60 protein-coding genes (2 of these 60 cut by a window edge) are annotated in these 57,671 nt (G+C 46.1%); 51 read left to right on the top strand and 9 right to left on the bottom strand.

The window, feature by feature from the left end:
- The 22 genes from spoIIIAA to spo0A form a co-directional block, all read left to right on the top strand.
- On the top strand, nt 1-925 hold the 3' portion of the coding sequence (gene spoIIIAA, locus QNH15_RS15085; protein WP_283889170.1) for a stage III sporulation protein AA. It extends 23 nt beyond the left edge of the window; only the last 925 of its 948 coding nucleotides appear in the window; its start codon lies off the left edge, out of view; its stop codon occupies nt 923-925.
- The gene (gene spoIIIAB, locus QNH15_RS15080) at nt 922-1,434 is read left to right on the top strand and encodes a stage III sporulation protein SpoIIIAB (RefSeq protein ID WP_283889169.1); all 513 of its coding nucleotides are present in this window, start codon (nt 922-924) and stop codon (nt 1,432-1,434) included. The genes spoIIIAA and spoIIIAB overlap by 4 nt, the downstream gene beginning before the upstream one ends.
- A gap of 17 nt (nt 1,435-1,451) precedes the next feature.
- Nucleotides 1,452-1,658 carry a stage III sporulation protein AC gene (gene spoIIIAC / locus QNH15_RS15075; RefSeq protein WP_061970965.1) on the top strand — a complete coding sequence of 69 codons (207 nt, stop codon included), beginning with the start codon at nt 1,452-1,454 and terminating at the stop codon, nt 1,656-1,658.
- Between the two features lie 14 nt (nt 1,659-1,672).
- A complete protein-coding gene (gene spoIIIAD, locus QNH15_RS15070) occupies nt 1,673-2,062 on the top strand; it encodes a stage III sporulation protein AD (protein WP_061971686.1) in 390 nt (129 codons plus the stop codon).
- A gap of 42 nt (nt 2,063-2,104) precedes the next feature.
- Nucleotides 2,105-3,271 (top strand): stage III sporulation protein AE, encoded by a 1,167-nt coding sequence (gene spoIIIAE / locus QNH15_RS15065; RefSeq protein WP_283895586.1) that lies wholly within the window; start codon nt 2,105-2,107, stop codon nt 3,269-3,271.
- Nucleotides 3,272-3,283: 12 nt separating this feature from the next.
- The gene (gene spoIIIAF / locus QNH15_RS15060; RefSeq protein ID WP_283889168.1) at nt 3,284-3,928 is read left to right on the top strand and encodes a stage III sporulation protein AF; all 645 of its coding nucleotides are present in this window, start codon (nt 3,284-3,286) and stop codon (nt 3,926-3,928) included.
- On the top strand, nt 3,906-4,565 hold the full coding sequence (gene spoIIIAG, locus QNH15_RS15055) for a stage III sporulation protein AG (protein WP_283889167.1): 660 nt from the start codon (nt 3,906-3,908) through the stop codon (nt 4,563-4,565). The genes spoIIIAF and spoIIIAG overlap by 23 nt, the downstream gene beginning before the upstream one ends.
- Nucleotides 4,566-4,568: 3 nt before the next feature.
- Nucleotides 4,569-5,111 carry a SpoIIIAH-like family protein gene (locus QNH15_RS15050; protein ID WP_061970955.1) on the top strand — a complete coding sequence of 181 codons (543 nt, stop codon included), beginning with the start codon at nt 4,569-4,571 and terminating at the stop codon, nt 5,109-5,111.
- A gap of 265 nt (nt 5,112-5,376) precedes the next feature.
- Complete coding sequence (gene accB / locus QNH15_RS15045) at nt 5,377-5,877, top strand: acetyl-CoA carboxylase biotin carboxyl carrier protein (protein WP_283889166.1); 501 nt, start codon at nt 5,377-5,379, stop codon at nt 5,875-5,877.
- A gap of 11 nt (nt 5,878-5,888) precedes the next feature.
- Nucleotides 5,889-7,250 (top strand): acetyl-CoA carboxylase biotin carboxylase subunit, encoded by a 1,362-nt coding sequence (gene accC / locus QNH15_RS15040; RefSeq protein WP_283889165.1) that lies wholly within the window; start codon nt 5,889-5,891, stop codon nt 7,248-7,250.
- A 17-nt stretch (nt 7,251-7,267) separates the two neighbouring features.
- The gene (locus QNH15_RS15035) at nt 7,268-7,675 is read left to right on the top strand and encodes an Asp23/Gls24 family envelope stress response protein (protein WP_061970948.1); all 408 of its coding nucleotides are present in this window, start codon (nt 7,268-7,270) and stop codon (nt 7,673-7,675) included.
- Nucleotides 7,676-7,818: 143 nt separating this feature from the next.
- On the top strand, nt 7,819-8,214 hold the full coding sequence (nusB, locus tag QNH15_RS15030) for a transcription antitermination factor NusB (RefSeq protein WP_061970946.1): 396 nt from the start codon (nt 7,819-7,821) through the stop codon (nt 8,212-8,214).
- Nucleotides 8,215-8,226: 12 nt separating this feature from the next.
- Entirely contained in the window at nt 8,227-9,576 is a 1,350-nt protein-coding gene (gene xseA, locus QNH15_RS15025; protein WP_283889164.1) for an exodeoxyribonuclease VII large subunit, read from the top strand.
- Nucleotides 9,569-9,805, top strand: a complete 237-nt coding sequence (locus QNH15_RS15020) for an exodeoxyribonuclease VII small subunit (RefSeq protein WP_061970942.1) — start codon at nt 9,569-9,571, stop codon at nt 9,803-9,805. Before xseA ends, QNH15_RS15020 begins: the two co-directional genes overlap by 8 nt.
- On the top strand, nt 9,806-10,684 hold the full coding sequence (locus QNH15_RS15015; RefSeq protein ID WP_283889163.1) for a polyprenyl synthetase family protein: 879 nt from the start codon (nt 9,806-9,808) through the stop codon (nt 10,682-10,684). It abuts the gene before it with no gap.
- A gap of 731 nt (nt 10,685-11,415) precedes the next feature.
- Nucleotides 11,416-12,015 carry a hypothetical protein gene (locus QNH15_RS15010; RefSeq protein ID WP_061970938.1) on the top strand — a complete coding sequence of 200 codons (600 nt, stop codon included), beginning with the start codon at nt 11,416-11,418 and terminating at the stop codon, nt 12,013-12,015.
- A gap of 21 nt (nt 12,016-12,036) precedes the next feature.
- Nucleotides 12,037-13,938, top strand: coding sequence for a 1-deoxy-D-xylulose-5-phosphate synthase (gene dxs, locus QNH15_RS15005; protein ID WP_283889162.1), 1,902 nt, complete (start codon nt 12,037-12,039; stop codon nt 13,936-13,938).
- On the top strand, nt 13,935-14,762 hold the full coding sequence (locus tag QNH15_RS15000; RefSeq protein ID WP_283889161.1) for a TlyA family RNA methyltransferase: 828 nt from the start codon (nt 13,935-13,937) through the stop codon (nt 14,760-14,762). Before dxs ends, QNH15_RS15000 begins: the two co-directional genes overlap by 4 nt.
- 163 nt (nt 14,763-14,925) lie before the next feature.
- On the top strand, nt 14,926-15,375 hold the full coding sequence (gene ahrC / locus QNH15_RS14995; protein WP_283889160.1) for a transcriptional regulator AhrC/ArgR: 450 nt from the start codon (nt 14,926-14,928) through the stop codon (nt 15,373-15,375).
- A gap of 51 nt (nt 15,376-15,426) precedes the next feature.
- Nucleotides 15,427-17,136 carry a DNA repair protein RecN gene (recN, locus tag QNH15_RS14990; RefSeq protein WP_283889159.1) on the top strand — a complete coding sequence of 570 codons (1,710 nt, stop codon included), beginning with the start codon at nt 15,427-15,429 and terminating at the stop codon, nt 17,134-17,136.
- 140 nt (nt 17,137-17,276) lie between these two features.
- Nucleotides 17,277-18,578: a SpoIVB peptidase gene (gene spoIVB, locus QNH15_RS14985; protein ID WP_283889158.1), complete on the top strand. Its 1,302-nt coding sequence runs from the start codon at nt 17,277-17,279 to the stop codon at nt 18,576-18,578.
- A 260-nt stretch (nt 18,579-18,838) separates the two neighbouring features.
- Nucleotides 18,839-19,645 (top strand): sporulation transcription factor Spo0A, encoded by an 807-nt coding sequence (spo0A, locus tag QNH15_RS14980; RefSeq protein WP_061970925.1) that lies wholly within the window; start codon nt 18,839-18,841, stop codon nt 19,643-19,645.
- A 98-nt stretch (nt 19,646-19,743) separates the two neighbouring features.
- On the opposite strand, the gene QNH15_RS14975 is transcribed toward spo0A, so the two are convergent.
- Nucleotides 19,744-19,980: a DUF2627 domain-containing protein gene (locus QNH15_RS14975; protein WP_283889157.1), complete on the bottom strand. Its 237-nt coding sequence runs from the start codon at nt 19,978-19,980 to the stop codon at nt 19,744-19,746.
- A gap of 136 nt (nt 19,981-20,116) precedes the next feature.
- Between QNH15_RS14975 and QNH15_RS14970 the strand changes: the two genes are divergently transcribed.
- From QNH15_RS14970 to QNH15_RS14915, 12 genes are all read left to right on the top strand, one after another.
- Nucleotides 20,117-22,171: a sigma-54 interaction domain-containing protein gene (locus QNH15_RS14970; protein ID WP_283889156.1), complete on the top strand. Its 2,055-nt coding sequence runs from the start codon at nt 20,117-20,119 to the stop codon at nt 22,169-22,171.
- A 138-nt stretch (nt 22,172-22,309) separates the two neighbouring features.
- Nucleotides 22,310-23,215, top strand: a complete 906-nt coding sequence (gene yqiS / locus QNH15_RS14965) for a phosphate butyryltransferase (protein ID WP_283889155.1) — start codon at nt 22,310-22,312, stop codon at nt 23,213-23,215.
- Between the two features lie 11 nt (nt 23,216-23,226).
- The gene (gene bcd / locus QNH15_RS14960) at nt 23,227-24,327 is read left to right on the top strand and encodes a branched-chain amino acid dehydrogenase (RefSeq protein ID WP_283889154.1); all 1,101 of its coding nucleotides are present in this window, start codon (nt 23,227-23,229) and stop codon (nt 24,325-24,327) included.
- Nucleotides 24,328-24,354: 27 nt separating this feature from the next.
- Nucleotides 24,355-25,461, top strand: a complete 1,107-nt coding sequence (gene buk, locus QNH15_RS14955) for a butyrate kinase (protein WP_283889153.1) — start codon at nt 24,355-24,357, stop codon at nt 25,459-25,461.
- Between the two features lie 19 nt (nt 25,462-25,480).
- Nucleotides 25,481-26,902, top strand: coding sequence for a dihydrolipoyl dehydrogenase (gene lpdA, locus QNH15_RS14950; RefSeq protein WP_283889152.1), 1,422 nt, complete (start codon nt 25,481-25,483; stop codon nt 26,900-26,902).
- A gap of 19 nt (nt 26,903-26,921) precedes the next feature.
- Complete coding sequence (locus QNH15_RS14945; protein WP_283889151.1) at nt 26,922-27,914, top strand: thiamine pyrophosphate-dependent dehydrogenase E1 component subunit alpha; 993 nt, start codon at nt 26,922-26,924, stop codon at nt 27,912-27,914.
- Between the two features lie 12 nt (nt 27,915-27,926).
- Nucleotides 27,927-28,910, top strand: a complete 984-nt coding sequence (locus QNH15_RS14940; protein WP_061970906.1) for an alpha-ketoacid dehydrogenase subunit beta — start codon at nt 27,927-27,929, stop codon at nt 28,908-28,910.
- Between the two features lie 26 nt (nt 28,911-28,936).
- Nucleotides 28,937-30,268, top strand: a complete 1,332-nt coding sequence (locus tag QNH15_RS14935) for a dihydrolipoamide acetyltransferase family protein (protein ID WP_283889150.1) — start codon at nt 28,937-28,939, stop codon at nt 30,266-30,268.
- Between the two features lie 154 nt (nt 30,269-30,422).
- Nucleotides 30,423-30,854 (top strand): BrxA/BrxB family bacilliredoxin, encoded by a 432-nt coding sequence (locus tag QNH15_RS14930; RefSeq protein ID WP_061970900.1) that lies wholly within the window; start codon nt 30,423-30,425, stop codon nt 30,852-30,854.
- A 221-nt stretch (nt 30,855-31,075) separates the two neighbouring features.
- On the top strand, nt 31,076-32,542 hold the full coding sequence (locus tag QNH15_RS14925) for an ABC transporter substrate-binding protein/permease (RefSeq protein WP_283889149.1): 1,467 nt from the start codon (nt 31,076-31,078) through the stop codon (nt 32,540-32,542).
- The gene (locus QNH15_RS14920; RefSeq protein ID WP_283889148.1) at nt 32,535-33,257 is read left to right on the top strand and encodes an amino acid ABC transporter ATP-binding protein; all 723 of its coding nucleotides are present in this window, start codon (nt 32,535-32,537) and stop codon (nt 33,255-33,257) included. Before QNH15_RS14925 ends, QNH15_RS14920 begins: the two co-directional genes overlap by 8 nt.
- 120 nt (nt 33,258-33,377) lie before the next feature.
- A complete protein-coding gene (locus QNH15_RS14915) occupies nt 33,378-34,337 on the top strand; it encodes an aromatic acid exporter family protein (protein WP_283889147.1) in 960 nt (319 codons plus the stop codon).
- A gap of 43 nt (nt 34,338-34,380) precedes the next feature.
- Here the strand turns inward: QNH15_RS14915 and prli42 are convergent, their stop codons facing one another.
- Nucleotides 34,381-34,473, bottom strand: coding sequence for a stressosome-associated protein Prli42 (gene prli42 / locus QNH15_RS14910; protein ID WP_156412565.1), 93 nt, complete (start codon nt 34,471-34,473; stop codon nt 34,381-34,383).
- Nucleotides 34,474-34,692: 219 nt separating this feature from the next.
- On the opposite strand from prli42, the gene QNH15_RS14905 reads away from it, so the two are divergent.
- The 8 genes from QNH15_RS14905 to rnz all read left to right on the top strand — a co-directional run bounded on the left by QNH15_RS14905 (nt 34,693) and on the right by rnz (nt 43,457).
- Entirely contained in the window at nt 34,693-36,282 is a 1,590-nt protein-coding gene (locus QNH15_RS14905) for an acyl-CoA mutase large subunit family protein (protein WP_430667168.1), read from the top strand.
- A gap of 21 nt (nt 36,283-36,303) precedes the next feature.
- Complete coding sequence (gene mce, locus QNH15_RS14900; protein WP_283889145.1) at nt 36,304-37,152, top strand: methylmalonyl-CoA epimerase; 849 nt, start codon at nt 36,304-36,306, stop codon at nt 37,150-37,152.
- Complete coding sequence (locus tag QNH15_RS14895; protein ID WP_283889144.1) at nt 37,153-38,703, top strand: acyl-CoA carboxylase subunit beta; 1,551 nt, start codon at nt 37,153-37,155, stop codon at nt 38,701-38,703. It abuts the gene before it with no gap.
- Between the two features lie 15 nt (nt 38,704-38,718).
- Entirely contained in the window at nt 38,719-39,840 is a 1,122-nt protein-coding gene (locus QNH15_RS14890; protein WP_283889143.1) for a tripeptidase T, read from the top strand.
- A 156-nt stretch (nt 39,841-39,996) separates the two neighbouring features.
- Nucleotides 39,997-40,503, top strand: coding sequence for a winged helix DNA-binding protein (locus QNH15_RS14885; protein ID WP_061970885.1), 507 nt, complete (start codon nt 39,997-39,999; stop codon nt 40,501-40,503).
- A gap of 110 nt (nt 40,504-40,613) precedes the next feature.
- On the top strand, nt 40,614-41,804 hold the full coding sequence (locus QNH15_RS14880; protein ID WP_283889142.1) for a DNA polymerase IV: 1,191 nt from the start codon (nt 40,614-40,616) through the stop codon (nt 41,802-41,804).
- Between the two features lie 45 nt (nt 41,805-41,849).
- Nucleotides 41,850-42,503, top strand: a complete 654-nt coding sequence (locus QNH15_RS14875) for a phosphatase PAP2 family protein (RefSeq protein WP_283889141.1) — start codon at nt 41,850-41,852, stop codon at nt 42,501-42,503.
- A 3-nt stretch (nt 42,504-42,506) separates the two neighbouring features.
- On the top strand, nt 42,507-43,457 hold the full coding sequence (gene rnz / locus QNH15_RS14870; RefSeq protein ID WP_283889140.1) for a ribonuclease Z: 951 nt from the start codon (nt 42,507-42,509) through the stop codon (nt 43,455-43,457).
- Between the two features lie 40 nt (nt 43,458-43,497).
- Here the strand turns inward: rnz and QNH15_RS14865 are convergent, their stop codons facing one another.
- The 3 genes from QNH15_RS14865 to proC all read right to left on the bottom strand — a co-directional run bounded on the left by QNH15_RS14865 (nt 43,498) and on the right by proC (nt 45,421).
- Nucleotides 43,498-44,256 carry a glycerophosphodiester phosphodiesterase gene (locus QNH15_RS14865; RefSeq protein WP_129475162.1) on the bottom strand — a complete coding sequence of 253 codons (759 nt, stop codon included), beginning with the start codon at nt 44,254-44,256 and terminating at the stop codon, nt 43,498-43,500.
- Between the two features lie 99 nt (nt 44,257-44,355).
- The gene (locus tag QNH15_RS14860) at nt 44,356-44,514 is read right to left on the bottom strand and encodes a hypothetical protein (protein WP_156412564.1); all 159 of its coding nucleotides are present in this window, start codon (nt 44,512-44,514) and stop codon (nt 44,356-44,358) included.
- A gap of 58 nt (nt 44,515-44,572) precedes the next feature.
- A complete protein-coding gene (proC, locus tag QNH15_RS14855; RefSeq protein ID WP_283895584.1) occupies nt 44,573-45,421 on the bottom strand; it encodes a pyrroline-5-carboxylate reductase in 849 nt (282 codons plus the stop codon).
- A 406-nt stretch (nt 45,422-45,827) separates the two neighbouring features.
- Between proC and QNH15_RS14850 the strand changes: the two genes are divergently transcribed.
- The 4 genes from QNH15_RS14850 (at nt 45,828) to QNH15_RS14835 (ending at nt 49,748) form a co-directional block, all read left to right on the top strand.
- Nucleotides 45,828-46,784 carry an MBL fold metallo-hydrolase gene (locus QNH15_RS14850; protein WP_283889139.1) on the top strand — a complete coding sequence of 319 codons (957 nt, stop codon included), beginning with the start codon at nt 45,828-45,830 and terminating at the stop codon, nt 46,782-46,784.
- Nucleotides 46,785-46,795: 11 nt separating this feature from the next.
- Complete coding sequence (locus QNH15_RS14845) at nt 46,796-47,584, top strand: SDR family NAD(P)-dependent oxidoreductase (protein ID WP_283889138.1); 789 nt, start codon at nt 46,796-46,798, stop codon at nt 47,582-47,584.
- 210 nt (nt 47,585-47,794) lie between these two features.
- Nucleotides 47,795-49,039, top strand: a complete 1,245-nt coding sequence (locus tag QNH15_RS14840) for a glycosyltransferase (protein ID WP_283889137.1) — start codon at nt 47,795-47,797, stop codon at nt 49,037-49,039.
- Nucleotides 49,002-49,748, top strand: a complete 747-nt coding sequence (locus QNH15_RS14835; RefSeq protein WP_283889136.1) for an HAD-IIB family hydrolase — start codon at nt 49,002-49,004, stop codon at nt 49,746-49,748. The genes QNH15_RS14840 and QNH15_RS14835 overlap by 38 nt, the downstream gene beginning before the upstream one ends.
- Before the next feature lie 33 nt (nt 49,749-49,781).
- On the opposite strand, the gene QNH15_RS14830 is transcribed toward QNH15_RS14835, so the two are convergent.
- Entirely contained in the window at nt 49,782-49,979 is a 198-nt protein-coding gene (locus tag QNH15_RS14830; RefSeq protein WP_283895582.1) for a YqzH family protein, read from the bottom strand.
- A 175-nt stretch (nt 49,980-50,154) separates the two neighbouring features.
- Here QNH15_RS14830 and QNH15_RS14825 point away from each other — a divergent pair, with 175 nt between their 5' ends.
- Together QNH15_RS14825 and QNH15_RS14820 are read left to right on the top strand one after the other, a co-directional pair.
- On the top strand, nt 50,155-51,414 hold the full coding sequence (locus QNH15_RS14825; protein ID WP_061970860.1) for a Y-family DNA polymerase: 1,260 nt from the start codon (nt 50,155-50,157) through the stop codon (nt 51,412-51,414).
- A 21-nt stretch (nt 51,415-51,435) separates the two neighbouring features.
- Entirely contained in the window at nt 51,436-51,771 is a 336-nt protein-coding gene (locus QNH15_RS14820; protein ID WP_283889135.1) for a YolD-like family protein, read from the top strand.
- 74 nt (nt 51,772-51,845) lie between these two features.
- Here the strand turns inward: QNH15_RS14820 and QNH15_RS14815 are convergent, their stop codons facing one another.
- On the bottom strand, nt 51,846-52,091 hold the full coding sequence (locus QNH15_RS14815; RefSeq protein ID WP_283889134.1) for an HPr family phosphocarrier protein: 246 nt from the start codon (nt 52,089-52,091) through the stop codon (nt 51,846-51,848).
- Nucleotides 52,092-52,239: 148 nt separating this feature from the next.
- Between QNH15_RS14815 and QNH15_RS14810 the strand changes: the two genes are divergently transcribed.
- A complete protein-coding gene (locus tag QNH15_RS14810; protein ID WP_283889133.1) occupies nt 52,240-52,890 on the top strand; it encodes a TVP38/TMEM64 family protein in 651 nt (216 codons plus the stop codon).
- 45 nt (nt 52,891-52,935) lie between these two features.
- Here QNH15_RS14810 and QNH15_RS14805 read toward each other — a convergent pair whose 3' ends face one another.
- Nucleotides 52,936-53,220 (bottom strand): HPr family phosphocarrier protein, encoded by a 285-nt coding sequence (locus QNH15_RS14805; RefSeq protein ID WP_283889132.1) that lies wholly within the window; start codon nt 53,218-53,220, stop codon nt 52,936-52,938.
- A 153-nt stretch (nt 53,221-53,373) separates the two neighbouring features.
- On the opposite strand from QNH15_RS14805, the gene QNH15_RS14800 reads away from it, so the two are divergent.
- Nucleotides 53,374-53,949 (top strand): DedA family protein, encoded by a 576-nt coding sequence (locus QNH15_RS14800; RefSeq protein WP_283895580.1) that lies wholly within the window; start codon nt 53,374-53,376, stop codon nt 53,947-53,949.
- A 109-nt stretch (nt 53,950-54,058) separates the two neighbouring features.
- On the opposite strand, the gene QNH15_RS14795 is transcribed toward QNH15_RS14800, so the two are convergent.
- Nucleotides 54,059-57,262, bottom strand: a complete 3,204-nt coding sequence (locus QNH15_RS14795; protein WP_283889131.1) for an efflux RND transporter permease subunit — start codon at nt 57,260-57,262, stop codon at nt 54,059-54,061.
- Nucleotides 57,263-57,415: 153 nt separating this feature from the next.
- Between QNH15_RS14795 and QNH15_RS14790 the strand changes: the two genes are divergently transcribed.
- Nucleotides 57,416-57,671, top strand: the start of a protein-coding gene (locus QNH15_RS14790) for a PadR family transcriptional regulator (protein ID WP_283889130.1). 305 nt of this gene lie beyond the right edge of the window; only the first 256 of its 561 coding nucleotides appear in the window; the start codon lies at nt 57,416-57,418; the stop codon falls past the right edge of the window.

Genomic DNA, 57,671 nt, shown 5'->3' with positions numbered 1-57,671 from the left:
GCCGGAAGCGGTTGGAGAGCTTATCATGCAGCTTCCGCAGGAGCGTAAGGAGCGGATCGAAGAAATCCGGTTCCGCCTGCTGAAACCGCTTGAACTCATTATCAATGGACGGCCGGAATTTCTCCTTGCAGGTGACGGCCCATATATTATACAGCCAGAAGACGGGGTACAGCTTCTTAATAAACTGAGCCGGTATTCCCTCTATGCCCTTGAAGAGGAACTGAAAAGAGGCTATATCACCATCAAGGGGGGACATCGGGTCGGACTTGCAGGAAAGGTGATCACAGAAAAAGGAGAAGTGAAAGCGATTCGGGATATCGGTTCCTACAACATCCGTATCGCCAGACAAAAAATCGGAAGTGCAGATCGCCTGGTATCCAGACTTTATGAAGATGGACACTGGCTTAATACGTTAATTGTCGGAGCTCCGCAAACCGGTAAGACCACCTTGCTTCGGGATTTGGCCAGAACGGCCAGTGCCGGCTGCCGTACGAAAAATATTCCCTCAAGCAAAGTCGGTATTGTGGATGAACGGTCCGAGATTGCAGGAAGCGTAAAAGGGATCCCGCAATTCGTGTTGGGTGAACGGGTGGATGTTCTTGATGCCTGCCCGAAAGCCGAGGGAATGATGATGATGATCCGTTCGATGAGCCCGGAAGTCTTGATTGTGGATGAAATCGGCAGAAAAGAAGATGTTGACGCCATCCTTGAAGCAATGAATGCGGGTGTGCAAATGATGATGACCGTGCATGGTTACTCACTTGAGGAAGCCCTGAGGAGACCCGCAATTTTTCCTCTTGCGGAAATGAAATTGTTTGACCGGTATGTGGAACTGACTCGGACAGGCAGACCCGGCACGGTTCAGGGAGTTTACGACAGGGACAGGAAGCCGCTTCCGATGGAACAAAGGAGCAGCAGCTTATGAGCTGGCTAGGTGCTGTCTGTATTTTTTTTTCAACCACATGGATTGGCTTCGAACTGGCTAAAAAAGTGCGTGAGCGGCCAAAGCAGCTCAGGCAGCTGAAAGTCGGCCTTCAATCGCTGGAAGCTGAGATCATGTACGGGCTTATCCCTCTGGATGAAGCGTTTCTGCATCTCAGCAGGCAGCTCAGTGGGCCGGTGGCTGAATTTTTCCTTCATGCGGGCAAGTCGCTTGAAGCGTCCGTATCTTCCGTCCAGGAAGCATGGGAAAACGGCTTGTCTCACTTGTCAGCGGCCTCATCATTTAAAAAAGAAGAGATTGAAATTCTCAGACAGTTTGGAGCAACGCTGGGACGGCATGACCGGGAAAATCAGCAAAAACAGATCCGGCTCGCGCTGGCTCACCTGGAGCGGGAACTCGCTGAAGCGAATGAAGCTCAACTGAAACACGAAAAGATGTATAAAAGCCTGGGGATCCTGTTGGGGCTGCTGATCATAATTCTATTGGTGTAGGCATGGGAGGAAAACAGATGGGTTTTGACGTTAATGTCGTTTTTCAAATCGCCGGTCTTGGCATCGTGGTAGCGATGCTTCACAGTGTTTTAAAAATGGTGGGTAAGGAAGATTATGCGAATTGGGTTACGCTGCTGGGCTTTATCGTCGCACTTTTTATTGTCATTTCGCTCTTGAGTGATTTATTTCAAAAAGTGAAGGGCGTTTTTCTTTTTCAAAATTGAAGGGGGTATCCAACATTGAAATTCTTCAAATTGTCGGATTAGGCCTGATCGGTACGTTTCTTGCCCTCATTCTGAAAGAACAAAAGACGTCCTTTGCCTTTTTGCTGACACTCGTTATCGGAATTTCCATATTTCTTTTTTTAATCGATCAGATTGCCCTCGTACTACGAATGCTTCAGCACCTAGCGGAGGAAGCCCATATTAATTTGATGTATGTAGAAACCATCATGAAAATTATCGGCATTGCGTACATCGCAGAATTTGGCGCGCAAATTACAAAGGATGCGGGCCAGGGGGCTATAGCAGCAAAAATAGAACTGGCAGGGAAAATTTTGATACTGGTGATGGCGTTGCCGATTTTATCTATCATTATTGAAACGGTCATTAACTTGATCCCCAGATAGGAGGTGAGGAAGACGGCATGGTTAAAAACAAAACCTAAAAAGGTGGTTGTACTGCTCTGCTTGCTTTTGGGATTTTACCTGTGGAACAGCGGCGGGGAAACTGTGCAGGCAGCCTCAATGACCGAGAACATTATGAACGAACAGCTGTCCAAGCTTGGGATAGATGATATTAAAGAGTATTGGACAACCATTATGAATGAATATGGAGGGTTTCTGCCGGAGACACAAAAGGGCACCTTGCTCGAATTTGTGAAAGGCGAAAAAGAGTTTAGCATCAAGGCGTGGGCCATTGGCATTTTAAAATATTTATTCTATGAAATTCTTGTGCAGGGAAAGCTGCTCGGCACGCTTATTCTGCTGACAGTGTTCAGCATGCTGCTGCAGACGATCCAAAATGCCTTTGAGCATCACAGTGTCAGCAAGGTTGCTTACGCAATTATCTATATGGTTCTGATCATCCTGGCCCTGAACAGCTTTCATGTCGCCATGCAGTATTCCAAGGAAGCCATTGAAACCATGATGAACTTTATGATGGCGCTTGTGCCTCTCCTGCTGGCGCTCATGGCAACGGTGGGAAGCATTACATCCGTTGCCTTTTTTCATCCCATTATTGTGTTTCTCGTAAATTCAAGCTCCATCCTGATCAATAGCTTTATACTTCCACTGTTGTTTCTTTCGGCCCTTTTAAGCATTGTCAGCACGTTGTCCGAACACCATAAAGTCACTCAGCTGGCCAAGCTGCTCCGGTCTCTTGGCATGGGGGCGCTGGCTGTGTTTTTCACCGTATTTCTCAGTGTCATCTCTGTTCAGGGGGCTACGACGGCTGTAGCAGACGGCATAACGGTGAAAACCGCCAAGTTTATCACAGGCAATTTTATTCCGGTGGTGGGGCGGATGTTTACCGATGCGACCGATACGGTAATGAGTGCCTCTGTTTTACTCAAAAATACAGTCGGCATCGCCGGTGTGGCTATTCTTTTTCTGCTGGCTGTGTTTCCGGCCATCAAAGTGCTGGCCATCGGTTTGATCTACAGCTTTGCAGCCGCCGTTCTTCAGCCGCTGGGAGGCGGGCCAATCATTGAATGTCTGGGCATTATCGGCAAGAGCGTATTTTATATCTTTGCGGCACTTGCGACAGTATCCATCATGTTCTTTATCGCTGTCACTGTTATTGTCGCTGCGGGCAATCTATCATTAATGATTCGATAGCAGGAGGCGGGTATGGAATTTTTGACCGACTGGATCTCGAATATCGTGCTGATTATTCTGCTTTCTGTCATCGTCGATCTGCTTTTGCCGAATAACGGCTTTCAGAAATATATCAAAATGGTAGTCGGCCTTCTTCTCATTCTTGCCATTCTTAATCCTCTCCTGAAAGTCGCCGGTTCCAACGTCGACAAGGTGTTCGAGAAGATTGGCATTGATTCAAAAGTCAACGAGAGCGAGATAAAAAATTCGATAGATACAAAGAAAAAAGAAATACAAGACTCTCAGTCTGCATATATTTTAGAACAAACGCGTGTCCACATGGAGAACCTGGTGAAAGAGGAGTTGAAGGCCCGCTATGAAGTAACCATTTCCGATCTTGTTCTGGTTCCGAAAAAGACTGCCGGCAACACATCCAATCCTGATGATATCCAGTCGGTTCAGGTTACCCTGGCAGCGGCAGCGAACGAAAAACAGATTACTGTTCCTGCCGTAAAGAATGTGGAAATCAATGCGGAACAACCTGTCCAGGAAGAACGGGCTCCATTTCAGTCCAAGCCTGTGCAAGCGTTCCTGGCGAAAAAATGGCAGATGAAAGAAAAAAATGTAGTGATCTTTACGGAAGGAGGAGAAGAGCATGGAGAAAAAAAGAGGCAGTAAAGGATGGCTTCAGAAATTAATGGACGTGCTTCCGGGAGTCAAAAGCAATAAAGGGCCTCCTCCTTATATATGGATTCTGCTGCTCTTGGGATTTGCCATCATGATTGCCAGCAAGCTTTTTACTCCATCTTCCGGGGATCAGGCCAACCTTCCTGCCATGTCCGTAACAAAGCCGGATGAATCAAAGACAGTCTTTAAATCATCAGGAACCTCTTCCGCCAAAAAGTTCAGGGACTTTGAAGACACTTATGCCACACAGCTGAAGGACATTCTTGAACAGATATCCGGTGTGCAAAAAGTCAGGGTTATGGTAACGCTTGACACGACAGAAATCAAAGAAATTCAAAAGAATGAGAGGAGGCAGAACCAGACAACAAAAGAATCCGATAAAAACGGGGGAGAACGCACAATTAACGATTATAAAACCGATGAAGAAGTAGTGACCATAAAAAGTGGGGATGAAGAAAAACCCATAGTGATTACAACAGAGAAACCAAAGGTTCGAGGAGTTATCGTTGCGGCAGAAGGCGCTGAAAATTTGCGCGTCAAGGAAATGATCATTGATGCTGTAACCAAAGTATTTGATATTGGAAGCGACAAAGTCTCGGTCATACCGAAAAAATTTGAGGGGGAATAAGGAATGCTATTAAAAAAACAAACCGTCTGGCTGCTGACCATGCTCAGTTTGATCATTGTTTTGTCCGTCTATTATATTACGGCCCCGGGATCAGGGGATGATCTGGCCTACCTTGAAAAAGGGAAAAATACGGCCAAGCAGGAGCAGGGAGCAAAATCGAAGAAAAACTCCGATGCGGCGGTCACCTCTGCTGCCAGTGATGACTTGTTTACAGCGTTGCGCATGAAAAGGGATGAAAGCCGTGATGAGTTGAGCAGCCAGTATACGGCGGCCATTGCCTCACCGAATGCATCTGCAGAAGTTCAGGCAGAAGCGCTTGCCAAGATTTCCGAGCTTCAGTCACTTACAATGAAGGAATCCACCCTGGAAACGCTGATCAAGACGATGGGATATGATGATGCATTGGTCAATACGATGGATAATGAAGTAAGAATCATAGTAAAGGGCAAGAAATCTTCCAAAGAAGCAGTAGCCATTATGAAGAAGGCAGAAGAACAATTGGGCAACAAACAGGTAGCAGTAGAGTTTCAAAGTAAATCAAAATGAGCCGGGGAAATGATCCCCGGCTTTTCTTTTTCCATTCTTATACAGGGTATGTGAAAGCGGAACGTTGGTCAAGCTGTTAATAGAGAAAATGAGGAGCGAACGCTTACAAAACAGCTTGATTTCGTGTAGTATGTACTTGTAGAGCGATTAAAACTATTATTTGATCCTCAATTATGATATGCTTTGCTAGTACCAGGTAACAAAAGAAGGTACTAAATCAAAGCTTACAACACCGTTTATAGATGAACAAAGGAGTGGAAGTAGCGTGTTGAAGATACAAGAAATCCGAGAATTGATTAAACTAATTGACAAATCCAGTATTGATGAATTTCAATTTGAAAATGACGGAGAAAAAATTGTCCTGAAGAAAAATGAAGTCAAAATTCAGCAGGCTGCTGAACCGCAAGCTCCTGCCGCAGTTCCTTTTGCGCCTCCAGCACAAACGGCGCCATCCGTACCGGCACAGCCAGCCCCCCAAGAATCGCCTGAGGCTCCAGCTGCGGAAAAGACACAGGAAGATGCGAATTTACATAAAGTCGAATCTCCAATGGTAGGTACCTTTTATGCATCACCTTCTCCAGAAAACCCTGCCTATGTGAAAATAGGAGATAAGGTCAGCAAAGACTCCATCGTTTGCATCATTGAAGCGATGAAGCTGTTTAACGAAATTGAAGCAGAAGTAAATGGGGAAATCGTTGAAATCCTTGTTGAAAACGGGCAGCTCGTTGAATATGGACAGCCCCTCTTTTTAGTTAAAGCGGAATAGAGGTGTCCAACATGATTAAAAAGCTGCTAATTGCCAACCGGGGAGAAATTGCTGTCCGGATTATCAGAGCATGTAAGGAATTGAATATCGAAACGGTGGCTGTCTATTCGGAAGCGGACAAAGATGCGCTTCACGTCCGCCTGGCCGATGAAGCGTATTGCATTGGTCCGAAATCATCCAAGGACAGCTATCTGAACTTTACCAACATCATGAGCGCAGCAATGCTGACAGGTAGCGATGCGATTCATCCGGGTTACGGATTTTTGGCGGAGAACGCCGATTTCGCGGAAATTTGTGCAGAATGTAATGTGAAGTTTGTAGGACCGAGCGCGGATGCCATTAATAAGATGGGCATAAAAGACGTTGCCCGAGCGACCATGAAAGAAGCAGGTGTGCCGATTGTTCCGGGTTCTGAAGGCATCATCTCCGGAAAAGATGAAGCCATTGAACTTGCGGAAGAAATTGGGTATCCTGTAATTATAAAAGCAACAGCCGGCGGAGGCGGAAAAGGAATCCGTATTGCGAAAACAGAAGCTGAACTCGTGAAGGGAATCAACATCACCCAGCAGGAAGCCGCTACAGCATTCGGTAATCCGGGAGTTTATATTGAAAAATACATTGAGGATTTCCGCCATGTTGAGATCCAGGTGCTGGCAGATAACTATGGGAACGTGATCCACCTTGGAGAACGGGATTGCAGCATCCAGAGAAGACTGCAAAAGCTTCTTGAGGAAACACCATCACCGGCGATTTCTCCTGAAAAACGCCAAGAGATGGGTGCGGCCGCGGTTAAGGCTGCAGAGGCTGTTAACTATTCAGGTGCAGGCACAGTAGAATTTATTTTTGACCATAATACCGGTGATTTTTATTTCATGGAAATGAACACAAGGATCCAGGTGGAACATCCCGTTACAGAAATGGTAACAGGCATTGACCTTATCAAACAGCAAATTCGTGTCGCTTCAGGTGAACATTTAAGTGTGACACAGGAAGATATCGAGTTTCAGGGATGGTCGATTGAATGCCGTATCAATGCGGAAAATCCGGATAAAAACTTTATGCCATCAGCAGGGAAAATCGAAATGTATCTTCCTCCCGGTGGCTTGGGTGTCCGGGTTGATTCTGCCGCATACCCGGGGTATACCATACCTCCCTATTATGATTCCATGATTGCGAAAGTGATCACTTACGGAAACACGAGACAGGAAGCGATCGATCGCATGAAAAGGGCGTTGAATGAATTTGTCATTGAAGGCGTGCATACAACAATTCCGTTCCACTTGCGTCTTTTAAACCACGCGACGTTTGTAAACGGCGACTTTAATACAAAGTTTTTAGAGATTCATGATTTGACGTCAAAGTCGGTCAATTAGGCATGGAGGTGTAATCAATGAGTGAGCTTACATTTGAGATGGAAGAACATCATTCAGAACTTGGAAGGGTGGAAATTTCACCTGAAGTGATTGAAGTGATTGCAAGCATTGCAGCCTCGGATGTTGAAGGTGTTGCATCCATGAGAGGGAATTTTGCAACCGGCGTAGCGGAACGTTTCGGCAAGAAGTCCCACAGCAAGGGTGTGAAAGTTGAGCTTGGTGAAGAAGGAATCGCCATAAGTGTTTATGTGATCATGAACTATGGGGTTTCCATTCCGGAAGTGGCTCAGAATATTCAGGATCATATCCGTCAGGGATTGAAGAATATGACGGCCCTTGAAGCCAGTGAAATCAACATTTTTGTCGTTGGCGTGCAATTTGACACAGCCAAAGAGAAGACGCTGGAAGCACCTGAAGCATATTGAGGAAGGGGATTCTTATATCCCCTTTATTTTTTTGAGAAAAATGAGTTGTATTGCAGTAAATCTGGAACCTGCGTTGTTAACCTTTTACTACATGTGATATGATTTCATTTATATTAAGGTACGAAGCAGAAAGGACGTAAAAGATGAAACGTAGACTTGCAAGAGAAAAGGCATTTCAGTCTTTATTTCAAATCGAAGTGAGTGATATTGAACCGGAAGCTGCCATAAAGCATGTTTTGGAAGAAGGAGAAAGAGAGGACGAATTCCTTCACCATCTTGTTTTTGGAACAATGGAACACAAAAAGGAAATCGACGAACTGATTTCCAGCCATCTGGAAAACTGGAGTTTTTCACGGCTGGCAAATGTGGAAAAAGCGGTATTGCGTCTCGCTGTTTACGAAATGCAGTTTCTTGATGATATTCCGGTTAATGTCTCCATGAATGAAGCGATTGAACTTGCAAAGGTCTTCGGTGGAGAAGAGTCAGGGCGTTTTGTTAATGGCGTGCTCGTCAAAGTCGTACAGCATTTTTCAAAATAAGGAGACATTTCTGTGCAAAATGACCGTTATGTAACGATAAGTTCGGTTACCCGTTACATTAAGCGGGTATTTGAAGAAGACCAAAATCTCAATAATGTCTGGGTCCGCGGAGAACTGTCCAATGTGAAACGACATAGCCGCGGTCATTTGTATTTCACGCTCAAAGATGAACACAGCAGAGTGAATGCTGTCATGTTTGCCGGCAACAACCGCTTTCTTTCCTTCCATCCAGAAAACGGGATGAAGGTTTTGATTCAGGGTGAAATGTCGGTTTATGAACCTCAGGGACAATATCAGCTGTATGCCAGGTCGATGAAGAAGGATGGTGTGGGGAACCTTTTTCTTGCCTATGAAGAGCTGAAAAGGAAGCTGGAAGAAGAAGGTCTGTTTGATGCTGCTATTAAAAAAGAAATACCATCCTTTCCTTCTGAAATTGGTGTTATTACTTCGCCGACCGGTGCTGCAGTAAGGGATATTATTACCACCATCAAGAGGAGATTTCCCGTGACCAAGGTGACGGTATACCCGGTTTTGGTCCAGGGGGCAGGAGCAGCTGCTTCTATCGCCTCAGCGATTGAAAAGGCGAATGCCGGCTCCGCGCATGTACTTATTGTAGGGCGCGGGGGAGGTTCAATCGAGGAGCTGTGGGCCTTCAACGAGGAAGTGGTGGCCCGTGCGATTCACCGGTCAGTGATCCCTGTTATTTCGGCAGTCGGCCATGAAACCGACTTTACAATCGCCGACTTTGTCGCGGATTTGCGGGCCCCTACACCTACTGCGGCAGCGGAATTAGCGGTGCCCCATATGGATGAACTTCAAGACAGGCTTACGCAGCGGACGATGAGGCTCAGGCGTGCGATGGGTGAGCAGATTGCCCAATACCGAACACAGCTGTCACGGCTGCAGAAATCGTATGCCTTCCGCTATCCGGATCAACTCATCAAGCAAAAAGAGGTAGAACTGGACCGGGTGATGGAATCCATGACACGGGAAGTCCAGCGGAATTTTGATTTGCAAAAGAACAAGATAAGTGAGCGTCAGAAACAGCTTTCTTATTTTTCTCCGGCGGATCAGATTCAGAAATGGAAAGAAAGACAATCGAAGCTGGGAAGATCGCTTTCACGCTCGATGCTGCAGCAAATAAAAAACAGCCAGACAGGTTTCCAGGGGAAGCTGTCGCGTTTGAACGCACTTAGCCCGCTCGCTGTTATGGAGAGGGGCTACAGTCTTGTCTATACAGAAGAAGAACAACTTGTAAAGAGTGTGGGACAAGTCCAGCCTGGAGATAAAGTGACTGTAAGGCTTCAGGATGGAAAACTGGATTGCCAGGTATGGGGATTGGAGGAGAAAAACAATGGCTGAACAAAAAAATATTACATTTGAAGCAGCGATGGAACAGTTGGAGCAAATCGTCGAGCGTCTGGAAGAAGGAGACGTTCCATTGGAAGAAAGCATCGATTTGTTTCAACAAGGGATGGCTTTATCGAAGGTCTGCCATTCCAAATTGCAGAACATCGAAAAGAAAATGGATACAATCATGAAAGACAATGGAGAGTCCGAACCTTTTCTTGTTAAGGACGATGAACAATAGATGAAGATACAAGATTACCTGAAAGACAAAAAACATTTGATTGATGAATACCTTCCTTCTTATATAAAGGATAAAGCCATTCCATCCCATTTGAAGGAAGCCATGCTTTACTCGCTTGAAGCTGGAGGGAAACGGCTTCGCCCCATTTTAACGCTCTCCGTGCTGGAAGCCTTCGGACAGAGAGCTGAAATGGGGATGGAGGCGGCGTGTGCGCTTGAAATGGTTCATACCTATTCCTTGATCCATGACGATCTCCCATCCATGGATGATGATGATTTACGAAGGGGAAAACCCACAAATCATAAAATGTTCGGGGAAGCGACCGCTATTCTTGCCGGTGATGCCCTTTTGACCATGAGTTTTCAGTTGATTGCCCAAAGCAGCACGTATACCTCCGGTCATAAAGTTGAACTTCTTTCCTTATTGGCTGAAGCAGCCGGAGCTGAAGGAATGGTGGCGGGTCAGACCGTGGACATGGAATCGGAAAACATGGATCTTACTCTCGATGAGCTTCAGTCCATACATGAAAGAAAAACGGGCCGTCTTCTTGAGGCGTCCGTCCTTTTTGGCGCCATTTTGGCCAATGCCTCCGAACACGATTTCGCACAGCTTAGTGCGTTCAGCCGACATCTTGGCATCGCATTTCAGATTCAGGACGATATCCTCGATGTGATGGGGGACTCAGAGCTGATGGGAAAATTGGCAGGAAGTGACGAGCACAATATGAAAAGTACGTATCCGAAGCTGCTCACACTTGACGGTGCTAAAGAACAGCTTGCCCGCCATCTTACGCTCTCCAAAGAAAATCTGAGAAAAGCGGATGTAGATCCAGTCATACTTGAAGGCATAGCTGATTATATTGTAAATAGAAACCATTAAGGTTTTGGGCTTATTGTTGGCTGTCCGATTTTATGGTATGATAAGTAATATTTTGGAGTGGTGCAGTATTCTAGTCAGTCTCCCATTCCTGAAGGCGGGCCTAAAAATCCGCCAAAGGGCACATCGATGAAGTTCCTGGTGCCGGCTTGAGGCGCCCAGCCTTGGGTTGACGCTGGGAGTTAAGGTCGCAGGGCGATCCACAATGGCATGTGGGCGATGACCCTGCTTCCGCGGAGGCCCCCATCTTTGCGGCTTGTGTGCTAATACCTTGCTGTGAAATGGGGTTTGAACCTGTTTTTGTTCTGCTCAAATCCTTGAGCGGAAACAAGCAGCGTAGCCTGCCTTGAGTGGAGTTTGAGGGGATTATGGACATGGAAACGGGTGACGGTTGGCCGCCGGATCTTTGTTTATGCCATATGAAATCAGCTCTGCAAAAGAGGCTAGGGAAATGGGGAAGGGCTGTTGAGGAAAACTCCTAGACTGTTCCCACCGACATTCAAAAAGGATTATAGTGCGGACTAAGTGGCAATCCAGTCTAACGCCAGGCGACTGCGTTAAGGAGGAAGTAAAGGGAAACCGCGAATTTGGCGACAAATTCGTTTCCTCTTGGGAAAACCTACTGGACCTAAGCCGCAGCGTTTACTTTTTGAATGACCACTCCTCATACATAATTCAAATGAGGCCTTACGCCTGGTTAAGCGTAAGGCATTCATTTTATCCGGGAGTTTTTTATGAAGCATTCATTTCATAAATCGATAAAATGGAGTACAGGCATTGCCGTTATCACCCTAGTGTTAGCGGCAATTTTTTCAGTGGCTTCCACCTTGATGCTAAGTGGTGTATCATGGGGCATGGGTATGGTGATTGTGTTAATTATTGTTCTTATAGGTGTGTTTTTTGATATTATTGGAGTAGCATCCACAGCAGCCAACGAAGTGCCTTTTCATGCCATGGCTTCAGAAAAAGTTCCGGGCTCCCGGCACGCGATCCAGATCACCCGGAATGCGGACAGGGTTTCCAACTTTTGCAATGATGTCATCGGCGATATTTCGGGAATTATCAGTGGTACGGCGTCCGCAGCGGTTATCATTGAATTAACGATGACGCTCGGTCATGGAGAGGGAACGTTGTTTGAACATACCATATCCATTTTATTTACAGGAATCATTGCGGCCATAACTGTTGGAGGCAAGGCGTTCGGCAAGTCCTATGCCATCCATCATGCGACAGCCATTATTTTTCAAGTGGGCCGTTTATTATATTTTTTTGAGGAAAAATTAAAGATTAGATTATTTGGTACTTCTTCTAAGAGAGGAAAGAGAAGGAACTAAATTGGAAAGTGAGGATTTTCCATGAAACTGGAAGAGATTCAAAACCCTCAGTTCTTAAAGAATTATGATCAAGAACAGCTTAAAAAACTTGCGCTTGAGATTCGGCAGTTTTTAATCAGCAAATTATCCGTAACCGGCGGGCATCTCGGGGCAAACCTGGGGGTCGTTGAGCTGACTCTTGCTCTTCATAAAATTTTTGACAGCCCAAAGGACAAGTTCATCTGGGACGTTGGCCATCAAGCGTATATCCACAAAATTCTGACCGGAAGAACCGGCCAGTTTGATACGCTACGCCAATATAAAGGCCTTTGCGGTTTTCCGAAACGCATTGAAAGCGAGCATGATGTCTGGGAAACCGGTCATAGCTCCACATCGCTTTCTGCTGCGATGGGCATGGCGGTTGCGCGTGACTTGAAAGGAACCGATGAAAAGGTAGTTGCGATCATCGGGGACGGTGCGTTAACAGGAGGCATGGCCCTTGAAGCTTTAAATCATATCGGTCATGAAAAGAAAGACCTGATTGTGGTCTTAAATGACAATGAAATGTCCATAGCGCCAAATGTTGGTGCGCTTCACAGTGTGCTCGGACGTATGAGAACTGCCAAGAAGTACAATAAGGCCAAGGATGAACTCGAATCATTGATCCGCAAGATTCCTGCCTTTGGCGGTAAGCTGGCAGCCACGGCCGAACGTGTGAAGGACAGCCTGAAATATATGCTCGTTTCTGGCATGTTCTTTGAGGAACTTGGCTACACCTATCTTGGACCAGTGGACGGGCATGATCTGGAAGATCTGGAGGAGAACCTCCGCTATGCCAAAAAGACAGAAGGACCCGTAATCGTTCATGTTCTGACCAAGAAGGGCAAAGGGTACAAACCGGCAGAACAGGATATCATTGATCACTGGCACGGTGTAGGGCCTTACAAGATTGAATCCGGTGAGAAAATCAAGGCAAAACAGGCAGCGCCTTCTTACAGCAGGCTCGTAAGCGATACGCTTTGCACGCTCTCTGAGACCGATGAACGGATTGTCGTTATTACTCCAGCCATGATTTTGGGGTCACAGTTGCAGGGATATGCAGAAAAATTCCCAGACCGGCTTTTTGATGTCGGAATTGCGGAACAACATGCCATGACCATGGCAGCCGGGATGGCCACGCAAAACATGAAGCCTGTGCTTTCTATTTATTCCACATTCCTTCAGCGGGCTTATGATCAGCTTGTGCATGACGTAGCCAGACAAAATTTGAACGTTATTCTCACGATCGACCGCGCCGGACTTGTGGGCGCCGATGGAGAAACTCATCAGGGTGTCTTTGATATTGCCTTTATGCGCCATGTGCCGAATATGGTCATTGCGATGGGGAAAGACGAGAATGAACTTCAGCATCTCGTCAATACTGCTGTAAAATACGATGACGGCCCAATTGCTATTCGTTACCCGCGCGGAAACGGCATAGGCATTGAAATGGATTCTGATTTGGAAGAAATTCCAATTGGCAGCTGGGAAGTGTTAAAAGAAGGCAGTGATGCTGTTATTCTAACCTTTGGAACGACCATTCCGATGGCGCTTGAAGCATGGGAGATTCTTGCAAAACAAGGGATTTCAGTGAGAGTCGTCAATGCAAGGTTCATCAAGCCGTTTGATCATAAGATGATGATGGGAATCCTGCAGGAAGATCTTCCCATCTTGACGATTGAGGAAGCGGTGCTGCAGGGCGGCTTTGGAAGCGCCGTTCTGGAGTATGCCAATGACCATCAATTCCATTCCACCATTGTGGACAGAATGGGAATTCCGGATTGCTTTATTGAACACGGGAGCGTGACAAAGCTTCTCGAAGAAATTGGAATGACGACCGAGGTTGTTGTTGAGCGGACAAAAAAATTGGTTTCCGATAAAAAGAAAAAGGGTTTGTATACATGAAGAAGGAACGAATCGACGTTTTGCTCGTAGAGCGTGGATTAAGCGAAACAAGAGAAAAAGCAAAACGTTCCATCATGGCCGGACTGGTTTATTCCGGCAGTGAACGTTTAGACAAACCTGGTGTAAAGATCGATGTGGATGCCCCTCTGTCGGTAAAGGGAAATGTTATTCCCTATGTCAGCAGGGGCGGGCTGAAGCTTGAGAAGGCCATTAAAGTTTTTGATCTTGATTTGAAGGGTCTTACGGTGCTCGATATCGGAGCCTCAACCGGTGGATTTACAGATTGTGCCCTGCAAAACGGTGCTGAATTTGTGTATGCCCTGGATGTAGGCTATAACCAGCTCGCCTGGAAGATTCGCCAGGATGACCGGGTGGCTGTTATGGAACGAACGAACTTTAGATATGTAAAGCCGGAGGATCTGGATAAGGGGCTTCCAGACTTTGCATCCATTGATGTTTCTTTCATTTCGTTACGGTTGATTCTTCCTGTCCTGAAAAACATCATAAAGCCTGGTGGAAGCGTCATGGCGCTGATCAAACCGCAGTTCGAAGCGGGCAGAGAGGACGTTGGGAAAAAAGGCATTGTACGGGATCCTGCTATTCACCGGAGGGTTATCGAGGAGATTATTCAGTTTTCACAAAATGAAGGGTACAGCGTCAGCGGCCTTTCCCACTCTCCCATCACCGGCGGCGAAGGAAACATCGAATTTCTGGTACATCTTAAAGCACAAGAAGTGGACGGTGAACTATTTTCAACGAAAGAGATTTCACGCGTCGTGGAAGAAGCTCATCAACAGTTCAAAAAAGCAGACGACGGCGAATAATGCACAAAACCCGTATTACAAACATGTGATACGGGTTTTTTTTCTAAAATAACGGTTAAGGTAAGGATAGCTGTAAAGAATGTACAAGTTAGTGACAATATTATAAGATAAGAGCAGATACTTAAGAATATGAGCAGATTTGTTCGTAAATGAGGTGAAAGATGTGAATAAAGGCCAACGTCATATTAAAATAAGGGAAATCATTACACATAAAGAAATTGAAACACAAGATGACCTGGTCGAGGAGCTTCGCAATGCTCATTTTAATGTGACGCAGGCAACGGTCTCCCGTGATATTAAAGAACTGCATCTCGTAAAGGTACCCATGTCGGATGGAAGGTATAAATACAGTCTCCCCGCTGACCAAAGGTTCAATCCTCTTCAAAAGCTGAGAAGAACATTAATTGACAGCTTTGTGAGCATTGATCAGGCTGACCATCTGATTGTTATGAAGACGCTTCCGGGGAATGCAAATGCAATCGGTGCGCTCATTGACAAATTGGACTGGGACGACATTATGGGAACGATTTGCGGAGATGACACGATCCTTGTGATTTGCCGTTCAAAGGATGTTTCTCCGGATGTTTCGCAACGGTTTTTGGACATGCTGTAGCGACCCGGCGCCATTTGGCGCAAAAAGCATATAAGGTAAGGTGTGATAGTATTGCTGGCAGAATTAAGCATCCGCAATTTTGCGATTATAGAGGCATTAACCATTTCATTTAATAAAGGATTAACGGTTTTAACGGGTGAAACAGGTGCAGGTAAATCCATTATTATTGACGCTATTGGTTTGCTTATAGGAGGAAGAGGATCTTCTGAATTCGTGCGTTATGGAACCGCCAAAGCAGAGATCGAAGGCTTGTTTTTGGTGGATGCTCCGCATCCTGTTTATGCGAAGGCGGAAGAGTTGGGTATTGATATTCCCGACGGCATGGTGGTTTTAAAAAGAGACATAATGGAATCAGGAAAAAGTGTATGCCGGATCAATGGCAAGCTTGTGACGCTTACGCTGCTGAAAGATATTGGGCAATCGCTGGTGGATATCCATGGACAGCATGAAACCCAATACCTTATGCAGCCGGAGATGCATTTGTCGCTTTTGGACAGCTTTGGCGGCGAAGAAATGGAGCAATTGATCGCCCAATATCAGTCGGTTTATGCAAACTATAAGGATCTTCATAAGCAGTTGAGGAACTTGACTGAAAATGAACAGCAGATGAATCAGCGGCTGGATTTAATCCAATACCAGCTGGAGGAGATCAACAGTGCGGAACTTCTTGCAAATGAAGATGATGAGCTGCAGGAAGAGAAGCTGAAGCTCGGTAATTACGAGAAGCTGTTCAACAGCCTTCAGGATTCGTATGAATCTCTGTACGGAGAAAACAAAGGGATTGAGAATGTATCTGTCGCATTAAGCCATTTGCAGAATGTGGCCGATCTGGATGACGAACTGAATAAGCTGCAGGAAAATGTCGCCAATCACTTTTATGCGCTCGAAGAAGCGGCGTTTACCATTCGCAATTACTTTGAAACGATGGAGTTTGATCCGGCAAGGCTGGATTTTATTGAAACAAGGCTAAATGAGATCAGCAAGCTGAAAAGAAAATACGGCAACAGTGTAAATGAGATCTTGGACTATGCCGCTAAAATTGAAAAAGAACTTGACATGCTCCAGAACAAGGACGGTAATATTGAAAGCCTTCGTCAGGAGCTGCAGAAAAAAGAAAAGCAGCTGTATAAAAACGCCATGAAGTTAAGTAAAAAACGAAAAAAACTTGCAGAAAGCCTGATCGCAGATATTCATCAGGAGCTTAAAGCACTCTATATGGAAAAAACGGTGTTTGACATAAGGATTTCCTCTTTAGGGGAGGAAGGTGCAGTGCGTGAGCAGGATTTTGGAAAGTATGGAAGCGACCATGCAGAGTTTTTCATTTCAACGAATCCCGGTGAACCATTAAAGCCGCTTGCCAAAGTGGCATCGGGCGGGGAGCTTTCCCGGGTTATTCTTGCATTAAAGTCCATTTTTTCAGAGCATCAGGGCATCACAGCCATCATTTTTGACGAAGTGGATACCGGTGTCAGCGGAAGAGTCGCCCAAGCGATCGCTGAAAAAATCTTCAGGGTGTCCGAAGGCTCTCAGGTTCTGTGTATTACGCATTTGCCGCAGGTGGCTGCCATGGCGGATACCCATTTGCATATTTCAAAAGAAACCACCAACAAGCGCACCACCACTCATGTTGTATCACTGGAAACCAGTCAAAAGGTCAACGAAATTGGCCGGATGATTTCAGGTGTGGAAATTACCGAATTGACGAAACAGCATGCAAGGGAGCTTCTTGATCTGGCGGATGAAATAAAAAAAACCTCATAGCTCTTTCTTGTTACCGTATGTAAAGCTATCCATTTCAGGATAGCTTTTTCTTTTTATGCGGTTATAATCTTACAGTTCTAAGGCAAAATTAGTAGTACAGCCATGTTGGAGGTGTGGGTAAGGAGCGAGGAGAGTGAAAGATGGTTAAAGATAAAATAAGGCGGATTTTTGGTGTGATTCTCCTTGGATGCCTGGTGGGAATCGGTTTTTTGAAGCCGGTTCAGGACTATGTTGGTCTTCCTTCAGCCATAAAGGTATTCAATGGGCAGGAACGTGCAGTTCCTCACCTCCCTGCTGGGACTGATGTTGTATCATCCGATAAGAACGAAGCGATTTTCTCGGTCGGAAAATCAAAAGGCCAGCACTCATTTTCTGTTCATGCAGTAGAGGATGGTGATTCTGTGGTCACAGTTGAAGCAGGGGGCTTTCCGTTAAAGAAAATTAGGGTAAACGCATTGCCGGAGCTGCGGGTTGTGCCCGGGGGGCAATCCATCGGGGTTAAATTAAACACGCTGGGTGTATTGGTCGTAGGCCATCATCTAGTGGACACGAAAAAAGGACAAAAGTCACCAGGTGAAATCGCAAATATTGAAGTTGGTGATATTATCACCAAAATTAACGGAGAAAGTATTGCCAGGATGGGTGATGTTGCTCCTTTCGTAAGACAAGCGGGGAAAACAGGGAGCAAGCTGGATGTAACACTGATCCGCAACAAAAAAACGTATCACAGACAGCTTCAGCCTCTTCAGGATAAGCATGATTTATCCTATCGCATCGGTTTGTATATCAGGGATTCTGCAGCAGGTGTAGGCACACTGACATTTTATCATCCGGATACACAAAAATACGGAGCTCTCGGTCATGTGATCTCAGATATGGATACGAAGCAGCCGATTGTCGTCAATAAAGGAGAAATACTCCGGTCCACAGTAACAAGCATTGAAAAGGGAAGCAACGGACATCCGGGCGAAAAGCTCGCACGGTTCACTGATGAAAACGAAAGCATTGGAAGCATCTCCAGAAACAGTCCTTTTGGGATTTTCGGAAAGCTTAGTGAAGGGTTATCCAATGGAAATTGGAACAAACCATTACCTGTCGCACTTTCGGATGAGGTAAAGGAAGGGCCAGCTAAGATTCTTACGGTCGTGAACGGCACCAAAGTTCAAGCCTTTCAAGTAGATGTGGTCAGTTCTATTCCTCAGAAATTTCCAGCAACAAAAGGAATGGTCATTAAAATTACCGATCCAAGGCTGCTTAAAGCAACCGGCGGAATCGTACAGGGGATGAGCGGAAGTCCGATCATTCAAAACGGCAAACTAATTGGAGCCGTTACTCATGTATTTGTCAATGATCCCACATCAGGATATGGTGTTCACATTGAATGGATGCTTGATGAAGCCGGGATTGATATATATGGAAAGCAAAAGCAGAAGGCGAGCTAATCCGCCTCTGCTTTTTTCTGTTCGTTTCATCGGAAGGCACATAGACTTTTTTATGAATTTTTTGTACAATAGTGAGTATAAAGAAAATTCGACAAGCGTGGTTGAAAAATTAAAAGGATGTCGAAAACCGAAGATAATTGAAGAGAAAATGTGCTATATTAACTAAAATTAATAATTTGAGAAAAAATAAAGGGAAAACAGGTTTTTTGTGGAAATCTTAAAGTGTAAAAGAAGAAAATGTTGGATAGGGAGGAATATTCGTGCAAAAAATAAAAGTTTGTTTGGCTGATGATAATCGCGAATTAATCAGTTTGCTGAAAGAGTATTTGGCAAACCAGGATGATATGGAAGTGATTGGTGTGGCCTATAATGGCCAGGAATGCCTGAATGTCCTTGAAGATAAACAGCCTGATGTTCTCGTTTTGGACATCATCATGCCTCATCTTGATGGTCTGGCCGTTCTTGAGAGGATCCGTTCAAGTGAACATCTTCCACAACCCAATGTTATCATGCTGACGGCTTTTGGTCAGGAAGATGTGACTAAAAAGGCAGTGGATCTGGGAGCATCTTACTTCATCCTGAAACCGTTTGATATGGATAATCTTTCAAGCCAGATCCGCCAAATTTGTGGAACCGACCACTCGTTTGTCCAGCGTCCGGCGTCTGCAAGATCGTCAGCATCGGTGAATTCCTCCAAGCCGCCACGTAATCTGGATGCGAGCATTACAAGTATCATTCACGAAATTGGCGTTCCTGCGCATATTAAAGGATATATGTATCTGCGCGAGGCGATTTCCATGGTTTACAACGACATAGAGCTTCTTGGATCCATTACAAAAGTTCTTTATCCGGACATTGCCAAAAAGTTTAACACCACCAGCAGCCGGGTGGAACGGGCCATACGGCATGCGATTGAAGTCGCCTGGAGCCGGGGCAACATTGACAGCATTTCATCGCTGTTTGGGTATACCGTTTCCATGTCCAAAGCCAAACCGACCAATTCCGAATTTATTGCGATGGTTGCAGATAAGCTAAGAATTGAGCATAAATCAGGGATGACCGTATAATCCAAAAGGTTAGTTATCCTAATCCAGTATTCCTTCCCTATCTTATATAATTAAACAGACCATAATAAATAGTCCGCTGAAGAATGATCTTCAGCGGACTATTTGCGTTGAAAACGGTTTTGAACCTTGTTTCGCTTCCGGTCCCGATAAAAAATGAAGCCTCCGACAAACGAAAGACCAGCTGCAAAAAGAACCAATCCGGCCAGAAACTGAAACCAGAGGGCGAAAAACCCATGATGCAAAATGCCAAACAGGACATCTCTCATCAGTTTTACACCAATCACTCCGGCAACACCTGGAATGACCATAATCAACAGGGCGATATAACGCTGCATAACGTCCTCTCCTTTTCCATCCTCATTGTACTTTAGATTGGAAGGGTTGTACACACGGAAAAACTGATATTGCAAACCTTTTCATAAACCAGTATGATAAAAGTATGAAAATAATTGCAAAGAGAAGGAGTTACCTATGCAAAAAGCTGTCATTTATGGGACAGGAGAGCATTTTGAATCCTTGGTGCAGTTACTCGCATCTTCCCATGTGCTGCAACTTTGTTCGATTGTTGCAAAATCTACAGAAGAATTGAGCAGCCTGGCAGATCAGTATGATATTCCGATCAGGGAGACACTTTCCGAAGCCGCGGCTTCGGATGTTGAACTGGTGATCGATTTTTCCGGCCGGCTGGATCATCATGATACAAAAAATATTTTTAAAAACAATGTCAGCATTGTAACATCTTCCACCGCCTGGCAATTCTTTCACTCCTTGTCTGGCGGCGAAGGGTCCATTCCTTCTTACCGTAATAAGCTTCATAAAATCAACACCATTCTGGATTCGACGCATGATGGAATGATTGCAATAAATGATAAGTTTAACGTCACGCTGTTTAATAAAAGTGCCGAGAAAATGACGGGGCAGGATCAAGAACGAGTGTTGGGCAAACCGGTACAGGATGTCATTCCTTCCAGCCAGCTGCCGCGTGTCATGATTGAGGGGAAAGAAGAAATCAATCAGGAACAAATATTGGATAACGGTACCAAAATCATTACCACCCGCATTCCGATCATCGATGAATATGGAAATAAAATGGGTGCTTTTGCCGTGTTTAAGGATATCACGGAAATGATCAACATGGCTGAGGAGGTTACCAATTTAAAAAGCATTCAGTCCATGCTTCATGCGATTATTCAATCATCAGAAGAAGCCATTTCTGTTGTGGATGAAGAAGGCAAGGGAATCATGATTAACCCTGCGTATACAAAGCTCACCGGCCTGAAATCCGATCAGGTGATTGGAAAACCTGCAACCATTGATATTTCAGAAGGAGAAAGTATACATATGCAGGTGCTGAAAACCCGAAAACCTGTGAGGGGAGCCCGTTTGAAGGTTGGACCGCAAAAAAGGGACGTTGTTGTGAATGTGGCTCCCATTATCGTTGACGGGGTGCTAAAAGGCAGTGTGGGTGTCATTCATGACGTTTCGGAGATTAAATCTCTGACAGAAGAATTGAGCCGTGCCCGCCAGATTATCCGGACTTTGGAAGCGAAATATACTTTTGAAGACATAAAAGGCGAATCCGAGGAAATGACATTTGCGGTGGAACAGGCAAGACTTGCTGCTTCCACACCTGCCACTGTCCTGCTCAGGGGGGAATCCGGTACGGGAAAAGAGCTATTCGCTCATGCCATCCATAACGGAAGCAGCAGAAAATACAACAAATTTATAAGAGTCAATTGTGCGGCCATCTCTGAATCGCTGCTTGAAAGCGAGCTGTTTGGATATGAGGAAGGCGCGTTTTCCGGAGCGCTCCGCGGTGGAAAACGAGGCTTGTTTGAAGAGGCGAACGGAGGAAGTATCTTTCTTGACGAAATCGGGGAGCTGGCACCGGCGATGCAGGCAAAACTGCTTCGGGTTCTTCAGGAAAAAGAAATTCGGAGAGTAGGGGGCACCAAGTCCATTTCCATTAATGTAAGGGTAATTGCAGCGACAAACATTAACCTTGAAAGAAAGATAGCTGATGGTGCTTTTCGCGAGGATTTGTACTACCGGTTGAATCGCATGCCGATTTATATTCCGCCACTTAGAGCACGTAAACAGGACATCCGGATGCTGGCTGAGCATCTGATCAAAAAGCTCAATCAGGATTATGGAAAAAATATTGAAGAAATAACAGAGCAGGCGGAAGAAATACTAAAACAGTATGAGTGGCCCGGCAACGTGAGGGAACTGGAGAACGTTTTAGGAAGAGCCATGATTCATATGGAACCGCATGAACAAAAAATCAGCGGCGTTCATATTGATTTGCCGTCACAAATCAAACAAGAAGATTCGCACAAAAGAATGATTTCGCTAAAAGACATTGAATCGCTATCTGTTCAAATGGACAAAGTGGAGAAAAGAATACTATCTGACTCGTTGGCGGAGGTTGATGGAAATAAAACAAAGTGTGCAAAAGCTCTTGGTATATCGCTCCGAAATCTGTATTACAAACTTGAGAAATATGGAATTCAAACAGAAGACTGAAGTGTGTTGCATGCAAAAAATTTCATAGTGTGCAATACTATTCATGGGTAAATGAAATTCAAACCATATACAGCAACATTTGTTTTTTGGCACGGTTCTTGCAATATAGAAGCAGGGCGGCGTAAAGGAGGCTGAACATTGGAACTAGAACATCTGCTGAACTCCATAACTGCAGAAAATAAGAAAGCAGTTGCTGTTGCTGCTGCAGAAGATGAAGAAGTTATTGCATCTGTCAAACAGGCCTACGAACGGGGAATCTCATCCTTTATCCTCGTCGGGAATGCTGAAAAAATAACCTTTTTGCTGCAACAGCATAACCTCGGAGAGGCATCAGACCTGCAGGTCATTGAAGCAAGTCCTGATCAGGCAGCATTGGAAGCGGTCAAACGAGTGAGCAGCGGACAAGCAGACATTCTGATGAAAGGGATGATTCCCACTTCTGATTTACTGAAAGCCGTTCTTCATAAAGAAGCTGGTCTTCGCACGGGTAAAATTTTATCGCATGTGGCTGCGTTTGAGGTTCCTGGCTATGACCGTCTTATTTTTGTGACCGATTCAGGCATGAACATTAATCCTGATTTGCAGCAAAAAGCACAAATCATTGAAAATGCAGCCCTGATTGCCAAAGGAATTGGAGTGGAGATGCCGAAAGTAGCGGTTCTCGCAGCGGTTGAAACGATAAATCCTTCCATGCAGGCAACGCTTGATGCAAGCGCATTGACTGTAATGAACAAGCGGGGCCAAATTTCTTACTGTGTCGTTGAAGGACCGCTCGCATTGGATAATGCCATATCACCTGAAGCGGCAGAACATAAGGGAATTACAGGTGAAGTGGCGGGCAAGGCGGACATCCTGCTTGTCCCGGCCATAGAAACGGGCAACGCCCTGTACAAGTCGCTCATTTATTTTTCCGGAGCAAAAGTCGGGGCAGTCATTGCAGGCGCCCGTGCACCCATCGTGCTAACTTCAAGAGCCGACAGTGCAGAAAGTAAATTATTCTCCATCGCGCTTGCGGTGAAGACATTACAACATAAAAACATCTAGGAGGAATTATAATGGAAATTTTTAAATACATGGAAACGTACGATTATGAGCAAATGGTGATTTGTCAGGATAAACAATCAGGATTAAAAGCGATTATCGTGATTCACGATACAACGCTTGGACCGGCCCTTGGCGGAACAAGAATGTGGACGTACAAATCCGAGGAAGACGCACTGGAAGATGCACTTCGTCTTGCAAGAGGAATGACTTATAAGAATGCCGCAGCCGGCCTGAATTTGGGTGGCGGAAAAACGGTTATCATCGGAGATCCGAAAAAAGATAAAAACGAAGAAATGTTCCGCGCGTTTGGCCGCTATATCCAAGGGTTGAATGGCCGTTATATTACTGCAGAAGACGTTGGTACAACTGTTGAGGACATGGATATCATTTATCAGGAAACACCTTTTGTAACAGGCGTTTCTCCGGCGTTTGGCTCTTCTGGAAACCCTTCACCTGTTACCGCTTATGGCGTATACCGCGGAATGAAGGCTGCAGCGAACGAAGCATTTGGAACAGATTCTTTGGAAGGCAAAATTATTGCTGTTCAGGGTGTGGGACACGTTGCTTATAATCTTTGCCGCCACCTGCATGAAGAAGGTGCACAGCTGATTGTAACGGATATTAATAAAGAAGCTGTTGACCGTGTTGTGGGAGAGTTTGGCGCAACAGCCGTTGATCCTGACGATATTTACGGAGTGGAATGTGACATTTTTGCACCTTGTGCACTTGGAGCCATCATCAATGATCAAACCATCAGCAAAATTAAAGCAAAGGTGATCGCAGGTGCGGCAAACAACCAGTTGCGTGAAACACGCCACGGGGATGCCATACATGAAATGGGAATCGTCTATGCACCCGATTACGTGATCAATGCGGGAGGAGTAATTAACGTAGCAGATGAACTGAACGGATACAACCGCGACCGTGCAATGAAAAAAGTAGAAACCATTTATGACAACATTGCCAGAGTTATCGAAATCTCAAAGCGCGATCACATTCCGACTTATCTGGCGGCGGACCGTCTGGCCGAGGAACGCATTGAGAGAATGCGCAATTCAAGAAGCCAGTTCCTTCTCAATGAACGTCATATTTTGTCCAGCAGAACTCGTTAATCCCGGTTTGTCAAATTGGAGGTTTATATGGTGCCTTTGAAAGAACATCGTCTGCTTGTCATTAATCCGGGATCAACCTCTACCAAAATCGGGATTTTCGACAATGAACGTGCCGTATTTGAAAAAACAATTCGCCATGACAGCGATTGTCTTGCTTCATTTGAACAAATTATTGACCAGTATACTTTTCGTAAACAAACGATACTGGAAACTCTTGATCATGAAGGGATCAATATTTCCAGGCTGAATGCCGTGGTTGGCCGCGGCGGGCTGCTTCGGCCGATTGAAGGCGGTACCTATCATGTGAATGAGACTATGCTTGCTGATCTGAGGGAGGGATACGCAGGCGAGCATGCCTCCAATCTGGGCGGCATTCTTGCCTTTGAGATTGCTTCAGGACTAAACATTCCTGCCTTTATCGTTGACCCTGTTGTTGTCGATGAGCTTCAGCCAGTCGCAAGGATTTCCGGAATCCCGGATATTGAGCGTAAAAGTATTTTCCATGCTTTAAACCAAAAAGCCGTGGCCAGAAGAGTGGCTGCACAGCTTGGACGTTCCTACCATGATCTGAATTTAATTGTTACGCATATGGGTGGTGGCATTACTGTTGGCGCCCATGCGCTGGGCAAAGTCATCGATGTAAATAACGGCCTTCACGGCGAAGGCCCTTTTTCACCGGAACGCGCAGGAACGGTGCCGATCGGTGATTTGGTAGAGCTGTGCTTCTCCGGGGAATACTATGCAGATGAACTGCTGAAAAAACTTGTGGGTCAAGGCGGACTGGTCGGCTATCTGGGTACCAATGATGCGGTAAAAGTAGAAGAAATGATTGCTGGCGGAAATGAACAGGCCAAATTGATCTATGACGCAATGGCTTACCAGGTAGCGAAAGAAATAGGAGCTCAAAGCACAGTTCTTGGCGGGAAAGTGGACGCCATCATTATCACTGGGGGACTTGCTTATGGCAAAGAATTTGTGAAAAAAATTACGGAACGTGTAGAATGGATAGCGGATGTCATTGTACAGCCAGGAGAAAACGAACTTCAGGCGCTCGCTGAAGGAGGACTCCGTGTCCTGAGAGGCGACGAACAAGCCAAAGAATACGGCGCAACAGGTGTATTAAGTCCAAACTAACGATACAAAGGAGAACTGTATGGCAACTGATTTTGATCTAGTCATCCTTGGAGGCGGAACAGGCGGATATGTGGCCGCCATTCGCGCCGCTCAGCTTGGGAAAAAAGTCGCAGTGGTTGAAAAAGGGCTGCTTGGCGGTACCTGCCTTCATAAAGGATGCATTCCAAGCAAAGCCCTGCTGAGAAGTGCCGAAGTGTATTCTACTTCAAAGAAAGCAGCAGAATACGGTGTATCCATTGAGGGTGTTACGCTTGATTTTATGAAAGTCCAGGAGCGTAAACAAAAAATCGTGGACCAGCTTCATAACGGTGTCAAACATCTGATGAAAAAAGGGAAAATTGAGGTGTATGAAGGCATTGGACGTATTTTGGGTCCTTCCATTTTTTCTCCGATGCCGGGAACCGTTTCGGTGGAATTAAACAACGGTGATGAAAACGAGATGCTGATTCCGCAAAATGTTATCATAGCGACCGGTTCAAGGCCGCGCAACCTTCCGGGTCTGGACCTTGACGGAACACATGTCATGTGCTCCGATGATGCACTCAAAATGGAAGAGCTCCCAGCCAGCATCCTCATTATTGGGGGAGGCGTCATTGGAATCGAATGGGCTTCAATGCTGAATGATTTTGGCGTGGAGGTAACGGTGGTGGAATACGCGGACCGCATTCTTCCTACTGAAGACGAGGAAATTTCCAAAGAAGCTGCGCGCATTTTGAAGAAAAAAGGAATTGAACTCGTTACGGGCGCCAAAGTTCTGCCTGAAACACTGAAAAAAGAAGGGAGCCTGCAAATTGAGGCCGAACATAAAAACGGTCAGAAAACCTTCAGTGCGGAGAAAATACTTGTTTCTGTCGGACGACAGGCCAATGTGGAAGGCATCGGCCTTGAGAACACCAGCATAAAGTTGGAAAAAGGCTTCATCGAAACGAATGAATATTATCAAACCGCAGAAAGCCATATTTATGCGATTGGTGATGTGATCGGAGGCCTCCAGCTGGCTCATGTGGCTTCGCACGAAGGAATGATTGCTGTTGAGCATCTCTCGAACGAGAAGCCTCACAAGCTGGACTATTCCATGGTTTCAAAATGCATCTACTCTAATCCTGAAATGGCCAGTGTTGGATATACTGAGAAAGAAGCCAAAGAAAAAGGATATAGCGTCAAGATTGGAAAGTTTCCGTTCAAAGCCATCGGAAAGGCACTTGTCTACGGTGAGTCGGATGGGTTTGTCAAGCTGGTTGTGGATGAAAAGACTGATGATCTGCTCGGCGTCCACATGATCGGCCCTCATGTCACTGATATGATCTCAGAAGCGGGGCTTGCAAGGGTGCTTGACGCTACACCTTGGGAGGTTGCCCAAACCGTTCATCCTCACCCAACGCTGTCCGAAGTATTTGGAGAGGCGGCATTGGCTGTGGATGGAAAAGCGATTCATTTCTAAAAACAGGAGGGAAGCTATCATGGGTGAAAACCGACATGAAAGATTAGGGTTAACGGACGAAAATGTCCTTGAAATGTATAAAACAATGCTCTTGGCAAGGAAGATTGACGAACGCATGTGGCTGCTCAACCGAGCGGGCAAGATTCCTTTCGTCATTTCCTGCCAGGGTCAGGAAGCTGCCCAAGTGGGAGCAGCAATGGCGCTTGACCGTGAAAAAGACTATGTCCTTCCTTATTATCGTGACATGGGAGTGGTTCTTTGGTTTGGCATGACGGCCAGAGACCTCATGCTTTCCGGTTTTGCCAAAGCCGAAGATCCGAGCAGCGGCGGCCGGCAGATGCCGGGGCATTTTGGCGGCAAGAAGTACCGCATCGTTACAGGATCGTCCCCGGTAACGACTCAGGTTCCTCATGCGGTCGGAATTGCGCTTGGCGGTAAACTGGAAGGAAAAGACCTTGTCACTTTTACAACCTTTGGAGAAGGATCATCCAATCAGGGAGACTTTCACGAGGGTATTAACTTTGCGAGTGTACATAAGCTTCCGGTCATCTTTATGTGCGAAAACAACAAGTATGCGATTTCTATCCCGATTCAAAAACAGCTCGCTTGCGAAAATGTGTCCGACCGGGCCGTCGGTTACGGAATTCCTGGTGTAACCGTGGATGGAAACGATCCCCTTGCCGTATACGAAGCAGTGAAAGCTGCTGCAGACCGGGGCCGCCGTGGGGAAGGACCTACGTTGATCGAGGCTGTATCTTACCGGCTGACTCCTCACTCCAGTGACGACGATGACCGGGCTTACCGCAAAAGAGAAGAAGTGGAAGAAGCAAAGGCAAAGGATTCAATCTTTACTTTCGCTAAATATTTAAAAGAAGCTGGCGTTCTTTCCAATGAATATGAAAAACAGTGTCATGAGGAAATTGCAGCCATTATTGATGAAGCAACTGACTATGCAGAAGCAGCGCCTTATGCAGATCCTGAATCTGCCATGCGCCATGTTTTTGCAGAGTAGGGGGGAGAAGTTATGCCGATTATTTCTTATATCGATGCCGTAACACAGGCCATCCGCGAAGAGATGCAGCGTGATAATAAAGTATTTGTTGTTGGAGAAGACGTTGGTGTGCGCGGAGGCGTATTCCGTGCTACCGCCGGGCTTATTGAAGAATTTGGCGAGGACCGCGTGATTGATGCGCCGCTTGCTGAATCCGCAATTGCAGGAGTAGGAATAGGAGCTGCCATGTACGGAATGCGGCCGATTGCAGAAATGCAGTTTGCTGACTTTATCATGCCTGCCGTGAACCAGATCGTTTCGGAAGCGGCAAAAATCAGATACCGGTCCAACAATGACTGGACGTGCCCCATTACCATTCGTGCTCCTTATGGCGGCGGCGTGCATGGAGCGCTTTATCATTCTCAATCCGTAGAAGCCTTATTTGCCAATGTTCCTGGCCTGAAAATTGTAATGCCTTCTACGCCATATGATGTAAAGGGTCTCCTTAAATCTGCTATCCGCGATGAGGATCCGGTTCTTTTCTTTGAACATAAAAGAGCGTACCGGCTGATTAAAGGAGAAGTGCCAGAGGAAGAATATACACTGCCAATCGGAAAAGCGGATGTAAAGCGTGAAGGCGATGATATCACCGTTATTACATATGGATTATGTGTACATTTTGCATTGCAAGCTGCCGAAAAACTGGAAAAAGACGGTATTTCAGCGCATGTTCTTGATTTGCGTACTGTATACCCGCTGGATAAGGAAGCGATCATTGAGGCAGCTTCCAAAACAGGGAAAGTATTGCTCGTTACTGAAGACAATAAAGAAGGAAGCATTATGAGTGAAGTAGCAGCCATTATTGGAGAGCACTGTTTGTTTGAGCTTGATGCGCCAATCAAACGGCTTGCAGGGCCGGATGTGCCAGCGATGCCTTATGCGCCAACTATGGAAAAATACTTCATGATGAATCCTGAAAAGGTAGAAAAAGCAATGAGGGAACTTGCTGAATTTTAAACAGCAGCGCCAAGGAGGGTGAACACATGGCTACTGAAAAAATTGTAATGCCCCAGCTCGGGGAGAGCGTAACAGAAGGCACCATCAGCAAATGGCTTGTTCAGCCAGGCGATCAGGTGAAAAAGTATGACCCGCTGGCTGAAGTGATGACAGATAAAGTGAATGCCGAAGTTCCTTCTTCCTTTACCGGAACCATAAAAGAATTGGTTGCGCAGGAAGGGGAAACTCTGGCAGTAGGTGAGCTGATCTGTTATATCGATACAGAAGACGGAAATGCCCAGGCTGAACCGAAAGAGGAAACAGCAGCTGCACCTGTTCAACAAGAGGTTACCCAACCTGAAAAGGGTGCGGACGCTGAGGAAAAAAGCCGTCCGAAACGCGAAAAATCAGGAAGCCGTTTTTCTCCTGCCGTACTCCGACTCGCAGACGAACATAACATTGACCTGAACCAGGTGGAAGGGACAGGAATGGGCGGACGCATTACCCGCAAAGATCTGTTAAAACGGATTGAATCAGGATCGATTCCATCACCTGGGTCGGCTCCGGCAGCTGAAGCACCAATTCAGGAAGCGGCAAATGTGAAGGCCCCTGAAGCACAAACACCTGCTCCTCAACAGCAGGCTCCTAAATCTGCACCATCTATTGAAAGTTTGCCTGGTGATATAGAAATTCCGGTCACAGGCGTCAGAAAAGCGATCGCGGCCAATATGGTGAGAAGCAAGCATGAAGCACCGCATGCCTGGACGATGGTTGAAGTGGATGTCACAAATCTGGTTGAATACCGCAATAGTGTAAAGAACGAGTTTAAATCGAAAGAAGGATACAATCTGACCTTTCTTCCTTTCTTTATCAAAGCTGTGGTAGAATCCCTCAAAGAATACCCTCAGCTGAATTCCATGTGGGCAGGGGATAAAATCATCCAGAAGAAAGACATCAACATCTCCATTGCAGTAGCAACCGACACAGCTCTTTACGTTCCGGTTATTAAGAATGCGGATGAAAAAAGCATTAAAGGCGTTGCCCGGGAAGTGAAAGAATTGGCGGATAAGGTCCGCAGCAACCGGTTGGGTGCTGACGATATGAAAGGCGGAACCTTTACGGTGAATAACACAGGTTCCTTTGGTTCTGTCATGTCTACACCAATCATAAATTATCCTCAGGCTGCCATCCTTTCAGTAGAATCGATTGTCAAGCGCCCTGTTGTCATGAACAACGGAATGATCGCGGTTCGGGACATGGTTAATCTTTGCCTGTCTCTCGATCACCGTGTACTTGACGGTTTAGTGTGCGGCAGATTCCTCGCCTCCCTCAAGAAACGGCTGGAGAGCATTACACCGGACAATACATCGATTTATTAAAATAGGGGTTTATGGAAAGGGTAAAAGGGTATGTAATAACTATCAACACCTCCATACCCCATAACCCCCTAAAGAAAAGACGCTTCGGATAAGCGTCTTTTCTTTGTATTCCGGAAGAAAACGGGTAAAATAAAAACAGAAAGGGGAGTCTTCAATGAACTTAAACTTTAACTTTTTCATGAATGATGCTGTGGAAGCTGCCCGCCAGGAAATCGTGGAAGCTGGATATATCCAGTTAACGACACCTGACGATGTTGATAAGGCGTTTGCCACATCAGGAACTACTCTTGTGATGATCAACTCAGTATGCGGCTGCGCCGGCGGTATTGCGCGTCCTGCTGCTTCCTATTCCGTAAAGCAAGGTGCACGTCCGGATCAGCTGGTTACCGTATTCGCCGGACAGGATAAAGAAGCAACAGAGCATGCAAGATCATATTTTACAGGTTACCCTCCTTCCTCTCCTTCGTTCGCACTTATGAAAGATGGAGAGATTCAAATGATGGTGCAGCGCCACGAGATTGAAGGCCATGAACCAATGGAAGTCGTCAACAAGCTGATTGATGCATTTAACACCTACTGTAAATAAGATAAAAAAACCTCTGTCCCGAACTTCCGGGACAGGGGTTTTTTTGGAAAAACCACGGGGGCGTTTTTATGCAAAGATTATACATAGCAATGTATAGAAATACATTCGAAATTATCAAAAAACTTACTTTCCTCACTTTTTGTGTTAAAATGCATTATATTGAATAAATATGAATGTATAAATTTCAAATAGAGATCAATCAGAGAGTAGGGGGATAACGAATGTTTAAAAAAACGCACGTGCTGCTGACGCTGGCGCTGCTGCTCATTTTCAGTCTGGCTGGGAACGTACTGCCAGGACAGCATCAGGCAGCAGCTAAGGAGAAACACAATAAAACGCTGGTCATGGGAACATCTGCTGATTACGCGCCATATGAGTATATCGATACGGCGAAAGGCAACAAGATTATTGGTTTTGACGTCGATGTGGCCAGACATATTGCGGACAAGCTCGGCTATAATCTCGTGATTAAAGATATGGATTTTAACGGTCTGGTGCCTGCTTTAGATGCAAAGCGGGTTGATTTCGTCATGGCGGGAATGACGCCCAATGCCGAACGTAAGCAGAAAGTGGATTTTTCCGATACCTATTATAAAGCGAAACAACTAATCGTTACCAACGATCCGAAAATCAAGAAGATTGAGGACCTCAAAGGAAAAGCGATTGGTGTGCAGCTCGGTTCCATACAGGAAAAAGAAGCAAAGAAAATCGCGGACAAAGTGGACAATGTATCCATTGAAAAAAGAAATAAAGTTCCAGATCTAGTACAGGAAATTATGTCTAAACGATTTAATGCAGCTGTCATCGAAGACGGAGTCGCCATTGAATATTTGAACAAAAACCCAGATCTCAGTTCGTTTGTCATCCCCGGATCTGCTTCTGCGGGTTCGGCGGTAGCCCTCCAAAAAGGCAGCGACCTGACGGAGAAGTTCAACAAAGAAATTGCAGCCATGAAGAAGAACGGGGAGCTCGATCAATACGCGAAGAAATGGTTTGAACCGAAAACAGAGAAAAAGGCAGAAAAGAAATCAATCGTCGATTTTTCAACCATCATGCCTTCTATTCCCTACATCTTAAAAGGAATTCTGACCACACTTAAATTTGTGGTCGTGTCCATTCTATTGGGGTTTGTACTCGGAACGATCCTTGCGCTGTTTAAAATCAGCAAAGTGAATGTTCTCCGTTGGGGAGCCGATGCTTATACCTCGATTTTCCGGGGAACACCGCTCATTCTTCAGCTTTTGATTATTTACAATGCCACTCCTCAGCTGACCGGCTATAAAATCGAGCCATTCCTGGCCGGTGTGCTGACGTTCGGACTGAATTCTGCAGCTTATGTTTCAGAGATTATCCGTGCAGGAATCAACGGGGTGGATAAAGGACAGCGCGAGGCTTCCATGGCGCTCGGTGTTTCATACGGCTCCATGATGCGCCAGATCATTTTACCGCAGGCATTAAAAAATATACTGCCGGCGCTGATGAATGAGTTTATTACGCTGACCAAAGAATCGGCCATTATTGCTGTAATTGGTACGACGGATATTATGAGACGTGCCCAAATCGTGGGTGCAGACACCTATCGTTACTTTGAGCCGCTGATTACGGCGGGGATCATTTACTATTTAATGGTGATGGCGTTAACGGTTCTTGGACGCATGCTTGAAAGGAGAATGAGCCGCGGTGATTAAAATAGAAAACCTTCATAAAACATTTGGAAAAAACGAAGTCCTTAAAGGCATTTCGACTGAAATCGGACAGGGAGAAGTCGTGGCTGTGATCGGGCCATCGGGATCCGGTAAATCTACTTTTCTCCGCTGCATTAATATGCTGGAGGAACCGACAGAAGGAACGATCCTGTTCAAAGACCAAGAGGTTACAACCCAGGCATCCAAAATCCAGCAGGTGCGCAAGAAGATTGGTATGGTCTTTCAGCATTTTCATCTGTTTCCGCACATGACCGTTCTGGATAATCTGACGTATGCGCCGGTTACTGTGAACAAAACGGCAAAGCGAGAAGCGGAAGCTGCGGCCCGCGAATTGCTGAAAAGAGTGGGACTGGCGGACAAAGAAGGAGAATATCCTGGCCGCCTTTCCGGAGGACAAAAACAGCGTGTGGCCATCGCCCGGGCGCTGGCCATGAACCCTGAAGTGATGCTGTTTGATGAACCTACTTCTGCACTAGATCCCGAAATGGTAAAAGAGGTGCTCGATGTCATGAAATCACTCGCCCAAAGCGGAATGACCATGGCTATCGTGACCCATGAAATGGGATTTGCGAAGGAAGTGGCAGACCGGGTATTGTTTCTTGATGGCGGTATCCTCGTGGAAGATGCCGTACCGGCAGAATTTTTCGCTCAGCCAAAAAGCGAAAGAGCACAAGCTTTTCTTGAAAAAGTACTGTAAGAGACCTTAAAGGGTCTCTTCTTTTTTATGTTTAGGCCTCAAAGAAACTTGCGCTTTTTATGTTTGTCCTGCAAGATAATAAGTATTGTGTAACGGAGAATGTAAGAAAGGAAGACAGCTATGCCAGCCATTAAAGTCGGCTACAGAACAATAAAAACAGCAATTGGAACGGCACTGGCGATCGGAATCGCTCAATGGCTCGGCCTTGAGTTTTACAGCTCGGCAGGAATTCTGACGATTCTATGCGTTAAAGTTACCCAGAAGCGATCCCTGATCACCTCCTGGGAGCGGTTTGCCGCCTGTCTCATTGGCATTGTGTTCGCGGCCATTTTTTTCACCGTACTTGGTTACCATCCCTGGAGCATCGGACTTTTGATCCTGCTGTTTTTTCCCGTGCTTGTCGGGTTGAATTTAAAAGAGGGGATCATTACAAGCTCGGTTATCATCCTTCATTTGTATACCCTTGAATATATCAGCTGGAAGGCGGCCGGAAATGAAGTGGCGCTGATCACCATCGGAATCGGTATGGCACTACTGGTTAACCTCTATATGCCAAGCATGGAGCTTACACTCAAAAAGATTCAAGGGGACCTTGAGGATCAGTTTAAAGCCATCTTTCTTGAATTTCGTGCCTATTTGTATGATCATGAGCATTTGTGGGACGGAAAAGAGATCACGAGATCGGCACAGCTGATTGATGAAGGGAAAGACCTTGCGTTCCGTGACGTGGAGAATCATACAGTTCGTTATGAAAATGAGTATTATCATTATTTCAAAATGAGGGAAAAGCAACTGGAGCTGATTGAACGGATGATCCCCATTTTGTCATCCATTGATGAGCGGTATATACAGGGCTATATTCTCGGAGACTTCTTTGGTGAACTGAGCGAAGCGGTTCATCCCGGAAATACGGCGGTCATTTACCTGGACAGCATTGAAAAGATGAGAGATAAATTCCGTGAGATGGATCTGCCAAAAGACCGGGCGGAATTTGAAACCCGCTCCAAGCTTCATCATCTCCTGAACGAAATCGAACGCTACCTTCTGATCAAAAAAGCTTTCAAGAAAAGCGACATATAATAAAAAAAATAAGCCGACCAGGCTTATTTTTTTATCTCTACTATTAAAAGAAAGCGCTGATTCCGGCCATCAAGGTTGTCAGCAGCAAGGATGCCAGCATGATAAAAACGACGGTCTTGATTACTTTTTGGGACATACCAACCCTCCTTATCCACTGTTATTGTACAAAGATTTGAACCATGTTACAAGGATTCCTGCATTTTCTCATTATTTTGAGAGAAAAAGAAGGAAAAAGCGTTTTCAAAAAGAAAGTAATCATAGGGAAGATAATGTCGAATGATAGGTGACAGGAGGCAACCATATGATAAAACATCAGGAGCGAGTGAAAAAGTGGAAGCTGGCCACAGAGAAAAGCATGCAGCGGTTTCCAGAGAGAAAGGAACGATTCGAGACCAGTTCCAAATTTGAAATCAGCCGACTATATGGTGCAGAACAGGAAAACTATGATATAGAAAAACTCGGACTTCCGGGCGAATATCCATATACGCGGGGAATACAGCCGACCATGTACCGGGCTCGCTACTGGACCATGAGGCAGTATGCCGGGTTCGGATCAGCCGAGGAGACGAACAAGCGGTTTCGTTACCTTTTGCAGCAAGGCCAAACCGGTCTTTCCGTCGCTTTTGATTTGCCAACACAGATTGGCTACGATTCCGACCACTCCATGTCCAAGGGAGAAGTGGGGAAAGTAGGAGTTGCCATTGATTCGCTCGAAGATATGGAAGCGCTTTTACAGGAGATCCCCCTTGACCAGGTGAGCACGTCGATGACGATCAATGCTCCGGCATCCGTGCTCCTTGCCATGTATATCGTGGTGGCTGAAAAGCAGGGAATTTCGCCGGAAAAGATATCCGGTACTATTCAAAATGATATTTTAAAAGAATATATTGCAAGAGGAACGTATATTTTTCCGCCCAAGCCTTCCATGAGGCTGATTACCGATATTTTTGCATATTGTAAAGAACAGGTGCCGAAATGGAATACAATCAGCATATCAGGCTATCATATTCGGGAAGCAGGAGCTAATGCAGTTCAGGAGCTTGCCTTTACCATTGCCAATGGCAAAGCCTATGTGGATGCCGCGATTGAAGCCGGTTTGAACATTGATGATTTTGCGCCGAGACTGGCCTTTTTCTTTAACGCTCATAACCAGTTTTTTGAAGAGGTTGCCAAATTCCGTGCTGCCAGGAGAATCTGGGCAAAATTGATGAAGGATACATATGGCGCCCAAAATCCGAAAAGCTGGCAGCTTCGCTTTCATACCCAGACGGGGGGATCCACCTTGACTGCACAGCAGCCTGACAATAATATTGTTCGGGTTACCCTGCAGGCGCTGGCTGCGGTTATGGGAGGAACACAAAGTTTGCATACCAATTCCAGGGATGAGGCCCTGGCCCTTCCTACCGAAGATTCTGCGAGAATTGCGCTCAGGACGCAGCAGATCATCGCTCATGAAAGTGGCGTGGCAGACACAGTGGACCCGCTTGCCGGCTCGTACTTTTTGGAACACTTGACCGATGTCATGGAAGAAGAGGTTGGAAAATATCTCGAGAAAATTGAATCCCTTGGCGGAGCAGTGGCCGCGGTCGAGCAAGGATACATGCAGCGGGAGATTCATCATACAGCTTATGAAACTCAAAAGGCGATCGAAAAAGGAGAAGAAATCATTGTCGGGATGAACTCGTTCACCCTTGAGAATGAAGTGAGGCCGGAACTCTTACGTGTGGACCCGACCCTCGGTGAAAAGCAGAAGGAAAAGCTGACGCGATTGCGGAACTCAAGGGACCAAGACCGAGCGAGCGCTCGGTTGGAAGCGTTGCGTCTAGGAGCAAAGGGGACAGAAAACCTGATGCCGCTTATTGTGGACTGTGTTCGTGATTATTGCACAATTGGAGAAATCTGCGGCATTCTTCGGGAAGAGTTTGGAGAGTATACGGGAGTATAGACAGACAGGAGTGGATGAACAATGAATAAGAAAATACGTGTGCTGGTTGCGAAACCAGGCCTGGATGGGCATGACCGGGGAGCGCTGGTTATTTCTCAGGCTCTTCGCGATTATGGCATGGAGGTTATCTATACAGGGCTTCGTCAGACGCCGCAGCAAATCGTGGCAGCCGCCGTGCAGGAGGATGTGGATGCCATTGGATTATCATGTCTTTCAGGTGCCCATAATGAACTGTTTCCGGAAGTGATGGCTCTTTTAAAGGAACGCGGAGCGGGTGATATCATCGTCATTGGCGGAGGTGTGATTCCATGGGAGGATATCCCGTTTCTAGAATCGGCAGGCGTCCAAAAAATATTTACTCCTGGCACACCCACTATTGAAACGGCAAAGTTCATTGAAGCCGCGGTTCGTGCCCGGGACGGCTATCCCGCTTCAATCGGCATGGAGCCTCCTAAAAAAATCGATCATATTGGAATAGCAGTTGAATCCTTGGACGAAGTACTTCCGTTTTACGTGAACACGCTTGGTTTGAAACTTGAAGCTATTGAAGAAGTGCCTTCACAAAACGTAAAGGTGGCTTTTATCAAAATTGGTGAGAGCCGCCTCGAGCTGCTTGAACCGTTAAGTGAAGAGAGCCCGATCAGGCAATTCATCACAAAACGGGGACAGGGGGTTCATCATGTCGCCCTTGGCGTGGAAGGAATTTCAGAGCGGATCGGTGAGCTTAAAAATGCAGGCATCAAAATGATTCAGGAAGAACCGGTAAAAGGTGCCGGCGGTGCTTCCATTGCGTTTATTCATCCTTCTTCCGCACACAAGGTGCTGTTCGAACTGTGTGACAAAACGGAAATTGAAGGAGGCGCTTCCTAAATGGATATGTACGATAAAATGGATGAATTATATGACAGAAAACGTGAAATCGAGCTCGGCGGTGGAGATGATAAAATCGACAAGCAGCATGAGCGGGGAAAATTAACGGCCAGGGAACGGATTGACCTGTTGCTTGATGAAGGCAGCTTCATTGAGCTGAACCCCTTTATTGAACACCGATGTACCGACTTTGGCCTGGAAAATATGAAAGCTCCCGGGGAAGGTGTGGTCACGGGGTATGGAAAAATTCATGGCCGTCCGGTATATTTGTTTGCTCAGGACTTTACCGTTTTTGGCGGTGCGCTTGGCGAGATGCATGCCCATAAGATCGCCAATGTTATGGACCTTGCAGCCAAGAACGGTACACCTTTCATCGGATTGAATGATTCAGGTGGAGCACGCATCCAGGAAGGGGTTGTGTCGCTCGATGGCTATGGACAAATTTTCTACAGAAACTCCATCTACTCGGGGGTAATCCCACAAATCTCGGTGATCCTGGGACCGTGTGCAGGCGGCGCGGTTTATTCACCGGCGATTACCGACTTTGTGTTCATGGTGGAAAAAACGAGCCAGATGTTCATTACGGGGCCAAAAGTAATTGAGACCGTGACGGGTGAAAAGATTTCTTCTGAAGATCTTGGAGGGGCAAAAGTTCACAGCACGAAAAGTGGAAATGCTCATTTTATGGGCGAAACGGAGGCTGAGGTTCTCGAACAGGTGAGAGCTTTGGTGGAACTGCTTCCTCAGAATAATAAAGAAAAATCGGACATCAAGAAAGGAAATCCGCAAGCAAGCGATGACCTTCCTGAAATTGCTGACGTGGTTCCTGTTGATGCAACCAAACCATACGATGTACGAAAAGTAATCGAGCAGGTGGTTGACTCCGATACGTTTTTGGAGGTGCACGCTCATTTTGCGAGAAATATAGTCGTTGGTTTTGCAAGGATCAAGGGAGAAGTGGTAGGATTAGTATGTAATCAGCCAAAAATGATGGCTGGCGGCCTTGATATTGATTCTTCGGATAAGGCATCGCGCTTTATTCGGTTTTGTGACGCTTTCAATATTCCGATCATCACCTTTGAGGACGTCACCGGGTTTTTTCCAGGAATTAAACAGGAGCATGGCGGAATCATAAGACACGGAGCCAAAATTCTTTATGCCTATTCCGAAGCCACTGTTCCGAAAATCACCGTAATCACCCGTAAGGCATATGGCGGTGCCTATGTGGCATTAAACAGCAAATCGATCGGGGCGGATCTGGTTTTTGCCTGGCCTAATGCGGAGATTGCCGTGATGGGGCCTCAGGGAGCTGCCAATATTATTTTTGCAAGAGAAATTGAGCAAAGTGAGAATCCAGAAGCGACCAGACAGGCTAAAATCGATGAATACCGCACGAAGTTTGCCAATCCTTATGTTGCGGCGGCAAGGGGCATGGTTGATGATGTAATCGATCCGCGTGACACTAGGATCAAGTGCATCCAGGCTCTTGAAATGCTGCGCACAAAACAGGAAGAACGGCCCTGGAAAAAACATGGCAATATCCCGTTATAATGGAGGAAAGACATAATGGTAAATGAACAACGATTGCTGGATGAATTTTTGGAATTGGTTCAGATCGATTCCGAAACAAAATTTGAAAAAGAGATTTCCAAAGTATTAACTAAAAAATTCACTGATTTGGGCGTGGAAGTTTTTGAGGATGACGCTGAATCAACAACAGAACACGGAGCAGGCAATTTGATTTGCACACTGAAAGGGAATAAAGAGGGAATCGATCCCATTTATTTCACATCACACATGGATACAGTGGTGCCAGGTGTAGGCGTCAAGCCTTCAGTTAAGGACGGATATGTTGTTACAGACGGAACCACCATTCTCGGAGCGGATGACAAGGCTGGCCTGTCGGCAATGTTTGAAGCCGTGAGAATTTTAAAAGAAAAAAATATTAAGCACGGTGATATTCAATTTATCATTACCGTGGGTGAGGAATCCGGCCTCGTAGGAGCAAAAGAACTTGATCCTTCCAAGCTTACCGCCAAATTCGGTTTTGCACTCGACAGTGATGGCAAGGTGGGTGACATCATTGTGGCTGCTCCTACTCAGGCCAAACTGATTGTTGATATTTACGGAAAAACCGCACATGCCGGTGTAGCACCGGAAAAAGGTGTGTCTGCAATTACCATTGCAGCCAAGGCGGTTTCAAAAATGCCGCTTGGCCGCATTGATGAAGAAACAACAGCTAATATTGGAAGGTTTGAAGGCGGGTCGCAAACCAACATTGTATGCGACCATGTTTCCATTCTGGCAGAGGCACGTTCTCTCATCGCAGAAAAAATGGAACAGCAGGTTGCAAAGATGAAAGAAGCGTTTGAAAACACGGCAGAAAGCCTTGGCGGCCGTGCAGATGTTGCTGTAAAAGTGATGTATCCAGGGTTTAAATTCGGAGATGGCGACCATGTCGTGGAAGTTGCGAAAAAAGCGGCCGCACGGGTTAACCGCCCTCACCGCCTGCTGCAAAGTGGTGGTGGAAGTGATGCTAACGTGATCGCAGGACATGGCATTCCAACCGTGAATCTGGCGGTAGGCTATGAGGACATTCACACCAAAAATGAAAAAATGCCAATTGAAGAACTGGTAAAAACAGCTGAAATTGTGGTTGCAGTTATTCAAGAGGTTGCAGGAGAATAATAAAAAGGGCCAGCCATGAAATTGTGTTGGCCCTCTTTTTTTCTTGATTGCAGGCTGTAAGTTTGAATTGACAGGAACCTCAGCTGTTAGTATATTTGGTGGTAGTTTAATTGTGGGAAATTATGTTTAAATTGGATGAAGAGCCGGAGGGATAGGATGAGTGAAGTTGCGGACATGCATATGATGATGAATTATGTGCGGGGAGTCTATAAAGTTTTGGAGGAAGATTGGCAAAAGTCTGCTAAGGCGCTTGGCCTGACACAAGCGGAGCAGCATATTTTGTGGATTGTATCCTTTGAACAGGAAGCCACCATATCACGTATTGCCCAACTCGGATTATGGGATGTTTCAACCGTAATGCAGGTGATTAAACGATTGAAAGAAAAAGGGTTGGTGCAGATGCTGAAAAAGGATCATGACCGGAGAATTTCGTATGTGAGTCTCACTGAAGAAGGGGCTAAAAAACAGGAGATGTCCGCCGAAGGAAAAAATTCAATTTATGAATATTTGCGGACATGGGGGCAGCAGGAAGATCAAGCGGAGTTTCTGCTTCAGCTGGGCCGGTTACATAAAGAAATAAATCAGCATTTCCATGGCTCGGAGTATGTGGAGTGGGTTGAAGCCACCGGGAAGCAGCTGAGGAGCGAGGTGAAGACAAGGTAAATACGCCTTGTCTTTTTTGACGGTGTTGAGTCTCCACGGCTTTTGCCTTTTATTCTCGTTTCTCTTTTCATATAATAATGATGGAATCCATGAAAAGGAGAGGGAAGCACATGGATCGTTCAACTCATAAACGCAGATTCATTCTGCATGTGGACATGAATAGCTTTTATGCTTCTGTGGAAAGCATGATGGATCCCGCATTAAAAGGCAAGCCGCTTGCGATTGCAGGAAATCCCGAAGAACGCAGGGGCATCATCGTCACATGCAGCTATGAAGCGAGGAAGTTTGGTGTTAAAACCACCATGACCCTCTGGCAGGCAAAAAGACTGTGTCCTTCCCTGATTGTACGCAGGCCTGATTTTCCAAAATACAGAATGATGTCGAACCGGATGTTTCAACTTCTGAGGGAGTACACTAATCTCGTGGAACCTGTATCCATTGATGAAGGCTATTTGGATGTGACAGCTTCATCCATGAACCCGGTTGAACTCGCAGGTGAAATACAAAACAGGATCTATCATGAGCTTGGATTGCCCTGCAGCATAGGAATCGCACCCAATAAGTTTCTTGCCAAAATGGCATCTGACATGAAAAAACCCATGGGTATTACGGTTTTAAGAAAAAGGGAAATGAGTACCATCCTTTGGCCGCTAGGCGTAGGGGAGATGCATGGCATTGGCCAAGCAACGGAAGAGAAGTTGAAAACATTCAACATTCATACCATCGGTGACCTCGCAAAAGAAGATGCGTACAGCCTGAAGCACCGTTTTGGAATCAATGGGATAAAGATGTGGGAGCGTGCCAACGGCATTGATGACCGGCCCGTTAATCCCGAGCGGGCTTCTGAGTTTCAGTCCGTTGGAAATTCCACCACACTGGCAGAAGACCTGGATCATGAACCGGAAATTAAAAGGGTCTTTGAAAGCCTTGCAGAATCGGTTGAACGGAGGATGAAGCAAAAGAAAGTGGTGGGGCAAAATCTGCAGATTGTCATACGGTATGCAGACAGAAAGACGGTGACGCGGAGTAAATCCCTTGAAAACCCATTTCATGATAAGGACATCATCCTTAAAATGGCGTGGAATTTATTTAAAAAGCATTGGAATGGAGATCCCATTCGGCTTCTTGGCATTACGGCAGCAGATGTTATCCCCCGGGAAAATGCCTATAAACAAATGGATCTTTTTACGTTCGAACAGGAAAAAAAGCAAGCAGATGTTAACCGGTTGGTCAGTGACCTTCAAAAAAAGTTTGGGCAGCAATCCATCATCAGAGGCAAATGGAAGGCAGGTCCATCATAACCTTTATAGATAGAAGCTTTTTAATCCCGGGTGGTGATCAATGTTTTGGGAAAAGTCGTCAAGCTCTGGCTCTTGATTGGAATGGTAGGATTAGCGGCTTTCTTTGTTCTGCTTGCCCTGGGGTATAGCGGTTCGGAAGTGGAAAAAATGGACCACATGATTATTTCTGCTTTGACCGCTTATCAGCCCGGGGAGTTGACCCGGCTTTTTATCTGGATTACCAACAGCGCCGCAAAAACGAATGAATGGCTTTCGTTGCTGGTCTTCTCTGTTTTTTTTATTATCTGGCGCCGGCAGTGGCTGGAACCTCTCGTTTTAACGATTTGTCTATTTACAACCCGCTATGGGAATTTTTTTCTGAAAGATGTGTATGAAAGAGAACGGCCATCCTTTCATCAGCTCGTGGAGATTGGCGGGTACAGCTTTCCAAGTGGACACGCCATGATTTCAGCCGGATTTTTCGGATTGCTTTTTTATTTTTTGGCGGTCCACATAAAGCGGACGTGGGCAAGGCGCCTGGTGGCTGCCTTGGGTTCTTTGTATATCTTACTTGTGGGTTTGAGCCGGATCTATCTTGGCGTGCATTATCCGAGCGATGTGGTGGCTGGTTTTTTGGCCGGCGGAAGTTTGCTTTTACTTTTTATCATCCTCTACCAGCTGCTGGCGGTTTTTATTTTATGGCATGAAAGGAAGAGTTGAGATATGGAACTTCATTTTTTGGGCACAGGAGCCGGAATGCCATCGAAAGAGAGGAATGTTTCATCCGTTGCGCTGAAATTTCTTCAACGAGGTGGAGAGGTTTGGCTTTTTGACTGCGGGGAAGCTACGCAGCATCAAATTTTGAATACTTCGGCCATTAAGCCGCGTAAAATCACTAAGATTTTCATTACTCATCTTCATGGGGACCACATTTTTGGGCTTCCCGGGCTGCTTGGCAGCAGGTCATTTCAAAGCGGTGAAGATAGCCTGCTTACGGTATATGGCCCTCCGGGAATCAAAGAGTACTTGGAAATTTGCCTGAAGGTAAGCTCAACCTACCTCACCTATCCCTTTGAAGTGGTTGAAATCTCGGAAGGACTGGTTTGTGAGGAAAATGGCCGTCGCGTTTACAGCAGTCTGCTCGATCACGTGATTCCCTGTTTTGGGTACCGCGTGGAAGAATCCACACAGCCCGGCAAACTGAAAGCGGAGCTGCTGCAAAAAAGCGGAGTGTCTCCCGGCCCTTTGTATCAGGAGCTGAAAAAAGGCAAAGATTTGACGCTGCCAGACGGAACCGTTCTTAAAAGCAAGGATTTTCTTTCCGCTCCCGTTCCGGGAAGAATTATTACGATCCTGGGTGATACCAAAGCTTGCGACAACGCCATAAAGCTTGGGAAAGACGCTACGGTGCTTGTGCATGAAGCGACGTTTCTTCATGAATTGGCTGAACAGGCTGCCGAATTTGGCCATTCTTCTGCAAAAATCGCAGCCTTGACCGCCAGGAAGGCGAATGCTTCGTCATTGATCATCAATCATATCAGTTCCAGGTATCATAAAGAACAGAAACATCTGCTGTTGGAGGAAGCGCGGGAGGTATTTCCCAATACATCAATGGCAAATGACTTTTCCGTATTTCCCCTGGAAAAGCCCATAGCAGCTGATATGGAAAAATGAGCGAAGAGAAGTGACCCACATTTGGATCACTTCTTTGCGGTCATTTTTTTTTCATAAAGCTTTTTTTGACGGTGACTTCTCCATTTCGGACGGCACGCGCCAAATCGGGCTGGTCGGTAATCACCGCATCCACTTCGTATTGAAAGAAATAATAGAGCCATTTTTCTTGGTTGACCGTGTATGGCCTGACCGAGACGTTATGCTGGCGGAGCCCTTCGAGGATAGGGGGATGAAGGCTTTTAAAGGGAGGGTGCACGCTCCAGGCACCAAGCCGTTTTGCATAATTCCAAGGCTCATACAGGTTCGACGTATAAAGAGGAGCGATATCGATGGAAGGATCCATGTTTCTTAACAGAACCAGGCTGTAATGATTAAAAGAGGAATAAATGGTCCTTTCTTTCATGCCATATGCATTCACAAGGTTGTATACCTTTTGTTCCAAATCCTCGTAATACACCTTGTTGTTCTTCAATTCGATATTAAGCAAAAGAGGAGTCGTGCGGATCCACTGAAGAAACTCCTCAAGTGTCGGAATTCGTTCGTTTTGAAATTCTGGAGAAAACCAACTGCCCGCATCCAGCAGTTTAATTTCTGAAAGGCTGATGTTTTTTACATACCCTTTTCCGTTGGTTGTCCGTTTTACTGTTTCGTCATGGATGACAACCGGGATGCCGTCTTTCGTCAAATGAACATCAATTTCCAGGCCTTCTGCCCCCAATTCCAACGCCTTTATATAGGCCGCCATGGTGTTTTCCGGGCATACTTTGCTTGCGCCCCGGTGTCCATAGATTTTTGTCATATCTGGAAAAACTCCTTTCTGTCCTATACCATTACCAGAACGCTCGGGGAATAAACCGCCTGCCTTACAAGAAAAAAAGCCTCCTGGCGGGAGGCTTGGTTATGTTGCATTCGCCGAAGAACGGTGTTCGATGCTCATATCATTTTTTACAATCCATTTTATAAAATCTTTTTCCTTTTTTGTCAATGGCCGGGTGAGGAACTGCTGAAATTCTTTAAACAACAGATTGTACCGCTTGACTTCTTCTTGATCAAGCATATTATACCTCCCGTTGCTGACGTTTGGTCTTTTATTATAAAACGAAATAACAGAATTGTCAAACTATTTCTTGGGTTGATGGCCGGCTGTACATTTTACCAAGTTCTTCTGATCGTTCGGCCGCCCGTTTGACGCATTGCTCAATCGCTTTTTTCACTTGGAAATGGTCGAGCATCTGAATGCCGGCTTCGGTTGTGCCTCCCGGGCTGGTCACATTTTGGCGAAGCTTTTGGGGATGGTCCCCGCTCATCTTCACCATGTGTGCAGCCCCAAGAAGTGTTTGGGCGATGAGGTCTCGCGCTTCCTCCTCACTGATATCCATGGAAGAAGCAGCCTGCTGCATGGCTTCTACCAGATAGTAAACATACGCGGGGCCGCTGCCCGATAAACCGGTTACGGCATGCAGACTTTCTTCCCGAAGGCAGGTTGTGGTGCCGATACAGCTGAATAATTCTTCGGCGAGCTGCATGTGTTTAACTTCGGCAAATTTCCCGCCAGCGATGCCTGTTGCCGAATACCCAATGGCTGCAGAAGTGTTTGGCATGGCCCGGATGACAGGGACCGGGGCATCAAGCAGTGACGAAATCAGGCCAGTTGAAATACCTGCGAGAACCGAGATGATGATATGATCCGCATGAACGGCTTTATTTAATGACCGCAGGGCCTGTTCTGCATCTTTCGGTTTCATTGCCAGAATGAGTATATCAGCGTGGTGTGCGGCATCACCAGCAGATTTCGAAACGGTAATTTTATAGTTTTCTTGAAGCTCTTGCAGCCTTTTGGCATTGATTCGGTTTGTCACAATAATATTTTTTGGGTCAGCCAGTTTTTTGGCAATCATACCCGAAATCATGGCTTCAGCCATCGCACCTGCTCCAATAAAGGCAATTTTTTTATTCACGGCTATCCCTCCAATTTAGGTAAACTAAAAACGCACTCCTTCATCCTAGAAAAAGGACGGAGGAGTGCGATCCGCGGTACCACCTTAATTGGCTTGATAATAAAGCCCAGCTTGTTGCCTGTATCGAAGGCATACGATCAGGTTCAATCCCTGATGGCTCGGGGGATAGGTTCGTTCATCACGTGCTTGCAGAATCTTTCAGCCGGTGGATTCCGCTCTCTTTTAGCCGCTCTATGAAGTACTGGTCCCTTTCAGCGCCGTTTCAACGTTTAGTTATTAAAAGATATTATGCAATGGACACCTCTAGTATGTCAAGGCTATTCCATCTTTTTTTGGAATTTTCATTTATTTAAAGAGTGGAAGTTTTGCTATACTGATTATACTATGCAACGTAAGGAGGTCTGGTGCACCCTTGAAAGAAAAAATGATGGCCATCGAGCTTCCCACCCCTTTTCCGGTAGGAAATGTCAATGTGTATCTTATTCCGGGAGAGAAGCTGACTCTTGTCGATTGCGGCCCGAAAACACCGGAGGCCTGGTCGGTTTTTCAGGAAAAGCTTCGCGATTGGGGCGTTACCGTAAACGATATTGAGCAGATTATTTTTACTCATTATCATCCCGATCATGTTGGATTATATGCGTGCTTTGCATCCCCGCCGCCGGTTCTGGCAAGCAAGGAACAAATTCCGTATCTCAGCCAGGACCCGGAATACTTTTTACATAGAAACCAATTTTACGAGTCATTTTATAGTAAATCAGGGATGCCTGCAGAGGCTTCCCAGCTGGAGGAATACAAGCTGCAGCGATATCTCGGGTATTCTGCTGTGGTTCATCCGGACAAAATGATATCGGAGGGGAAGGAGATTCCCGGCCTGCCGGGATGGATGATGATCAAAACTCCCGGGCATTCTCCGGACCATCTCTCACTGTTTCACCAAGAAAGCGGAATGATGGTCGGCGGGGACTTTCTCCTCCAGCGTGTTTCCTCCAATGCGCTCATAGAACCTCCCGAGCCCGGAGAAACCCGCCGGCCCAGACCCCTCTTGCAGTACAGGGAATCGCTGCGAAAAGCAGCTGTTCTCCCGGTCAAGCGGATTCTGCCGGGACATGGCGATGACATTACCAATTGCCGGGAGCTGATCCAGGAAAGGCTGGAGGAACAGAACAACAGAGCAGAAGTGCTTCGATCAATGCTTGCGGAAAAAATGACTGCCTATGAACTCAGCCGGCAGCTGTTCCCGCGGGTGTATAAAAAAGAGCCCGGACTCACATTGTCAGAAACGGTAGGGCATCTGGATCTGCTTGAGGCAGAGGGAAAAGTGCGGATTGAGCAAATTCAGGATGTTCTATATTACAGGAAAGCAGAATAGGAGTAAAAACGATGAACCAGGTAAAAGACAAAGTGATTGTGATTACAGGGGCTTCCGGCGGTCTGGGGGCTCAGGTGGCTTTGGACGCGGCCCGCATGGGAGCACATCTTGTACTGATTGCCCGCAATAAAGAGAAGCTTGAACACATAAAGGAAAAAATAAAGGCGGAAGGAAACCGTGAGCCGGTCATCCATCAACTGGATGTCGGGATTACCGAAGACGTCAGCAGAGTGTTTCACGAAATCACTTCTGATTTACAGATTGATGTGCTGATTAACAATGCCGGCTTCGGAATTTTTGACTATTTTGTCGATGCCGACCTTAAAGACCTCTCAGGCATGATGCAGACGAACGTGATCGGGCTTATGGCCTGCACGCAGGCGGTGCTGCCGCAAATGATATCGCGCGGATCGGGCCATATCATCAACATCGCTTCCCAGGCGGGTAAAATTTCTACCCCGAAATCCAGCGGTTACGCGGCGTCAAAGCATGCGGTGCTTGGTTTTTCAAACGGATTGAGGATGGAGATTGCCGAAAGCGGGATTCATGTGACCACGGTAAATCCCGGGCCGATTGAAACCAACTTTTTTTCAATCGCGGATAAATCTGGATCCTATGAAGGCAATATTAAAAAGTGGATGCTGTCACCGGAATATGTCTCAAAGAAAATTCTCTCGGCCGTGGGACGTCCGGTCCGGGAAATCAATCTTCCCGGCTGGATGAATGCCGGAAGTAAACTGTATCAAATGTTTCCAAGGCTCGTTGAAAAACTGGCCGGTAATGCCTTTAAACAAAAGTGAACGATAATATTATTATGTAAACAAAATTTTGTAAAAAAATGATGATTTTTCTTTATTTATTCGGGTTCCTTATTTCCATACCTTCTCAATAAAAGGTAAAAAGTCTTAATTCACTGGGACTTAAGTACTAAATGTGGTTTGTTCGGGCCAAAACTGGGGTATATCTAGTACAGGCTATCGACCGCAACAATAGAAAGAGGGGTAACGACAATGAATAAAAAAGTTTTATTTATTTCAGATCATGGGGATCCGCTTGCAAAACTCGGTGGAAAGCAAGCCGGAGGACAAAATAATTATGTATACCACCTGGCCCTGGCAATGGAAAACAGGGGATGGGATGTTGATGTAATAACCCATTGGTGTGATAAAGATGCCCCGCAGATAGAGAACTTTGGAAAACGTGCAAAAGTCATCCGCATCAAAGCCGGAATTAAAGGGTTTGTATCAAAAAATGAGATGTTTCAAATCTTGCCGGCATTTTTTAAAGAAATTGAAGAGGTTGCACCTCTTGACCAATATGACATTATTCATACTCATTACTGGCTTTCCGGGATCCTCGGACGCCAGCTCCGCAGAAAATACAACATACCGTTTGTTCATACATCACATTCCCTTGGCGCTGCAAAAGAACGGGCTACAGGAGAAAGGGATGAGCGCAGATTTCAGTATGAACGAACCATTCTCCGTTCCGCCAACCGTGTGATCGCCACCACCAACAGCGAAAAAAGCCTGATTCATGAAGTGGCTAAACAGCCTGCGCCTGTAGATGTTATTCCAATTGGTGTATCTCCTACATTTTATCCATATAACCAGCGATCAGCTACCAAACAAAAGCTTGGCGTCCATGGACCTTTGGTATTTTATGCAGGAAGGCTCGAAGAAACGAAAGGCGTTGAAACCTTGCTTCAAGCTTTCAGGTATTTAATCCAATGGGGCGATGTGCCGTCCGACACCAAACTGGTTCTGGCCGGAGGACAAAAGGAAGAGATCGACGACGACCAGCTTCCGGTGGCGGAGAAACAGCGCTCATGGGTAAAAGGAATCGAGCGTTATGTCCGTTTTGTCGGGCCAAAAAGCCAGGAAGAACTGGCAGCCTACTTTAATGCGGCGAATGTGGCGGTTGTGCCGTCCTATTATGAATCGTTCGGTATGGTGGCCGCAGAAGCCCAGGCCTGCGGTTGCCCTGTGATTGCATCGCGTGTCGGCGGACTGCAAAACGTGGTCGTTGAAGGGGAAACCGGCTTGCTTGTTACACCAAAAGACCCGCAGGATCTGGCTTTGACCCTTGAAATTATTTTAAACAATGATATTATCGCACAAAGGCTTGGCAAACAGGCGTCCTCTCTTGCAGAACGCGATTATCGCTGGCCAAATGTGGCAGCGAGAGTCGAGCAGGTATATGAGGAGGTTCTGGAAGGTGAAACAAAAAAACGTTACACATCTTTTAGCTACTGATCTTGATGGAACGCTTGTAGGAGAAAAGGAACTGACTTCTGCCTTATTTGAATATTACGGGGAACGAACCTATGAGGTTGAACTCGTCTATGTGACCGGACGGCATCATGATTCGACGATGGAACTGATCAAGGCAGAAAACCTCCCTATGCCATCCATCCTCATTTCCGATGTAGGAACAGAAATGTATGATTTTGATGATCCGGAGCTTCATGAGCGATGGAAAAAAACACTGGAGGAGCAGTGGTGGCCCGAGGAAATTTCCCGGATTGCCGCCCAGTGCAGCGGGCTTACGCCTCAATCCATTCCATCTACACACCGGCTTTCTTACTTTGCCGAGGATGCAGGAGCATTTGAAGAAGTAAAACAAAAACTGGAAGAAAACGGAGTACCGCACAAGCTGATTTTTAGCTCGGGCAGAGATGTGGACATTCTTCCGCCAAATGCTGGCAAGGGTGAAGCCCTTTCCTTTCTGCTTCGTGAAAAGGGGTGGGAGAAAGCCAATGTTCTTATTGCCGGCGACTCCGGAAATGATCGTGACATGATTACAATGGGCTATCCTGCCGTTGTGGTGGGGAACTGCCAGGATGAACTGAAAAAGCTTCCTGAACATCCGCTTATTTTCCGGGCAGAAAACCACTGCGCCGGGGGGATCCGGGAAGCATGGGAACATTTTTTTGAAAAGGAAACGGTGGAAAGCAACGGATAACGCAAACCCTCTCTTAAAGACAAGAGAGGGTTTTTATTGTTGGGTCACAAAATCATATACGACATCCTGCACGGCGAGGTAAGGGTCCGATCCTTCTGCGGTTTGCCAATCCTTTTGGATGTGCTCCAAAAGCAAGGCATATTCCTTTTCCGTATACGGGATGGTTTCTTTATCGTCAAAATAGGTTAACAAGGCTTTTTCCAGCCATTTGCGCAGCAGGCGCTCTTCCATTATCTTCACCCTTTCCTCTTGTACACAATTTAGCTTACCTGCCATCCGTGGTCAATGATTTTTAAGGGTGGAAAAGTACCTGAAAAAATTTCCATTGAGAACAGAACATATATTCGGTTAAAATGGGTATACATAATAAAGGGAACGAACGTTTGTATTTGAAGGAGTGAGGAAGTTGATCGATTATTCCAAGGTTCAAAATCGTTCAATTTTGTGCATGGACATGAAGAGTTTTTATGCCAGCTGTGCGGCTGTGCGTTTAGGGCTGGATCCGCTGGACTGTTACCTTGCCGTCGTCGGGAACACCGAAAGGCAGGGAAGCGTGGTCCTGGCTGCTTCTCCCTGTTTAAAAAGGGACTTTGGTATCCGGACGGGAAACCGGCTTTTTGAAATTCCCAAAGACAGCCGCATTCATATTGTGGACGCCCAAATGTCCTTTTTTTTAAAGCGCTCCATGGAGATCACGCGTCTGCTTAACCGATTCGTCCCGAAGGAAGCCATTCATACGTACAGTGTGGACGAAAGCTTCATACAGGCGGACGGCACCGAACGGTTATGGGGAGGGCCGATGCAGCTGGCAACAGCCATTCGCACCGCCATCAAGGAAGAGTTCGGCCTGCCCTGCGCGATCGGCATCGGCCCCAATATGCTGATGGCGAAACTCTGTCTTGATTTGGAGGCGAAAAAGGAAGGGGTGGCCACGTGGACGTATGAGGATATTCCGAAAAAACTATGGATCCTTTCGCCCCTGAGCAAGATGTGGGGCATTGGGTCACGGGTGGAACGGACGCTCAACCTGATGGGGATCACGACGGTCGGGGATCTCGCCCACTATCCTTTGGCGCTTTTGGAAAAAAAGTTCGGCATTATGGGAAACCAGCTGTATTATCATGCCTGGGGTGTGGACCTCTCGGAGGTCGGGGCGCCCATTATGCAGGGACAGATCAGCTATGGCAAAAGCCAGATTCTCCTGAGGGATTATACGGACCCGAAGGAGGTACAGCATGTCATCCTCGAAATGTGCGAAGAGGTGGCAAGGAGGGCCCGGACAGCCAAAAAGGCAGGGAGAACGGTCAGCCTTGGAATCGGCTACAGCAAGGAGGAATGGGGAGGAGGGTTTTACCGCTCAAAAACCGTTCCGGAACCGACCAATATTACAATGGAGATCTATGAGATCTGCCTGGAGTTGTTTCATACGTTTTATGAAGGAAAGACCGTCCGAAAGATTTCGATTTGCCTTTCCAATGTGTGCGAGGACAATGAGACTCAATTAAGCATCTTTACGCTGGAGCATCCCAAAAAACGAAAGCTTGGGTATGTGATGGATGATATCCGCAAAAAGTACGGATCAACTGCTCTTCTTCGGGCCGTCTCGTATACGAGCGGGGGGACAGCACTGCACCGCAGTACCCTCCTGGGCGGCCATAAGGCATAGAGAAAGGAGGACGCCTCACCTATGATCAAAGACCGAGGAAGCCTGAAATGGACCTCCATGATGCTGCCGGAGCATGTGAAGCACTTAAGGGAATGGGAACAGGAAGACAGAGATGCAGCTGAAGACCATGAATGGGATGAGCAGCTGCTGGAGGAGATGAATCAGCAGATTCTTCTGGCTATGGAAGAGGCAAGCCAGGTGGAGATTATGTGCCGGGGCGGCGCTCTCACGAGCAAACGAGTGAGGGGACGCATCCATTATTACGATCCCTACCGCCGTATGCTCAGGATGATGGATGAAGCAGGAGGGCGGCAGGACGTTTACCTGCAGACAATCGTCGCCATTATCCATTTATAAGGCGCAAAAAACAGCTGGCTGGTATGAAAAAACTGCCCCACTGGCATTCAGGGGGCAGTTCATTACCAGCCGGCTTAGTCGGCGTTTTCAAACAGATCGGATTGGAACAGCTGGTCCTGCAGACCGGCTAAATCGGCCCTGCTTGTTATTTCAATCTCCTGTCCCGGCTGGATCGATAAGGAAATCAATCCGAGAAGGCTTTTGCCGTCAGCCGTTTTCTCTCCTTTTTTTACATACACCGGTTCCTCAAAACGGCTGGTAAACTGCACAAACTGGCCGGCATCTTTGGCATAGATGGGTTTTTTCGCAATGACTTTCAAATCGCTTCTCTCCCCCTGTCTCTCCTTTTTTATACAGCTTATGAAGGAGTAAGGAGGAAATGTCATAAATATAATGAAAATAAAAGTGACTTCTATCGGAAAGTAATGGAAAATATAAAGGTAAGACAGGAGAGAGGAGAAACATCGATTGATTCGCAGCAAAAGAAATTGGATGAAAATTTTAATAATCGCTATAAGTGTGGCCCTGCTGTGGTATTTCAACCACAAGTATTTGAATTTAACACCGGAAGTATTTAGGGAGTGGATTCTTTCCTGGGGCGTATGGGCACCCATTGTCTTTATTGTGCTGTACGGTCTCAGACCCTTTGTGCTGTTTCCATCCTCTGTGTTTGCGATTACAAGTGGATTGGCCTTTGGACTATACTACGGCTGTATGTATACCTACATCGGGTCGCTTTCCGGAGGGCTGATGACCTATCTGGCGGTAAGATGGATTGGAAAAAGGGCGATGAAAAAAGAATGGAAGGGCAAGTATCAAAAAGTGCAGGAGGGCATCAAAGAGAAAGGCTTCATATATGTGCTGATTCTCCGGTTACTGCCCATCCTGAATTACGACCTTGTCAGCTATCTTACAGCAGCGGCAAATGTGAAATTCAGAGATTATGCGGCAGCAACGGCCATTGGCATCATACCGGGAACGCTGGCGTATACCTATATTGGATCTTCGGTGGCCCATACCGGCATGAAGGAAATTTTAATTTCATCGATTATTTTGATCATATTGATTGTGCTGCCTGTGGTCACAAGAAAAAGGTGGCAAAAAAAGCTTGGCCTATAAGGCGAAACCTAAAGAAAGAAGCGCTGACACAATTCAGCGCTTCTTTTATGTAGTGGCCTGTGATGGTGTAAGCTGTTGAAGCAGCTGCTGGATCGCGGAGTCTGCATCAGCGCCCTCTGTAATCAGGAGAAAGGATTCATCCTTGCGAAGCATCATAAAGAAGGTAACCAGGCAAGATAATTTTTTTGCATGAAGGGTGACGCCGTTTTTGCAAAGAAACACGTTGGATTGATAAGAACGTGATAAATTGACGAAATCTGTTATCTTTTGAATGGTAAATTTAGAAGCATCCTGTGTCATGGAAACGGTTTTTGAACAAATCTTTTTCATGTATGATATCCTCCTGAAATGGATTGTATAATAGTCGATTTAAAACGTATCTACCCCATACCCGAGGCGATTAAACCAAAGAGATTGAAATTGGCGGGAAAGGGAATAAAGAGGAGGATAAGACAGGAAAGGAGAATGAATGTTGTGTTTGAAATGATTTTTCATTTTTTACGAGAGCTGGGGGCTGCAGGCCTGTTCATTGGAACGGCACTGGAAGCTTCCTCCGTTCCCTTTCCCGGAGCGCTCGTTATTTTAATCTATGGGTTTCTGCTGAAGCCAAGTCCAATGGAGACAGTGCTGCTGGCATTAGCGGTAAGTGCTGTTTATACATTGTTCAGTTATGTGCCGTACATGATCGGCTATAAGCTGGAAAGCAAGATGAGAGAGAAGTTTGATGAGAAAAAGGTAGAGAAAACCAAAAGGGTATTCAAAAAATACGGTGAGTGGAGCATCGCGCTTTCGCGCCCGTTTGGTATAGGAAACTATGTTTCGTATGCGGCAGGGATGAGCAAGGTAAACCGCTGGAAGTTTGGAATATTAACCTTTATTGGTGTTTTCCCCCTGGCCATTGCCATGTTGTTTTTGGGCAGGCTGGGTGAAATAAAAACCGTCAACTCCATTCTCGAAGCGTCACAGACATACATTCTGATTGGTGCAGGCGCTTTACTACTTTGTTACCTGCTCTACAAGTTTTTGTACAAAAAACGGAAACGAAGGGCTGCCGGCTGACCGGCTGAACGCCTACTTGACCGGCTGAACGCCTACCTGACCGGCTGAACGCGTTCTTCATATAGGAAAAACGGCGGAACCAACAGGTTCCACCGTTTTATTTTGGAGATCAGGCTTTGGATTCCCGTTGTTCTCTTTTCGCCTGCTTCCTGAAAAAGAGTTCATATAGTACAGGAACAATAAGTAATGTGAGCAGGGTGGAGGTCGTCAAACCGCCGATTACCACCACGGCGAGCCCTTTTGAAATCAGCGTACCCGATGAAGAGGTCAGGGCCAGCGGAATAAGGGCTGCAATTGTGGCAAATGCCGTCATCAGAATTGGTCGAAGTCGTGTTTTTCCGGCTTCAAGCAATGCTTCTCGAATTGTCATGCCTTTCAGATCGCGGTTTTGTCCGATCCGGTCGACGAGAACGATGGCATTGGTGGTTACGATTCCGATCAGCATGAGAATGCCGATCATCGCACTGACTGAAAGCGGCTCATCCGCCAGGTACAGACCGCCTATTGCACCCACCGGAACGAAAATAAGAGATGACAGAATAATAAATGGGATCCGTGCACGGCCGAAGGTGATGAGCATCGTCAAGTAGACAAGGCCGATGGCTACAGCAATGGCTAGGCCAAGCTCTTTAAAGGTTTGGGTGGTTTCTTCACTTCCGCCACCACCTTCAGTCGACACATCTTTTGGAAGGTCCACTTTATCATTTACGCTCTTGATGACATCCTGTGTGACACCTTGGACGTCATTGCCCGGAATCTGTGCAGACACTTGAGCATAAACCTTGCCATCGAGTTTCTGAATCGCGGTTACAGCATCTACATCCTGAATGTCTGCCACTTCTGAAAGGGCAACCGGGCCTTTGGTGCCGTAAACTTTAAGGTCCTTAACTTCATCAAGGGATTTCGGCGCTTTATTATAGGCAAGCCGGACATCACTTTCTTTTCCGTTCAGTTCAAGGTTACCGACAGAGACAGGCTTGGTGGCATCATTGATAATGCCGAGCACCGTATAGCCTGAGACTCCGGCATCTGCGGCTTTTTTCGTATCAATTTTTACGATCCACTGACGCTGGGTATCTTTGAAGTTATTGGATACATATTTAAGGTCGTTACGTGATTTCATGTATTTTTCAACGGATGCAGCACCTTTTTGCAGGTCATCGAGATTGTTGGAATACAAATCGATGTTAACTTCATTGTTAGACGGCGGCCCGCCCGACTGCGCTTCCTGCAGGCTGACCACAGCATCTTTGCTGTCCTCGTCCACAATGGTCTGGATTTCTTTTTCGAGAGATTTGATCTCTTTATCCACATTGGTATCTTTTTTAAGGTTAATAAAATAGTTGGCTACATTCTCACGTTTTAACCCGGACTGGAAGTCACGGCTGCCAATGCCGGCGGTTACCTCTTTTACGGTATCCCGCTGATCGAGCATCTTCTCCACCTTCAGTGACACGTCATTTGTTTTTTCCACAGTGGTGGAGGCAGGAAGTTCAATGTTTGCCGTAATGGTCTTTTGTTCTTCATTCGGCAGGAAGACAGCTCCAAGCTTTGTAGACAGGAACAGAGAGCCTGCGAGAAGAACGATGGAAACGAACAGGACGATGAATTTATGGTTCAGGGACGAGCGGATCACTTTCGCGTACGCCCGCTGAAGAGGACCATCGTTGTTTTCCGGTTTCACTTTTTTGAACGCGAACTTGGCCAGGATCGGCACGATCGTAATGGCTACAAGTAAGGAAGCCAAAAGGGCAAAGACGACGGTTAAAGCGAACGGCAGGAAGAATTCTCCGGTAATACCCCCGACAAACCCGAGCGGCAGAAACACTACCACGGTCGTCAATGTGGAGGATACAATCGCACGGAGGATCTCCTTGGTCGAATCGATGACCAATTCGTTTTTGCTGTATTCTCCGCTGCTTTTGCGGATCCTTCGGAAGATGTTCTCAATGACGACGATGCTGTCATCCACGACCCGGCCCACTGCTACAGCCATTCCGCCTAGCGTCATGATATTAAGCGTAATATCGAGCTGATTCAGGAAAATCGCGGATATGAGAATCGAAAGTGGAATGGAAACAATCGCAATAATCGTTGCACGAATGTTTCTCAAAAACAAGAGAACGGCTAACGAAGCAAAGAGTGCACCGAACAATCCTTCCTTGATCAGGGAATTCACGGATTCCTTAATCCCGCTTGCCTGGTCGAAACCGATGGCATAGTCCATTTTGTCTTTGTATTTGTCTTTGTTTAGAACAGACATGACGTTATCGGCGACATCGACGGTATTGGCATCCTGTTTTTTGGTAACCGCCATGGATAAAGAACGTTTTTGGTTATAACGGGTAATTTCGTTCACATCTTCGGACTGCTTAATGGTGGCAATGTCCCCAAGCTGAACACTTTGTGGAGCTGCAGCACCCGATGGAGCACCGCCACCTGCACCACCTTGCTGTGCGCTTTGGCCGGAAGGTGCACCTGTGCCTGCACCGCTTTGTGAAGCTCCGGCCGGAGGTTCTCCGGCAGAAGGGGCTCCGCTTCCTGATTCTTGACCAGATGATTTTTGGGCTGTTCCTTGAGACGAAGGAGTCAGATCAAGGGATTTTAATTCCTTGATTGTTTTTAGTTGTTCCTCGACACGCACTGGCACGGAGATGTCACCTGAGGTCACATTGCCGGCAGGGAAGGAGAGAAATTTAGAATTGATCTCGTCTTTGATGGTGCTCAATGATAATCCTAGCTGCTGCGCCTTTTTCTGGTCGACCTTAATGGATACGAAATCTTCTTTCACACCGCCGACTGAGACGTTATTGATTCCCTGAATTTTTTTCAGTTCAGGCACCAGCTCATCCTCAACAAAGGGCTGAATGTTCTCTCCTTCTTTAGGGAATAGAGAGATATTGTAGATGGGGATGGTTCCGAATGAAAAGCGGTTCACTTCAACACTAGCCGTATCGGGAAGGTCGGCTTCTTTAGTGATTGTGTTAATTTGATCCTCTATATCATCCATGATTACGGAAAAAGGAAATTCAAGGTTTATGATTGAGACACTTTCAAGTGAAGTGCTTTTTACCGACTTTACGTTGTTAAGGCTTTTTAATTTTTCTTCAAGCTCATCCGTTACCTGCTTGTTGACATCCTGTGGAGACGCGCCCGGGTAGGTGGTCTGAACGGTGATTTGCGGGAAATCCACATTCGGAAGCAGGTCAACTTTCAGGGAGCTAAAAGAAAACAAGCCGCCCAGGATAAACAAGAAAGAAAAAATAAAAATAGCGACTGGGTTCTTTAAGCTGAATTTCGTTAGCCAGTTCATGTTTCACTCTCCTTCAGTATTTTATATGTGTATTTTCACATATGTTTAAGGTTAGTATAATAAAAGTACTATAAATATATCAAGCATTAACCATAGTTAATTGTGAAGAATGTGTTAAAATGACATACAGATACGGAAAGAAGGAATGAAAAGATGGCGTTGAAGTATGCGCTTCTTGGCTTATTGACCAAAAATGAAGCAACCGGATATGAACTGAGCCAACAGTTTAAAGAAACCATGATTCATTTCTGGAGTGCCCATCATACGCAGATTTACCGTCAGCTTGTTAAGATGGAGGAAGAAGGACTGGTCTCCTCGCAAGTGGTTCATCAGGTGGATTATCCAGATAAAAAAGTATATCGGCTCGAAGATAAAGGCTATGATACGCTGCTTCAGTGGCTGCTGAGCA

The sequence above is a fragment of the Fictibacillus enclensis genome, from assembly GCF_030123385.1.
GTDB classification, from domain to species: domain Bacteria; phylum Bacillota; class Bacilli; order Bacillales; family Fictibacillaceae; genus Fictibacillus_C; species Fictibacillus_C enclensis.
The sequence above is the reverse complement of the archived record's forward strand: the minus strand, read 5'-3'. Positions and strand labels throughout refer to the sequence as shown.

What these genes read in the sequence shown, in the direction of transcription:
- QNH15_RS14840 (WP_283889137.1), top strand. Translation starts at nt 47,795, where the DNA reads ATGAATAAAAAAGTTTTATTTATTTCAGATCATGGGGATCCGCTTGCA.
- QNH15_RS14830 (WP_283895582.1), bottom strand. Translation starts at nt 49,979, where the DNA reads ATGGAAGAGCGCCTGCTGCGCAAATGGCTGGAAAAAGCCTTGTTAACC.
- QNH15_RS14805 (WP_283889132.1), bottom strand. Translation starts at nt 53,220, where the DNA reads ATGAAAAAGATTTGTTCAAAAACCGTTTCCATGACACAGGATGCTTCT.
- QNH15_RS14930 (WP_061970900.1), top strand. Translation starts at nt 30,423, where the DNA reads ATGAACTTAAACTTTAACTTTTTCATGAATGATGCTGTGGAAGCTGCC.
- QNH15_RS15020 (WP_061970942.1), top strand. Translation starts at nt 9,569, where the DNA reads ATGGCTGAACAAAAAAATATTACATTTGAAGCAGCGATGGAACAGTTG.
- mce (WP_283889145.1), top strand. Translation starts at nt 36,304, where the DNA reads ATGAATAAGAAAATACGTGTGCTGGTTGCGAAACCAGGCCTGGATGGG.
- QNH15_RS15010 (WP_061970938.1), top strand. Translation starts at nt 11,416, where the DNA reads ATGAAGCATTCATTTCATAAATCGATAAAATGGAGTACAGGCATTGCC.
- QNH15_RS14845 (WP_283889138.1), top strand. Translation starts at nt 46,796, where the DNA reads ATGAACCAGGTAAAAGACAAAGTGATTGTGATTACAGGGGCTTCCGGC.
- QNH15_RS15050 (WP_061970955.1), top strand. Translation starts at nt 4,569, where the DNA reads ATGCTATTAAAAAAACAAACCGTCTGGCTGCTGACCATGCTCAGTTTG.
- spoIVB (WP_283889158.1), top strand. Translation starts at nt 17,277, where the DNA reads ATGGTTAAAGATAAAATAAGGCGGATTTTTGGTGTGATTCTCCTTGGA.
- QNH15_RS14865 (WP_129475162.1), bottom strand. Translation starts at nt 44,256, where the DNA reads ATGACAAAAATCTATGGACACCGGGGCGCAAGCAAAGTATGCCCGGAA.
- spoIIIAF (WP_283889168.1), top strand. Translation starts at nt 3,284, where the DNA reads ATGGAATTTTTGACCGACTGGATCTCGAATATCGTGCTGATTATTCTG.
- QNH15_RS15035 (WP_061970948.1), top strand. Translation starts at nt 7,268, where the DNA reads ATGAGTGAGCTTACATTTGAGATGGAAGAACATCATTCAGAACTTGGA.
- dxs (WP_283889162.1), top strand. Translation starts at nt 12,037, where the DNA reads ATGAAACTGGAAGAGATTCAAAACCCTCAGTTCTTAAAGAATTATGAT.
- rnz (WP_283889140.1), top strand. Translation starts at nt 42,507, where the DNA reads ATGGAACTTCATTTTTTGGGCACAGGAGCCGGAATGCCATCGAAAGAG.
- QNH15_RS14880 (WP_283889142.1), top strand. Translation starts at nt 40,614, where the DNA reads ATGGATCGTTCAACTCATAAACGCAGATTCATTCTGCATGTGGACATG.
- QNH15_RS14925 (WP_283889149.1), top strand. Translation starts at nt 31,076, where the DNA reads ATGTTTAAAAAAACGCACGTGCTGCTGACGCTGGCGCTGCTGCTCATT.
- spoIIIAC (WP_061970965.1), top strand. Translation starts at nt 1,452, where the DNA reads ATGGGTTTTGACGTTAATGTCGTTTTTCAAATCGCCGGTCTTGGCATC.
- prli42 (WP_156412565.1), bottom strand. Translation starts at nt 34,473, where the DNA reads ATGTCCCAAAAAGTAATCAAGACCGTCGTTTTTATCATGCTGGCATCC.
- QNH15_RS14795 (WP_283889131.1), bottom strand. Translation starts at nt 57,262, where the DNA reads ATGAACTGGCTAACGAAATTCAGCTTAAAGAACCCAGTCGCTATTTTT.
- QNH15_RS15015 (WP_283889163.1), top strand. Translation starts at nt 9,806, where the DNA reads ATGAAGATACAAGATTACCTGAAAGACAAAAAACATTTGATTGATGAA.
- QNH15_RS14860 (WP_156412564.1), bottom strand. Translation starts at nt 44,514, where the DNA reads ATGCTTGATCAAGAAGAAGTCAAGCGGTACAATCTGTTGTTTAAAGAA.
- QNH15_RS14800 (WP_283895580.1), top strand. Translation starts at nt 53,374, where the DNA reads ATGATTTTTCATTTTTTACGAGAGCTGGGGGCTGCAGGCCTGTTCATT.
- QNH15_RS14895 (WP_283889144.1), top strand. Translation starts at nt 37,153, where the DNA reads ATGGATATGTACGATAAAATGGATGAATTATATGACAGAAAACGTGAA.
- QNH15_RS14820 (WP_283889135.1), top strand. Translation starts at nt 51,436, where the DNA reads ATGATCAAAGACCGAGGAAGCCTGAAATGGACCTCCATGATGCTGCCG.
- spoIIIAB (WP_283889169.1), top strand. Translation starts at nt 922, where the DNA reads ATGAGCTGGCTAGGTGCTGTCTGTATTTTTTTTTCAACCACATGGATT.
- QNH15_RS14945 (WP_283889151.1), top strand. Translation starts at nt 26,922, where the DNA reads ATGGGTGAAAACCGACATGAAAGATTAGGGTTAACGGACGAAAATGTC.
- QNH15_RS14935 (WP_283889150.1), top strand. Translation starts at nt 28,937, where the DNA reads ATGGCTACTGAAAAAATTGTAATGCCCCAGCTCGGGGAGAGCGTAACA.
- accC (WP_283889165.1), top strand. Translation starts at nt 5,889, where the DNA reads ATGATTAAAAAGCTGCTAATTGCCAACCGGGGAGAAATTGCTGTCCGG.
- QNH15_RS15000 (WP_283889161.1), top strand. Translation starts at nt 13,935, where the DNA reads ATGAAGAAGGAACGAATCGACGTTTTGCTCGTAGAGCGTGGATTAAGC.
- QNH15_RS14905 (WP_430667168.1), top strand. Translation starts at nt 34,693, where the DNA reads ATGCAGCGGTTTCCAGAGAGAAAGGAACGATTCGAGACCAGTTCCAAA.
- nusB (WP_061970946.1), top strand. Translation starts at nt 7,819, where the DNA reads ATGAAACGTAGACTTGCAAGAGAAAAGGCATTTCAGTCTTTATTTCAA.
- buk (WP_283889153.1), top strand. Translation starts at nt 24,355, where the DNA reads ATGGTGCCTTTGAAAGAACATCGTCTGCTTGTCATTAATCCGGGATCA.
- QNH15_RS14890 (WP_283889143.1), top strand. Translation starts at nt 38,719, where the DNA reads ATGGTAAATGAACAACGATTGCTGGATGAATTTTTGGAATTGGTTCAG.
- lpdA (WP_283889152.1), top strand. Translation starts at nt 25,481, where the DNA reads ATGGCAACTGATTTTGATCTAGTCATCCTTGGAGGCGGAACAGGCGGA.
- QNH15_RS14885 (WP_061970885.1), top strand. Translation starts at nt 39,997, where the DNA reads ATGAGTGAAGTTGCGGACATGCATATGATGATGAATTATGTGCGGGGA.
- QNH15_RS14915 (WP_283889147.1), top strand. Translation starts at nt 33,378, where the DNA reads ATGCCAGCCATTAAAGTCGGCTACAGAACAATAAAAACAGCAATTGGA.
- spoIIIAG (WP_283889167.1), top strand. Translation starts at nt 3,906, where the DNA reads ATGGAGAAAAAAAGAGGCAGTAAAGGATGGCTTCAGAAATTAATGGAC.
- QNH15_RS14975 (WP_283889157.1), bottom strand. Translation starts at nt 19,980, where the DNA reads ATGCAGCGTTATATCGCCCTGTTGATTATGGTCATTCCAGGTGTTGCC.
- bcd (WP_283889154.1), top strand. Translation starts at nt 23,227, where the DNA reads ATGGAAATTTTTAAATACATGGAAACGTACGATTATGAGCAAATGGTG.
- QNH15_RS14940 (WP_061970906.1), top strand. Translation starts at nt 27,927, where the DNA reads ATGCCGATTATTTCTTATATCGATGCCGTAACACAGGCCATCCGCGAA.
- QNH15_RS14970 (WP_283889156.1), top strand. Translation starts at nt 20,117, where the DNA reads ATGCAAAAAGCTGTCATTTATGGGACAGGAGAGCATTTTGAATCCTTG.